The organism is Leptospira licerasiae serovar Varillal str. VAR 010, assembly GCF_000244755.1.
Classification (GTDB): Bacteria; Spirochaetota; Leptospiria; order Leptospirales; family Leptospiraceae; genus Leptospira_B; species Leptospira_B licerasiae.
The window spans coordinates 1262587-1320257 of sequence record NZ_AHOO02000005.1; the positions used below are offsets into that span (position 1 = coordinate 1262587).

General features: G+C 41.1%; 53 protein-coding genes (2 of these 53 only partly in view). 27 read left to right on the forward strand and 26 right to left on the reverse strand.

The genetic code is table 11. The features are described 5' to 3' along the window. The 3 genes from LEP1GSC185_RS06455 to LEP1GSC185_RS06465 all read right to left on the reverse strand — a co-directional run. On the reverse strand, nt 1-128 hold the 5' end (the start) of the coding sequence (locus tag LEP1GSC185_RS06455) for an LA_0442/LA_0875 N-terminal domain-containing protein (protein ID WP_008595845.1). 1162 nt of this gene lie to the left of the window's left edge; 128 of the gene's 1290 nt are visible here — the first part of the coding sequence; it begins with the start codon at nt 126-128; the stop codon falls past the left edge of the window. Between the two features lie 119 nt (nt 129-247). After that, nucleotides 248-1516 (reverse strand): LA_0442/LA_0875 N-terminal domain-containing protein, encoded by a 1269-nt coding sequence (locus LEP1GSC185_RS06460; RefSeq protein ID WP_008594994.1) that lies wholly within the window; start codon nt 1514-1516, stop codon nt 248-250. A 78-nt stretch (nt 1517-1594) separates the two neighbouring features. Then, nucleotides 1595-2899, reverse strand: a complete 1305-nt coding sequence (locus LEP1GSC185_RS06465) for an LA_0442/LA_0875 N-terminal domain-containing protein (protein WP_415857742.1) — start codon at nt 2897-2899, stop codon at nt 1595-1597. A gap of 453 nt (nt 2900-3352) precedes the next feature. Between LEP1GSC185_RS06465 and LEP1GSC185_RS20115 the strand changes: the two genes are divergently transcribed. Then, complete coding sequence (locus tag LEP1GSC185_RS20115; protein ID WP_244264627.1) at nt 3353-3811, forward strand: ComF family protein; 459 nt, start codon at nt 3353-3355, stop codon at nt 3809-3811. A gap of 42 nt (nt 3812-3853) precedes the next feature. Next, the gene (gene dinB / locus LEP1GSC185_RS06475; RefSeq protein WP_008595091.1) at nt 3854-4957 is read left to right on the forward strand and encodes a DNA polymerase IV; all 1104 of its coding nucleotides are present in this window, start codon (nt 3854-3856) and stop codon (nt 4955-4957) included. A 1-nt stretch (nt 4958) separates the two neighbouring features. Here dinB and LEP1GSC185_RS06480 read toward each other — a convergent pair whose 3' ends face one another. The 4 genes from LEP1GSC185_RS06480 to LEP1GSC185_RS06495 all read right to left on the reverse strand — a co-directional run bounded on the left by LEP1GSC185_RS06480 (nt 4959) and on the right by LEP1GSC185_RS06495 (nt 10531). Further along, complete coding sequence (locus LEP1GSC185_RS06480; RefSeq protein WP_008594046.1) at nt 4959-5708, reverse strand: hypothetical protein; 750 nt, start codon at nt 5706-5708, stop codon at nt 4959-4961. A gap of 102 nt (nt 5709-5810) precedes the next feature. Beyond that, nucleotides 5811-7676: a RecQ family ATP-dependent DNA helicase gene (locus LEP1GSC185_RS06485; protein WP_008593486.1), complete on the reverse strand. Its 1866-nt coding sequence runs from the start codon at nt 7674-7676 to the stop codon at nt 5811-5813. Nucleotides 7677-7691: 15 nt separating this feature from the next. After that, entirely contained in the window at nt 7692-9629 is a 1938-nt protein-coding gene (gene mnmC1 / locus LEP1GSC185_RS06490; protein ID WP_008595264.1) for an FAD-dependent 5-carboxymethylaminomethyl-2-thiouridine(34) oxidoreductase MnmC1, read from the reverse strand. Next, nucleotides 9626-10531, reverse strand: a complete 906-nt coding sequence (locus LEP1GSC185_RS06495) for an LIC10647 family lipoprotein (protein WP_232298488.1) — start codon at nt 10529-10531, stop codon at nt 9626-9628. The genes mnmC1 and LEP1GSC185_RS06495 overlap by 4 nt, the downstream gene beginning before the upstream one ends. Nucleotides 10532-10715: 184 nt before the next feature. On the opposite strand from LEP1GSC185_RS06495, the gene dusA reads away from it, so the two are divergent. The 5 genes from dusA (at nt 10716) to LEP1GSC185_RS19930 (ending at nt 16389) form a co-directional block, all read left to right on the forward strand. Further along, entirely contained in the window at nt 10716-11765 is a 1050-nt protein-coding gene (gene dusA / locus LEP1GSC185_RS06505) for a tRNA dihydrouridine(20/20a) synthase DusA (RefSeq protein ID WP_008594829.1), read from the forward strand. A gap of 47 nt (nt 11766-11812) precedes the next feature. Beyond that, nucleotides 11813-12754: an MBL fold metallo-hydrolase gene (locus LEP1GSC185_RS06510; RefSeq protein ID WP_008593737.1), complete on the forward strand. Its 942-nt coding sequence runs from the start codon at nt 11813-11815 to the stop codon at nt 12752-12754. A 260-nt stretch (nt 12755-13014) separates the two neighbouring features. After that, nucleotides 13015-14724 carry a 7TM-DISM domain-containing protein gene (locus LEP1GSC185_RS06515; RefSeq protein WP_008595426.1) on the forward strand — a complete coding sequence of 570 codons (1710 nt, stop codon included), beginning with the start codon at nt 13015-13017 and terminating at the stop codon, nt 14722-14724. 102 nt (nt 14725-14826) lie between these two features. After that, a complete protein-coding gene (locus LEP1GSC185_RS06520) occupies nt 14827-15816 on the forward strand; it encodes a cytochrome-c peroxidase (protein WP_024863924.1) in 990 nt (329 codons plus the stop codon). Nucleotides 15817-16245: 429 nt separating this feature from the next. Further along, entirely contained in the window at nt 16246-16389 is a 144-nt protein-coding gene (locus LEP1GSC185_RS19930) for a hypothetical protein (RefSeq protein ID WP_155832436.1), read from the forward strand. Nucleotides 16390-16480: 91 nt separating this feature from the next. Here LEP1GSC185_RS19930 and LEP1GSC185_RS06530 read toward each other — a convergent pair whose 3' ends face one another. Next, nucleotides 16481-17764, reverse strand: coding sequence for a citrate/2-methylcitrate synthase (locus LEP1GSC185_RS06530; RefSeq protein WP_024863925.1), 1284 nt, complete (start codon nt 17762-17764; stop codon nt 16481-16483). Between the two features lie 127 nt (nt 17765-17891). Here LEP1GSC185_RS06530 and LEP1GSC185_RS06535 point away from each other — a divergent pair, with 127 nt between their 5' ends. The 8 genes from LEP1GSC185_RS06535 to LEP1GSC185_RS06570 all read left to right on the forward strand — a co-directional run bounded on the left by LEP1GSC185_RS06535 (nt 17892) and on the right by LEP1GSC185_RS06570 (nt 25086). Then, the gene (locus LEP1GSC185_RS06535; protein ID WP_008594288.1) at nt 17892-18986 is read left to right on the forward strand and encodes an AraC family transcriptional regulator; all 1095 of its coding nucleotides are present in this window, start codon (nt 17892-17894) and stop codon (nt 18984-18986) included. A 76-nt stretch (nt 18987-19062) separates the two neighbouring features. Continuing rightward, nucleotides 19063-20025 carry a M24 family metallopeptidase gene (locus tag LEP1GSC185_RS06540; protein WP_008593820.1) on the forward strand — a complete coding sequence of 321 codons (963 nt, stop codon included), beginning with the start codon at nt 19063-19065 and terminating at the stop codon, nt 20023-20025. 46 nt (nt 20026-20071) lie between these two features. After that, nucleotides 20072-20950: a metal-dependent hydrolase gene (locus tag LEP1GSC185_RS06545; RefSeq protein ID WP_008595279.1), complete on the forward strand. Its 879-nt coding sequence runs from the start codon at nt 20072-20074 to the stop codon at nt 20948-20950. Nucleotides 20951-20997: 47 nt separating this feature from the next. Next, a complete protein-coding gene (locus LEP1GSC185_RS06550; RefSeq protein ID WP_008593516.1) occupies nt 20998-21798 on the forward strand; it encodes an SDR family NAD(P)-dependent oxidoreductase in 801 nt (266 codons plus the stop codon). A gap of 19 nt (nt 21799-21817) precedes the next feature. Then, nucleotides 21818-22762 carry an alpha/beta fold hydrolase gene (locus LEP1GSC185_RS06555; RefSeq protein WP_008594931.1) on the forward strand — a complete coding sequence of 315 codons (945 nt, stop codon included), beginning with the start codon at nt 21818-21820 and terminating at the stop codon, nt 22760-22762. 91 nt (nt 22763-22853) lie between these two features. Next, nucleotides 22854-23408 carry a C40 family peptidase gene (locus LEP1GSC185_RS06560; RefSeq protein WP_008594051.1) on the forward strand — a complete coding sequence of 185 codons (555 nt, stop codon included), beginning with the start codon at nt 22854-22856 and terminating at the stop codon, nt 23406-23408. Nucleotides 23409-23479: 71 nt separating this feature from the next. Next, nucleotides 23480-24139, forward strand: coding sequence for a M15 family metallopeptidase (locus LEP1GSC185_RS06565; protein ID WP_008595514.1), 660 nt, complete (start codon nt 23480-23482; stop codon nt 24137-24139). After that, nucleotides 24136-25086 carry a class I SAM-dependent methyltransferase gene (locus LEP1GSC185_RS06570; RefSeq protein ID WP_008594037.1) on the forward strand — a complete coding sequence of 317 codons (951 nt, stop codon included), beginning with the start codon at nt 24136-24138 and terminating at the stop codon, nt 25084-25086. Before LEP1GSC185_RS06565 ends, LEP1GSC185_RS06570 begins: the two co-directional genes overlap by 4 nt. 150 nt (nt 25087-25236) lie before the next feature. On the opposite strand, the gene LEP1GSC185_RS06575 is transcribed toward LEP1GSC185_RS06570, so the two are convergent. Genes LEP1GSC185_RS06575 through LEP1GSC185_RS06585 form a run of 3 tightly spaced genes read right to left on the reverse strand, consistent with a single transcriptional unit; the run spans nt 25237 to nt 28007 of the window. Then, entirely contained in the window at nt 25237-26040 is an 804-nt protein-coding gene (locus LEP1GSC185_RS06575; protein WP_008595235.1) for an SDR family oxidoreductase, read from the reverse strand. 40 nt (nt 26041-26080) lie between these two features. After that, nucleotides 26081-26938: an LA_0991 family prenyltransferase-like protein gene (locus tag LEP1GSC185_RS06580; protein ID WP_008593593.1), complete on the reverse strand. Its 858-nt coding sequence runs from the start codon at nt 26936-26938 to the stop codon at nt 26081-26083. A gap of 49 nt (nt 26939-26987) precedes the next feature. Continuing rightward, on the reverse strand, nt 26988-28007 hold the full coding sequence (locus LEP1GSC185_RS06585) for a mechanosensitive ion channel family protein (RefSeq protein WP_008594902.1): 1020 nt from the start codon (nt 28005-28007) through the stop codon (nt 26988-26990). A 152-nt stretch (nt 28008-28159) separates the two neighbouring features. On the opposite strand from LEP1GSC185_RS06585, the gene LEP1GSC185_RS06590 reads away from it, so the two are divergent. Genes LEP1GSC185_RS06590 through LEP1GSC185_RS06605 form a run of 4 tightly spaced genes read left to right on the forward strand, consistent with a single transcriptional unit; the run spans nt 28160 to nt 33451 of the window. After that, on the forward strand, nt 28160-30493 hold the full coding sequence (locus LEP1GSC185_RS06590; protein ID WP_008594513.1) for an adenylate/guanylate cyclase domain-containing protein: 2334 nt from the start codon (nt 28160-28162) through the stop codon (nt 30491-30493). A gap of 3 nt (nt 30494-30496) precedes the next feature. Then, nucleotides 30497-32011, forward strand: coding sequence for a FecR family protein (locus LEP1GSC185_RS06595; RefSeq protein WP_008595785.1), 1515 nt, complete (start codon nt 30497-30499; stop codon nt 32009-32011). Nucleotides 32012-32020: 9 nt separating this feature from the next. After that, the gene (locus tag LEP1GSC185_RS06600; protein ID WP_008595777.1) at nt 32021-32848 is read left to right on the forward strand and encodes a hypothetical protein; all 828 of its coding nucleotides are present in this window, start codon (nt 32021-32023) and stop codon (nt 32846-32848) included. A gap of 3 nt (nt 32849-32851) precedes the next feature. Next, on the forward strand, nt 32852-33451 hold the full coding sequence (locus LEP1GSC185_RS06605; RefSeq protein ID WP_008595196.1) for a DUF1554 domain-containing protein: 600 nt from the start codon (nt 32852-32854) through the stop codon (nt 33449-33451). On the opposite strand, the gene LEP1GSC185_RS06610 is transcribed toward LEP1GSC185_RS06605, so the two are convergent. The 4 genes from LEP1GSC185_RS06610 to LEP1GSC185_RS06625 form a co-directional block, all read right to left on the reverse strand. Next, a complete protein-coding gene (locus LEP1GSC185_RS06610; protein WP_008594648.1) occupies nt 33448-34122 on the reverse strand; it encodes a response regulator in 675 nt (224 codons plus the stop codon). The genes LEP1GSC185_RS06605 and LEP1GSC185_RS06610 overlap by 4 nt on opposite strands. Continuing rightward, nucleotides 34119-35168, reverse strand: a complete 1050-nt coding sequence (locus LEP1GSC185_RS06615) for a PAS domain-containing sensor histidine kinase (protein WP_008594481.1) — start codon at nt 35166-35168, stop codon at nt 34119-34121. The genes LEP1GSC185_RS06610 and LEP1GSC185_RS06615 overlap by 4 nt, the downstream gene beginning before the upstream one ends. Nucleotides 35169-35277: 109 nt before the next feature. Continuing rightward, nucleotides 35278-36570 (reverse strand): LruC domain-containing protein, encoded by a 1293-nt coding sequence (locus tag LEP1GSC185_RS06620; protein ID WP_008594340.1) that lies wholly within the window; start codon nt 36568-36570, stop codon nt 35278-35280. 146 nt (nt 36571-36716) lie between these two features. Further along, nucleotides 36717-38240 carry an HDOD domain-containing protein gene (locus tag LEP1GSC185_RS06625; protein WP_008594767.1) on the reverse strand — a complete coding sequence of 508 codons (1524 nt, stop codon included), beginning with the start codon at nt 38238-38240 and terminating at the stop codon, nt 36717-36719. 456 nt (nt 38241-38696) lie between these two features. On the opposite strand from LEP1GSC185_RS06625, the gene LEP1GSC185_RS06630 reads away from it, so the two are divergent. Continuing rightward, nucleotides 38697-40130, forward strand: a complete 1434-nt coding sequence (locus LEP1GSC185_RS06630; protein ID WP_029607845.1) for an aldehyde dehydrogenase family protein — start codon at nt 38697-38699, stop codon at nt 40128-40130. Between the two features lie 346 nt (nt 40131-40476). Here LEP1GSC185_RS06630 and LEP1GSC185_RS06635 read toward each other — a convergent pair whose 3' ends face one another. The 4 genes from LEP1GSC185_RS06635 to LEP1GSC185_RS06650 form a co-directional block, all read right to left on the reverse strand. Beyond that, nucleotides 40477-40908 (reverse strand): acyl-CoA thioesterase, encoded by a 432-nt coding sequence (locus tag LEP1GSC185_RS06635; RefSeq protein ID WP_008594779.1) that lies wholly within the window; start codon nt 40906-40908, stop codon nt 40477-40479. 104 nt (nt 40909-41012) lie between these two features. Beyond that, the gene (locus tag LEP1GSC185_RS06640; RefSeq protein ID WP_008594701.1) at nt 41013-41471 is read right to left on the reverse strand and encodes a DUF3995 domain-containing protein; all 459 of its coding nucleotides are present in this window, start codon (nt 41469-41471) and stop codon (nt 41013-41015) included. A 32-nt stretch (nt 41472-41503) separates the two neighbouring features. Next, entirely contained in the window at nt 41504-42310 is an 807-nt protein-coding gene (locus tag LEP1GSC185_RS06645) for a hypothetical protein (RefSeq protein WP_008595015.1), read from the reverse strand. Between the two features lie 10 nt (nt 42311-42320). Then, nucleotides 42321-42986, reverse strand: coding sequence for an SGNH/GDSL hydrolase family protein (locus tag LEP1GSC185_RS06650; protein WP_008595820.1), 666 nt, complete (start codon nt 42984-42986; stop codon nt 42321-42323). Nucleotides 42987-43006: 20 nt separating this feature from the next. Here LEP1GSC185_RS06650 and LEP1GSC185_RS06655 point away from each other — a divergent pair, with 20 nt between their 5' ends. Together LEP1GSC185_RS06655 and LEP1GSC185_RS06660 are read left to right on the forward strand one after the other, a co-directional pair. Further along, nucleotides 43007-44401: an MBOAT family O-acyltransferase gene (locus tag LEP1GSC185_RS06655; RefSeq protein ID WP_010513606.1), complete on the forward strand. Its 1395-nt coding sequence runs from the start codon at nt 43007-43009 to the stop codon at nt 44399-44401. Nucleotides 44402-44409: 8 nt separating this feature from the next. Continuing rightward, entirely contained in the window at nt 44410-45534 is a 1125-nt protein-coding gene (locus LEP1GSC185_RS06660; RefSeq protein WP_008593808.1) for a DUF1574 family protein, read from the forward strand. A 94-nt stretch (nt 45535-45628) separates the two neighbouring features. On the opposite strand, the gene tpx is transcribed toward LEP1GSC185_RS06660, so the two are convergent. Further along, entirely contained in the window at nt 45629-46144 is a 516-nt protein-coding gene (gene tpx / locus LEP1GSC185_RS06665; protein WP_008594597.1) for a thiol peroxidase, read from the reverse strand. Nucleotides 46145-46496: 352 nt separating this feature from the next. Between tpx and ilvB the strand changes: the two genes are divergently transcribed. The 3 genes from ilvB to LEP1GSC185_RS06680 all read left to right on the forward strand — a co-directional run bounded on the left by ilvB (nt 46497) and on the right by LEP1GSC185_RS06680 (nt 50435). After that, nucleotides 46497-48224, forward strand: coding sequence for a biosynthetic-type acetolactate synthase large subunit (ilvB, locus tag LEP1GSC185_RS06670; protein ID WP_008595391.1), 1728 nt, complete (start codon nt 46497-46499; stop codon nt 48222-48224). A 208-nt stretch (nt 48225-48432) separates the two neighbouring features. Continuing rightward, a complete protein-coding gene (locus LEP1GSC185_RS06675) occupies nt 48433-49848 on the forward strand; it encodes an anthranilate synthase component I family protein (RefSeq protein ID WP_008593529.1) in 1416 nt (471 codons plus the stop codon). Further along, a complete protein-coding gene (locus LEP1GSC185_RS06680) occupies nt 49845-50435 on the forward strand; it encodes an anthranilate synthase component II (RefSeq protein WP_008595741.1) in 591 nt (196 codons plus the stop codon). Before LEP1GSC185_RS06675 ends, LEP1GSC185_RS06680 begins: the two co-directional genes overlap by 4 nt. Nucleotide 50436: 1 nt before the next feature. Here LEP1GSC185_RS06680 and LEP1GSC185_RS06685 read toward each other — a convergent pair whose 3' ends face one another. Both LEP1GSC185_RS06685 and LEP1GSC185_RS06690 read right to left on the reverse strand, forming a co-directional pair. Continuing rightward, nucleotides 50437-52140 (reverse strand): hybrid sensor histidine kinase/response regulator, encoded by a 1704-nt coding sequence (locus LEP1GSC185_RS06685; protein ID WP_008593836.1) that lies wholly within the window; start codon nt 52138-52140, stop codon nt 50437-50439. A 103-nt stretch (nt 52141-52243) separates the two neighbouring features. Next, nucleotides 52244-52714, reverse strand: a complete 471-nt coding sequence (locus tag LEP1GSC185_RS06690) for an LIC13081 family protein (protein ID WP_008594819.1) — start codon at nt 52712-52714, stop codon at nt 52244-52246. 75 nt (nt 52715-52789) lie between these two features. Here LEP1GSC185_RS06690 and LEP1GSC185_RS06695 point away from each other — a divergent pair, with 75 nt between their 5' ends. Then, on the forward strand, nt 52790-53656 hold the full coding sequence (locus LEP1GSC185_RS06695; protein ID WP_008593560.1) for a pirin family protein: 867 nt from the start codon (nt 52790-52792) through the stop codon (nt 53654-53656). 10 nt (nt 53657-53666) lie between these two features. Then, on the forward strand, nt 53667-54905 hold the full coding sequence (locus tag LEP1GSC185_RS06700) for a BaiN/RdsA family NAD(P)/FAD-dependent oxidoreductase (protein ID WP_008593929.1): 1239 nt from the start codon (nt 53667-53669) through the stop codon (nt 54903-54905). On the opposite strand, the gene LEP1GSC185_RS06705 is transcribed toward LEP1GSC185_RS06700, so the two are convergent. The 4 genes from LEP1GSC185_RS06705 to LEP1GSC185_RS06720 all read right to left on the reverse strand — a co-directional run. Continuing rightward, the gene (locus tag LEP1GSC185_RS06705; protein WP_008595301.1) at nt 54902-55243 is read right to left on the reverse strand and encodes a VOC family protein; all 342 of its coding nucleotides are present in this window, start codon (nt 55241-55243) and stop codon (nt 54902-54904) included. The genes LEP1GSC185_RS06700 and LEP1GSC185_RS06705 overlap by 4 nt on opposite strands. Beyond that, a complete protein-coding gene (locus LEP1GSC185_RS06710) occupies nt 55240-55521 on the reverse strand; it encodes a GNAT family N-acetyltransferase (RefSeq protein ID WP_008595568.1) in 282 nt (93 codons plus the stop codon). Before LEP1GSC185_RS06710 ends, LEP1GSC185_RS06705 begins: the two co-directional genes overlap by 4 nt. Before the next feature lie 64 nt (nt 55522-55585). Continuing rightward, entirely contained in the window at nt 55586-56974 is a 1389-nt protein-coding gene (locus tag LEP1GSC185_RS06715; RefSeq protein WP_232298489.1) for a sensor histidine kinase, read from the reverse strand. A gap of 292 nt (nt 56975-57266) precedes the next feature. Continuing rightward, nucleotides 57267-57671, reverse strand: the 3' portion of a protein-coding gene (locus tag LEP1GSC185_RS06720; RefSeq protein ID WP_008593766.1) for a DoxX family protein. It continues 33 nt past the right edge of the window; only the last 405 of its 438 coding nucleotides appear in the window; its start codon lies off the right edge, out of view; its stop codon occupies nt 57267-57269.

Here is a 57671-nt window from a genome sequence, read left to right on the forward strand (position 1 = left end):
TGATGGATGACTTCTCCTCTCAGGATTTGCCCATTTTTCAAATAGATAGTCTGCTCTTCTCCAAAGACTGCGATTGCGGGAAGAAAAAAACATAATAGAATAGTTCGTTTAATAAATGAAAATCTCATCTATGCTAAATTTCGAAGCTTAGATAAATGCGTGCAATAAATTATTAATGCATTTGAATTAAATCGTTCACGGGTTTTGTCCTGAGGCCAGGCTCGAATGCCTGCTAGGTATTTTTGATCTAATTTAATTCAAATCTTTTTATCATTCCAAATTCCAAGATTGCGGATCTACTTTCCGAATTGATCGTTTTGCCTACCGCTTCCATTAATTTCTGTTGTACGATATATGCATTCGGATTGCTTAAATCGACCCCGATCAATCCGTCTTTGGACGAGAACACATATTGGAAATCTGTGTTTAGGCTGTATTTCCATTCATAGAATTGAAATCCCGCATAAACCGAAATCGTAGGAGTGATCCTATAAACTAATCGATAGAGAAGGTGAAATCCATTTGCGTCCCATGAGATATTCTGTCCTTGTCTAAATAATGCGACCTGAGACAGATTCGTAGGGGCAAGGAATGATTGGATGCTCCCATTCTGATTCCCGGATAAATTTAAATTATGATATTCTAATCTATTTTCCCATCTCTCTCCCATACGTAGCGTTGCTTTTAATCCTATCGTATACCCCTTGAGAGTTTCGTTGAACTTCAATACACCCTGAGAATATAGATATAAGCCACTATCGATATAATAGGACGTAGATAAATTCGCGTCCTGAGATTGTCCCCAGAAGTGTTGGTACCCGATTGTGGGTCTTAGATCGAATCTTTCTTTCGTAAATATTAGAAAGGACAATTCGTTTTTCAAAGCACTTTGCCTTTCCGGAAAACTCCCACTGCTATGTATCATTCCGCTTGCATAAGAATGACTGTCGTATGTGCTTCTATTTCCCAGAAGTGACCCGGTTATTCCTCCGGACCATCTTTTCCATGTATATATTGCTCCGTAAGTTTGAGATAATTCGGGGGAATGTGTAGGCTTATCGATTACCGTTGGAAGAGTTCCGGAGAGCAGTCCCATTTTGTTTTGGATCTGTACCGGTAACCCTTGAGTTTCCGGAGAATATCTACCGGCCCCTAATCCTAAATAAATCTCTAAATCATTCCGTTTTAACTGATCTATATGGAAATTTACTTTGGGCTTTGGTACTTCTAAGATTTGCGGAATAGGAGTTTGTTCCGCCTGAACTGGTTTTTTCTCTTCCTGTGGAAGTTTTATCGGTTCGTTAAAACTAACAGTATTGATCTCGGACTTATTCAGTTGTATCGTTTTTCCTTCTGCAGTTTTGATCAACATACTCGTTGCAGTCTGCTGTAATATTTCAGCCCGAAAAACCTGGCCGTTTTTTAGATAGATGGTTTTCATTTCCGCGAACAGGGAAACAACAGGAATCAATAAGAACGCAAATAGGAGAGGGGACCTTTTAAGATACGTTTTCATCTGCGCCGTATTCTGTATCTTAAAAGGATGGGGGCAATAATTTAATGCTCTTAATCAGGATCCGCAAACAAATTTAAATTAAGGAGATAGCTCGAATCTTTTCATTACTCCGAATTCCAAGGACGAAGCCCTGCTGGTCGCAGGCGTGGATTTTGCTATGGTGTCTATCATAAGATTGCTTAGAATAACTATATCCAGCGACGGTGGAAATTTTATATCTCCTAATCCTTGGAATCTTTGCTCCATTGAATTCACTGAATACTTCCATTCAAACAATTGTATCCCAACCCAGAAAGAAAGCGTAGAGGTCCATCGATAGAACAGTTTATTCGAAAAATTAAATCCTTTTGCGGTCCAAGTCGTATCTATATTAGATTTGTAATAATCGAAGAAAGAACCGTCCGTACTCGCGGCAGTGCCAGTTGAGGAAGTATATTGAGCTCCGGTGAGAGACAAATAGTGAAGTTCGATCCGGTCCTCCCATCTTTCTCCTACGCGAACGGTTGTTTTTATCCCGAAGGACGGCCCTTTTAATATCTCTAGAAAAGTATAATTAAATTTGGTAACATCGAACAATGCATTCGCAAAATAATCGTTAGCCGTAGTGTTATTATCTTCCGTCTTTCCCCAGAATTGAGAATATCCGAAACTGGGCCGTATATCTACCCTTTGGTTGCTAAATGCCAAATAAGAAGCATCTAACTTTAAAGAATTCTGTTTTTCTGGAAACGTTCCGGTAAATTCTTGAAGCGAAGAATTTCCTCCGTACACCGTTACTCTTTCCGAAGTTTTTCCGCCAAAATGAGTAGCGGTCAATCCGACCGCGAATTTTCTCCAATAATAGATCGCTCCTAGGCTATAGGCGAGTCCTCGTTTATATACAGGATCATCTGCTTGAGTAGGGACTGTGTTTAGGGTGTTTATCTTTGCGCTTAGATGATCAAAATAAGTTCCTGTAGGAGGACGATATGTTCCTAGGCCCGCTCCGAAGAACACCTCTATATCTTTTCTTTTGACTTGATCGATTGCATAAGGGCTGGCTGCTTTGTCTATCTCCGGCTCCTGCTTTTTGGCCGGTTCGGGATTAGGTGGAGGAGGTTCTTCTACGATTGTAGCTTGTTGTTTTAATTTTTCTTCTGCTTCTTTCTTTTCCAGAACGGTGGGCTCCTTGTAGCTAACTCTTTGTATTTCTTTCTTGTTGAGCTGTTTGATCTTACCGTCGTCCATCCTGATCTGCATTGTGGTAGCAGTTTGCTGGATCACTTCTCCCCTCAGGATTTGCCCGTTCCTCATATAGATTGTCTGCTGTTCCGAAAAAACCTCTCTTATTGGCAAAGATAATGAAAGGATTAATAAGCAAATTCTTACGTAGGAACTTCTCATAACGTAGCTATTAGAACGAATACTGAATTGATCGGCAATAACTTATTAAACGGCTATAAATAAAAGGTGTTCCAATTGGTTAGTTCTTTGAAGAGGAGAAAGTTATAACTTGGCCATTTAATTAAGATTACCTATTGGGGAAAAAACGCGCGCGATAACATACATTTATAACCTGCTCGTTTTATGAGATCTTTATTCTTTCTTCGGCTCTTGGACTTCTTTTTTCCTCTACTTTGTGGAATTTGCGGTAGAGAAGACTTTTTTTCCTTAAAAGTCGGTCTCTGCAAAAGATGCGCTTATAACGCTTTGAGGGCGAAACCTACATATAGATGTAATGTATGCTCTTCCCCTTTGGCCACGCAGTTTGAGGTTTGTGGATTTTGCGATTCCAGAAATGTATTCTTTACGAAAGTTTTTAGCCTCAGGGATAGAAACGATCTTTTGGGAGAATTATTGAACAAACTGAAATCCAATAATGAGTATCCTGTTTCCGTTTTTTTGTCTTTGGGAATAAGGAAAGTATTGAGAGAGTTGAGGACCTTAGATCTCGATGCTTGTATTCTTCTTCCTAGTTATTCTAAAAACAAAATTTTCAACCAGGATATTAGAGCATTCTCTCCAAGTAAAAGGTTATACGAAGAAGTGAAAAGAATATTAAAGATCCCTTTAATAGATCCTTTGATGAAGACAAGCCCTGAAAGACAGGCTGGCAAAAGTTTTTCCGAAAGATTTTTTCACGCTTATTCAGCTTGGAAAATCAAACCAAATTGGAAGGAGAAATGTCCTCCTACGGTGCTGCTATTGGACGATGTTTTTACTACCGGCGCGAGCGTGAACGAAGCTAGTCGAATTTTAAAGAAAAACGGTACAAAGTCGGTCTATATTTTAACCTATCTGAGGGTCTCGGAATAAACTTGACCAATCTATATATCCGTTTAGTATAGATGAAAGAAGATGATCCGAAAAATTCTACACGTAGATATGGACGCATTTTATGCTTCGGTAGAACAAAGAGATAATCCGAGTTATCGAGGCAAACCGATCATTGTTGGAGGTCCTCCAGATTCCAGAGGAGTCGTATGCGCTGCAAGTTACGAAGCAAGGAAATTCGGGGTCCGTTCTGCAATGCCTTGCTCCCAAGCGGCGAGACTTTGTCCTTCCGGGATCTTTGTAACTCCACGTTTTGAGGCATACAAAAAAGTATCCTCTAAGATCAGGCAGATCTTTTTAGAATACACAGACCTTGTAGAAATGCTCTCCTTGGACGAGGCGTTTTTAGACGTTACTCAAAATAAAAAAAATATCCCATACGCAACGCAAGTGGCAAAAGAAATTAGAGAAAAAATTTTCGAAGAGACTCAATTGACCGCATCCGCAGGAGTTTCCATAAATAAGTTTTTAGCCAAGATTGCAACCGACCAAAACAAACCGAACGGAATGACGATAGTTCGTCCGGAACAGGTCGAAAAATTTATAGAGTCGTTGGATGTTTCGGTATTCCCAGGTATCGGAAAAGTTACATTAAAAAAAATGCATGCACTTGGGATAAAAAAAGGGAAAGACCTAAAAGAAAAAAGTCTGGAGATGTTGGACCAAAATTTCGGAAAATCTGGCCGCTGGTTTTACGCAGTATGCAGAGGGTTGGATGATAGGCCGGTAGAACCGTTTAGGGAAAGGAAATCCTTGGGTGCAGAATCCACTTTCGCTAAGGACTTGGAAAATAGCTCGGAGATATTCAGAGAACTTTCGGATATCGCCGAGGAGTTGGAAAGAAGGTTACTTCAAAAACCTTTTCCGGGAAAAACGATTACTCTTAAGGTAAAATTTTCAGACTTCACGCAAAAGACTAGAAGTATCACCGAGGATTATTCCTATTTAGATAAAAACGAATTGTACCGGATCGGATCCAAACTTTTGGAAGAATTTATATTAGGATCAGGTAAAGCGATCTTTCCGATCCGACTTTTGGGTCTTAGCCTCTCCCATCCGGAAAACACTTCTAAAAATTCACAGATAAAAATAGAAGACGAAGAAGATCTATTACCTTCTCTTTTCTAAACTATTTAGAAGTGTCTCCGTCTATCCCGGAAGGTACTAAATTTGCGATTCCTTGCCTAAGATTTGCCCATTCTTGTCTACATTTTTTGTCAGAATCTTTCTCTTCGTTATAATGTAACATGGATCTTCCGGCAGCGAGTCCGGCTAGTTTAGAATTATCGAATACTTTCCAAGCGATACTTAAAATAAATAAGCCTACAAAAGGAAGTGCTATCTTCAATATCCCATGATGTTTGGAATCCATGATGGAACCTAAAAAAGTACAAATTGAACCGATACTAAATAGATACCAGCCTATGTAAAAATAATCTTCCGAGATCTCTGAGGCATTATTGATCATGTATCTGCAGAAAGATCCATCCATCTCCACTAATTCTTTTTTTCCGGAAGGAAGAAGGTTTTCTACAAACGGTTTTTCTAATCTGGATTTTCCCAAATAAGGTTGGATCTCTAAGAATAGATTAATTCCCATATACAGCATTCCGATGATGAAGACGATGAAAAAAGGTCTGTATAAAAGTTTGGTCCTTTCCGTAGATCTATAAAGTTCTAATTCCGATTCGGGAACTCCCATCTTCTTGGAAATCCTGTCCTTGTATTGTTGAAAGGCTAAATTATCCATGAAAGGAATGTAATCCGTAGCAGGAAGAGAGTCCTTTGCTTCCTTACTCTGGAGCCAAGCATTAACCTCGTTTAAGGCTTTGGTTTTAGAAACTTTGAAGTAAGGAAAGATAAAACGGAGCAGAAACATAATATTTTCCTGTTATAGAATCGGTGAATGGACCGGCTGGCCATATTAGAGAATCTTTAAGATACAGGCAAGGCGATTTTTGAACAGTAGAAGTCCGGAAAATCAAAACTTTTCTAAAATTGCTAAAATTTCTCTCCCATATTGCCTAACTTTAGCTTCTCCCATACCTTTGATCGTCATTAGGTCGTCCAGGCTTTCCGGTTTTTGAGAAGCGATCCTGGCAAGTACAGGATTTTGGATCACCATAAACTTTTTCCATTTATTGCGTCTTGCGATCCTATCTCTGAAGTTTTTGAGTTCGTTCAGGATGAGCTTATCCCCGCTAAGTTGTATTTTTTTGCGGGGCTTTTCGGTATCATCAAAAGACGCTTTAGGTTTTCCGAATGCAGTCAGATAAATTTTAGGATATTTATCCCCTTTAACGGAAAGTTTTTTGGTCTTTTGCCAATCTTCCAGAAGTTTAAGGATGGATTCTTCCGGTACGTGCTTTAAAGAAGAATAATATTCTGATCTATCCAACCTTCTGCGAAGTATATCCTTGGATTTTGCACCTCTTAACGTTCCTGCGATGATCTTTTTACCGAACTTTGCGGGATATTCCGAGATCAATCCTTCTACGGATTTGATCTCGTCCGGATCGAAGATATGAGATTCTTTTTCCTTTTTCTTTTCCGCCTTCAACCTTTCTCTTTCAGTATAAGCAAGTCTTGCGGAATGAGAAGAAGCAAAATCAGTACATGTATCGCAAGATCCGCAATTGGAAATTTTTTCCCCAAAGTAATCGCATAGGATCTTTTGTCTACAGTCCGAGGAGCTTACATACGATTTTACGTGAGAGAGTAGAGTTTCTCCTCCCTTATAATTCGCTTCCTTTGATAAAAGAAAACTTTGAACGCTTAAGTCGCCAGGGAGAAAGAATAATATACAATCCGAATTTTTACCGTCTCTTCCTGCTCTTCCAGCTTCTTGGTAATAACTTTCCAGAGAAGAAGGTACCTGATAGTGAAGGACCAGTCTTACATTGGGACTATCCAATCCCATCCCGAATGCGTTTGTCGCTACGAGTATATTCGTTTTTCCGGATGTATAACCTTCTTGCGTTCTTTCTCTGCTGGAATCGGTCCTTCCCGCGTGGTATTTTCCCACTTTGTATCCGGATTTACGGAGAAGTTCGTAAATTTCGTCCACTTTTGCCCGAGTGGAACAGTAGATTATCGCTTTGCCGGAAGTAGATTTTTGAAAATTACCTTTTTCTAATATTTCTAAAAGTGAACTTTCTTTTTCTCTTTCTGAGTCCGGATATACAACCGAGAATTTCAAATTCTCTCTGGCATACGTTCCTTGCACATACAAAGGGGATTTTAATCCCAAACTGTCCGAAATATCTTTTTTAACTCGGTCAGTCGCAGTAGCAGTTAGAGCCACCCATGGAGTTCCTTCCTGCAAATAAGAACGTAATGTATGGAGTTTTCTGTATTCGGGACGAAAATCATGCCCCCATTGGGAAACACAATGTGCCTCGTCCACTGCCATTAAGCTTACCGGAAGTTTTGGGAGTAAATTTAAAAAGGAGCGCGAGACTGCTCGTTCAGGAGAAATATATAATATTCTAATTTTTCCGGTTGCAGCGGAAGATAATACCCTGACCTGTTCCAGATCGTCTTGGGTTGAATTACAGTAAGCTGCTTGGATACCTCTTGCTTTTAGTCCGTCCACCTGGTCTTTCATAAGAGCGATCAAGGGAGAGATTACGATGGTAAGAGAGCTTGACTCCGCAAAGGAAGGTAATTGGTAGATCAGCGATTTTCCGGCGCCGGTAGGAAGGATTGCAAGCACATCCTTTCTTTCCAATAAAGCCTGGATAGCCTCCCATTGGCCTTGCCTGAATTGGGAAAACCCGAAATGAGTATGTAGGATCTTTTTCCAATCCTCTATCGAAGAGGAGGCTGTTCCGGAGTTTGCAGACAAGTTGAAACTTCTTCCTTATTCTTGATTTCGGATCTTGCGGTATAGAAATCTTGAGGGATGCAGAGAAGAGTACAAGCTATTTTCGATAGATAAAGGTTCGTTTAAAAGAATCTCCGCCAAAACTTCCCCTCCCAATAGGGAAGTTAAAACTCCCCTAGATCCCAGACCGCCGAACACAAACAGGTTTTTTTGCGGTTCTAAAAAAGGGAATTCTTTCTTTCGATTTTTAGGCAAACCCATACCGGAGTATATTTTTCGAAAAGGTTCCGGAGAATGGATCGGACCGATGATCGGAAATCGATCCGGTGTTTGGGATCGGATCCCGACAAAGTCGGAGCGAACTTTAATTTGTTTCCAGTTTAAGTCAAGATAGGTCCGTTGAGAATAGTCCAATATTTCCTCTCTATCTTTGGTTCTTGCAGTCGGATCTAAATCGAATTCATCAAAGGTGGACCCGTTAATCCTAACCCCATCCTTGGACGGAGTTAGATATTTGTCTCCTACTCGGATCGGATCTTTTTCAGATTCTATATTCGAATCTTCTAATATTTCTAATTGTCCTCTAACGGATCTAAGAGAGAAGGGGGATTCTTCCCACAAATTATGGAGTAAACCTTCTATTCCGAAGGAATTGGCTAAGATCAAAACCTCCGTTTTGTCTAAGGTCTCTTTATTCTCGGAGAATAAAGTCCATTCTTCTTTTTCATAGGAGATCGATCCTATTTTTCCTTGTTTTAAAAGAATGTTCGGATGATCTAATAGCTTTTCGATGAGAATCGGAGTATCCGTCCAGAAACCGGAAGGATAAAAGATACCTTTTGCCCCTTTAGGATAATTTTCTCCCAGCTCCGGTTTTAACTCCGCCAATTCTTTTGATAAAGAATGTATCTTTGTCCCTTCTTCAAGTCTGGCCCAAGGAAGATCTTCTCCGGAAAGTTGTACTGTGCCGGAGATTTGGTAAGACTCATCAGATAGAAGATCGGAGTAACGACGGATGGAATTTCCGAGGCAACGTAGGGTCCATAAGCTGGTCGGAGTTTCTTCTTTTGTAATATGAGGATGAGAGATCGCCATAGGAACTGAAGATGCGCGTAACGCGTTATGATCGTCCCAGACTTCTACTTGGATTCCTCTCCAGGCCAATGCCCTTGCAACGCTTGCGCCTGCAAGTCCGGCTCCGAGTACGGAAATTTTTGCAGGGATTTTATCCGAGTCAGTTCTTCTTAAAAATGGGATCGGATTTAAGTCCTGTTCAAGTTCGGATCCGTAAACACCGACGAGCATTTCTCTTTTTCTTCCGTATCCCGGAATTTTAGAAAGAGAGAAGCCGGCACTCTCCAAACAATCTTTGACGGATCTTGCCACAGTGAATGTGGCAAAACTTGCGTTTTTATTCGAAAGTCTTTTGAGTTGGAGTGAAATATTTTCCCCCCAGAGTTCCGGATTTTTAGAAGGAGCAAATCCATCCAAAAAGAATGCATCGAATTTGCCGGAGGTTTCCGGAAGACATCGGATCGCATCTCCTATCCATAGATCCAAGATTATATTTTCTTTTTCGAATAGAAAGGTATTACATCCGGGGACGAGTAGTTTATATTTTTCTAAAAATAATTCCGATAGTTCGGAAAGTTCGGGAAAAGAGGAGATTGCTTTGCGAATATCATCGGGTTCTAATGGATATTTTTCAAAAGAAGTGAATCTTAAAACTTGAAAGCCCGACTTACTATTACGATTTCTCCAGAGCTGCCATGTTGCGAAAAAATTTAAACCGGTCCCAAATCCTAATTCTAAAATACAAAATGCGTGATGTGGAGATGTAGAAGACAATCTTTCTTCTAATCTGTTTCCTTTTAAGAAAACATGTCTGGTTTCTTCTAGTCCGTTTTCCGGAGAAAAATATATATCGTCGAACTCTCTGGAAACGGGAGTGCCGTTTTCTTTCCAATCTATCATCCGGGATTTTCCGTATTGGTGTTGGCATCTTCTTTAGGAGGAAGCCCCGCAGAAGGTAGATTCTGTAGAGGAGGATACGCCGGTCCTTCTTCTTTCTTGTGAGGTTCTTTGGAGAGTTGGATCTCCTTTCTAACTCCCATTCTGTAAGTGGTCATATTCATATAAAGGGAAGGAGCAGGTAATCCGTTTGCTGTTGCGACTTGGTTCCGGATATTAAGGCCTTTGCCGTCTAGATCTCCGAAACTAGTAATCTCTAAAAAAACGTAGGCATTATATAGGATCGTATTCGGAAGATATTGTCCTATATTATATTCGAATAATAAACGAAGTCCCTTCAATTCCTGCAGTTGGTTCTTGACGCTGGAGACCCTTTGTTCTCTTTCTATAATGTCCATTCTGTAAACCGCAAGACCATATATCGGCCCGACACCGAAGTTCACATTCTTCCCTTCGTAATAACCTAAATAAAGCGTGAAATACATTTGGTAATCTTCGTAAGTGTATTCCATATTTCTTCCTAACTGCGGAGGAAGAGGGAAAAGCTGATTGGAAACGTATTCATCGAATGCAAGATAACGTCTTCCGTCGTCGGGATAATTGATTAGATTTCCTCTATATGTTCTGGGAGAAGTTAAGTTGAAGGACCAAGCAAGTCCGCTTAAGAAAGAAAAAAATCCCTTTAGATCTCTTGTACCTGGGATCCTGCTCGGGACAGATCCGATAGAATAAAATGCACGAGTAGTAGTGGAGTCCCTGCTGACAACGCTTGCATCTGCATTCGAACCGGGAGCGCTAAACTTGCTGATAGGCAAACCTTTGACATTATCAGGATGAGTGAAAAAATCCAAGGCGGTGTATTCCGCACCTGCATTGATGATGATAGAGTCTAATACTCCACTCATACTCTTACAGGACGAGAAAATCAGGAATAGGCAGCAAGCTATACTTTTAGGAAAAAAAACCGGATTTAGTCTCTTAGAATCCATCGTTCAGAACCAAATTGAAACGGTCGGAAATCAAACCAAGTCCATTTCATGGGGCTTGACTGCTCAAACCGAAAACCGAGGATCGTATTAGTCGAAGTATATGTCTTTCGAAAAAAAACAGCCGATCCTATACCCCGTATCCGTAGCCCCAATGATGGACTGGACGGACAGGCATTTTCGTTTTTTCTTAAGGCTGATCACTAAACGTTCTCTATTTTACACCGAAATGGTGACAACCGGCGCTATTCTGAGAGGAGATAAACATAGATTCTTACGTTTTTCTAGAGAAGAATCTCCACTCTCCTTGCAGCTAGGCGGGGACAATGCTTCTCAACTTGCGGAATGTGCAAAGATCGGAGAAGAATACGGATACTCGGAGATCAATCTGAATGTAGGCTGCCCGAGCGACAAAGTACAAGAAGGAAATTTCGGTGCTTGTCTGATGAAGGATCCGAACAAGGTCGCTGATTGTATCTCTGAAATGGATTCTAAAACTTCTATCCCGGTCACAGTCAAATGCCGTATTGGTGTCCGAGGAAAAGAAACATTAGAAGATCTGCATGAGTTTGTGAGATCGGTAAGTACTGCCGGCGCCAGAAGGATCACGATACATGCAAGAATTGCAATACTAGAAGGTCTTAGTCCGGCTCAGAATAGGACAGTTCCTCCATTACGTTATGAAGATGTATATTCTATTAAAAAGAGTTTTCCGGGACTAACGATAGAATTGAACGGAGGAGTTAAATCCGTATCGGACATACGTTCTCACTTGGATAAAGTCGACGGAGTTATGATCGGAAGAGCGGCGTATGAAAATCCTTTCTTATTCTCGGATGTGGATTCGGAATTTTTCGGCGGGGAACCTTTAAATCTGAGCCGTAGAGAGATCTTCGAGTCTATGCAGGAATATGTTTCCGCTCAAACGGCGGAGGGCGAGAAGCCGAGCCGAATTTTAAGACATTTACTGGGAGCATTTCATGAGATCAGAGGAGCTCGCTCCTATCGTAGGATCCTCACGGAAAAAATGCATTCTAATCCTGGGCCTAGATTACTTTTAGAGGCCTTGGAGTCCATTCCGGACGAATACCTAGATCGAACATTAGGAAATTCAAAAATTGAGACCAAAGAGGTTGCGCATCCGGTGGTTTAATCGGATGATACTCGTCTAAATACTGCAGAATATTTGCGGAGAAACTTTTGGACAAGATTCGGACCATAGATTGCGGATATGTAGAAGCAGGACTTGCTTGTGCTTATCTGATCGTGGATGGTGACAGAGCCGTATTCGTAGAAAATAATACGAATTATGCAATACCACTTCTATTAGAAGCGCTAAAGGAAGAAGGACTTACTCCCGAGTCCGTGGATTATATTATTATTACACATGTTCACCTAGATCATGCAGGCGGAACAGGCAAACTTATCTCTTATTGTCCAAATGCGACCGTTCTTGCTCATCCCAAAGCCGCTCCTCATATAATAGATCCAACACGTCTCATCAAAAGTTCCATCCAAGTATATGGAGAAGAGAATTACTTTAAGTTGTATGGCGAAATTCTTCCTGTGCCGAGTGACCGTGTTCGGACTATGAGCGACGGAGAAGAATTAACCTGGCAGAAAAGAACATTCAAATTCCTGCATACAAAAGGACATGCGAACCATCATTTCTGTATTTACGATTCTTTAACGAATGGGATCTTTACGGGAGATACTTTCGGGATCGGTTACACATTGTTTAGAAAAGGAAAAGATTCGCTGCTCTTTCCTTCTACTACACCGACCGATTTCGACCCGGAAGAAGCGATACTCTCCGTTGATAAAATAATCGCGACGGGCGCTGACAAGGCATACCTTACACATTTCGGAGTTTGGGAGGATATTCGTTCCGGAGCCTCTCAAATGAAAGAAGGTATTAACGTTATGAAAAACGTAATGATTTCAGCTGAAAAGACGGGTTTGGAAGGAGTCTCCTTGGTTGCCTTTTGTGAGAGTAGAGTCCGTTCTTACTTAGAAGATCAGATCCGTATTCGACATCTTCCCTATGGAGAAAAAGAGGAAAGATTTATCGGTTTCGACTCCCAGATCAACGCGCAAGGGATCGCATTTAAAATTGAAAGATCTAGAAAGAGTCGGAAATAATTTTCCATCCCTTAAGTATATGTTTTTGATTCTTCAAAATTGCAGAGATGAAAGTTTATAATAGTCTAGTGCTGCTTAGGCGAAGTTTTTCATTTGATCTCCTTGTTTCGAATTTTTTGAATATACCTGTGGGCATAACTTCGGATGGATCCTCTAAGATACGAAATCTGGTATCCCTCTTCTGTGCCTTCTTCCTTCTAATCTCCTGCTCTACCAAAACTTCAGAAAAAGTTCCGCTTGTTTATAAAGGAAGTATAGACATGAGTACAGTCAGTCATTGGGGAGAAATTTATCCTCTAAAAGGAGACTGGGAATTCAATTGGGGAAATTTATATTCGCCTAATTCAGGTTATATGGAAAGCGGGCAATATTTTCCTGTTCCGGGGATTTGGAGGGATTATTCTCCTACTTTTTCCTTGCAGGGACACGGTTCGTATAGATTAAAGATCCATAAGACTCCTGAACAAAAAAATCTAGCCATCTATGTTCCCAGAATTCCGGGGGTATATTCCGTATATTTCGGGAAAAGATTGATCTTTGCCAATGGGATCAACGGGACAAATCGGATAGATACTGAGTTCTTGGCACATCCGAATGCTCAGATTTATCTCCTGGATTCTTTGGATACTGAGTTGATCGTAAATGTTTCAAATTATAGGGGGAATTTCCTAAAAGGTGGCATACGTAATCCATTCTTGATCGGAGATATGGACGCTTTAAAATCTAAAGTGGTCCATGAAATGATCTGGGAAACACTTTTGGTCGCGATCATTTTTTCGGTAGGTTTGTATCATCTAATCTTCTTCGCATCTTATCGAAAGGATTTAGTACCGTTATTCTTCTCGTTATTTTGTTTTTTGGTAGCCTTCTACTCTTTTGTAACTTCCGGTCTTCAGTATATTCTGACTCCTGAACTTACTTTGGATTTGCGGATCAGAATGGAATATTTCTGCGAAGCATGTCTGGTCCCTTCCGTGTATATGATCCTGAGGACAATGTATCCGAAACAATTCGGGGCAAAATGGATGGCGATCTTAATGAGCACCATGTTCATTTTTGTACTCTCCGTTTTCATATTAGGAGAAGAAGAACTGATCTATTTGTATTCCTTCTTCATGCATGTTCCTCCATTTTACACTCTGGTGTTGTTGGCTGCATTGGGTTACGCTTGGTGGCAGAAAGAAGATAGGGCCAGGACCGTATTTCTTTCCGGGATGATACTTGCGGTTTCGATGGCAAATGACGTTATCTGGGGATTGTACGAGGTTTACTTCCTTATACCCTATAGTTTCCCTGCGGCGCTAGTAGGATTTATAGCATTCAATTCTTATATCATATCGTTAAGATTTACTAAAGACTTGGAGAAAGCGGAAACATTTGCGGAATTGCAGTCCAAGTATAACGAACAGCTCAGATTGAATGCCGAGGAAAAAGCGAAGTTTGCTAGCTTAGTGGACCAATCCATGGACAAAGGATTTCATTCTCTGATCGATCAATTGGAATCCAAAGAAAGTTCCGACAAGTCTCTTTCTAAACTCAAAAACGAGCTCAACCAGACTCTCTCAGGTGTCAGGGATATTTTGGACCTGATGCATCATCAGGGAGGGAAAGAGGAATTAGTAGAGGACGAAATGAGAAAGTTCGTCCTAAAAAACCCGTTATTCTCTCATTCGGAGATCCAAACTGTTTCTCAATCTTTGAGAATAGACGAATGCCTCCAAGTCCAAAGGATTTTCTCCGATACGGTAAAGATAGGGGCGAGAAGGTCCGGTGAATCCAAAATTTTCTGGGGAAAAGAAGGAGACTCCATATTGCTTAGGGTAGAAGCAACTGGAGTAGTAGAAAGCAAAGATGAGCCTTCTTCTCTTCTCGAAGCGGACCTAAAAGTGAGAGCTGAAAAGTTGGGAGCAAGATTTTTCCTATTAAGTGAGCCTGGAAAATTCGAATTCGAACTTAGATTACATTCTTAAACGAATTTTTCGGAAGATAGATCGGATTCTTTGGAAAAAGAGTTGTCTCTAATTCTACTTCGGGGATTCTACATAAGATTAGAATGATTCTAATCTGTGGTGATGAAAATGAAGAATACACAATTACTGTGCTTGGGCCTAATTCTAGCCCTGGTCTCGGCATGCGGTCCATCCGAGAAAACAAAACAGCTTATGCAAGACGCGAAGACATCCTTCGGGATCCTTCCGGAAAAAATGCCAGGTTCCGAAAAGGATACTCCAGCTAGGATTGCTTTAGGCGAAAAACTCTATTTCGAAAAACGTCTTTCTATCAATGATTCACAATCCTGCAGTTCCTGTCATGGAACCTTAGGAAAATCAGCCGGAGTGGACAATCTGCCTACATCTCCGGGCGCCCTCGGAAAAAATGGGGACCGAAATTCTCCTACATCTTTGAACGCAGGATTCCATTTCGTTCAATTCTGGGACGGAAGAGCAGCCGACCTAAAGGCTCAGGCAAAAGGTCCGATCTTAAATCCAGTAGAAATGGCTATGCCTTCCGAAGCAGCAGTGGAGAAAAAACTCTCTGAAATCCCGGAATACGTGGACTTGTTTGCAAAGGCATTCCCAGATCAGGATAAAAAAATCACCTATGACAATTTGGCAGAGGCGATTGCCGCATTTGAAAGAACTCTGATTACTAGAGACCGTTTTGACGAGTTCCAGGCCGGAAATCATAGAGCCTTGACTTCTGATGAGCAGAAGGGACTGGAAACTTTCCTGAGTGCCGGATGTATCCAATGCCATAATGGACCACTTTTAGGTGGAAACAGCTTCCGTAAGCTAGGACAGGTGAACCCTTACGAGAATACTACCGATGTCGGAAGATCTGCAGTCAGCAAGAATGAGGCAGAAAAGTATTTCTTCAAAGTTCCTTCTCTTAGAAATATTGCTCTAACTGCGCCTTATTTCCATGATGGAAAGGTCGCCACCCTGCCGGAAGCGGTGAAAAAAATGGCATATTTGCAGCTTGGAAAAGAGCTTTCCTCAGAAGAGGTGGATTCTATAGTATCTTTCCTGAAGGCATTATCCGATAAAAATCGGTCTAATTAATTAGATCTTAGATCAAACGAACTTACAGAATTGAAACCTATTCAGACCGGCTCCGCAAGGAGACGGTTTTTTTTTGCCTTCGGACTTTAGAGCCGCGGAGTTATGAGAGTCGTCACAGAGATTTAATGGCACGCAGAGGCGCAGAGCCGCGGAGGGTTTTTTAAGTTTATTTGGCATATAGTTTAAATACAATGTTGGAGCTCCTACATGGGTTTTTATCTTCTTATAAATCTCCCCTGAATCCACTCTCTGCGACTTTGCGTCTCTGCGTGAGATTTCTCCCTGCTGCCTCTCATAACTCCGCGTCTCCCCACTTGACAAAAGAAAATTCAACTATAAGATCGATCGCCTTGTGGATGTTATATGAGAAGTTTCTGTGTTTGCGCTCTGCTTCTTTTACAATGCTCTTATTTGGACAATGATCAAAAAATGAAGCGGGAATCGAGAGAGGATGATCTCACTCGGGACGCTTACTTGGCGGTCTGTGCTAAGTTAAACGATCCGAGTGATCCGCAAAAGACGAGTGCAATCGTTTGCGCGCTTGTAGTATGCGATCAGTTCGATTGCAACTGAGGTGTTTAAGGGCAGAAGTTTATAGTTTGTCCCAAGACTTAGGTTACAGATTCATGCAGAACTTCGGGCTTCAAGAGCCTGTCCCAGGCTATTATCTTTCCAGGATTTGTCTGTATTTTCTGTGAGTCTCACCTGTAAAGATCTGACGTGGACGAACTTTATGAGATGCGTTCACTCCTATTCTTTGTTCTCTCCAGTGAGCCAACCAGCCGGGAAGTTTGCCTATCGCCTGCATTGCAGTGAAAAGTTCTTTAGGAATTCCTAAACTATGAAAAAGGATCGCGCTATAGAACTCGAGGTTCGGATACAGATTTTTTTCAAGATAGAAAGAGTCCTTACTTACAAAATCGTCTACTTGGAGAGCTACTTCTGCGATCGGGTCTAATTTTTTCTGCTTATAAAAATCTATAAACAGTTTTTGGGCGATCGTAGAACGTTTGCTTTTTACCTTGTATGCGTCGTGACCAAAACAAGTGGAATGGAGCTGGTATTCTCCTTTCTTCATCCTTTCGAAAAATTCCGGAACGGAAAGTTTGGATTTTATAATATCTTCTATCAATTCTACCGCTGCGACTTGTCTTCCGCCTTCTCTGGAACCCCAAAGAGCATTGATTGCAGAAGAAACGGATGCGAATATATTTGCTTGGGTGGAACCGATCAATTGAACTGTAGTGTTCGAAACATTCTGCTCATGATCCGCGTATAAGATCCAAAGTTGGTTTAAGATCCTATCATGCTCTTCCGAAGGTTGGTATTTGACCGACGGAATAGAAAAAAGCATATATAAGAAATTTGTACAGTATGGATGGCGATCCACTGGATAAACGAAAGGTTGTCCTATCATTTTTTTATAGGAGAATGCAGCGATCGTTCTGATCTTCGCGAGAAGTCTCGCCGCTTGGTCGATCCCTCTGTCCAGATATTCCTCGTATTCGTCTTGGTAATAACTGGATAAGGAAGAAACCATTACGGAAAGAACTGCAAGAGGGTGAGCTCTTCCGGGAAATCCGTCGAATAGATTGATCATGTCTTCGTGGATCAAACTATGTTTAGAAAGTTTCATGGAGAATTCTTTCAGTTGTTTTTCGTTGGGAAGATCTCCGTAGATCAGCAAATAGCTGGTCTCAACGAAAGTGGAATAATGCACTAATTCTGCGACATCATATCCTCTGTACTGTAAATCTCCAGTCAGAGGGTCCCTTCTGGAAATTTTACTTTGGGCATATGCCGTATTAAAAAAACCGGGATCGTAAGAAGTAAGCCCCGTCTTAGTATGTAAATCTCTAATATCGATTCCTTTATTCCCGTCAGTTCCGGTGATTACTGGAAGACGGTGGACCTGGTCTCCGAATTTCAACTCTACGAAATCGCTCATACCGATAGGAAACAAGGGAAGGGCGGAAGAGTCAAACCTTCCTTGGCGTTACCTGCAATTTTCCCTTTCGGCTGGACAAAACTTCTCCCCTAGATTTACTCTCCCGAAGTTTCGAAGGAATTTTGTTTTGGAGCATCTGCCCGGTTTTTTTCTTCATTTTTGGATCCAATTTGGAACCGCACTTTGCCTACTTCTTGCGGCGATGGAACTCGCTAAAAAAAGGGAAAATGCGATGCCTGGTGGGATCTTCTATCTAGCCATCATTCTTGCATTGGTAGAGAGCCGATTGGGCTTAGGTCTGCTGCCATGGGCTGCGGATCATATCTGGTTCTGGCCTGCATTCTTCCCCGCAGTTTGGGCGGTAGGGCCCACATTACTTTTGGTCTCTAGGAATATGGTCCAATTTGCCTTGGACAGAGAGATCCAGATCGGAAAACATTTTATCCCGGCGATTCTACTTTTTCTCGGGGAGTTAATAGCTTATATCATTCTACCTGCGGAAGAGATCAGAGAATATATTCGAAATGCAATGTTCGGTTCCAAGGTGGATATTCTAACTGGAGTCACAATATTCGGTTCCATCCACCAGACTGTTTATTCCATCTTCCTTTGGGTTCTGTTCCGAAAGGCATCCAAAGAAACGGAGATCCCACTTTCTTCTCTAGTTTATACCATCCTGATCGTAGTATTTACTACGATACAACTTTGTTGGTTCGGATACTTTTTGAAGAACCAATTTTTGTTAGCGGCAGGTTCTAGTTTCCAAACTTTAGGAATCGTTTTAGTCTTTTTATTCTCTTCCCGATATCCGAATTTTTTCATTTCTTTGAAGTCGGAGATCCAGCAGAAAAGATACGAGAGAACCCAACTGAACGGATTGGATCTGGATCAGCTTCATTCTCGTATCAAAGAGTTGGTGGAGACGGATAAAATTTATAAAGAAGAAAGTTTGAAAATCCAGGACTTCGCCGAAAAGTTATTAGTTTCTCCTCATCAACTTTCCCGTATTTTGAACGAAACCTACGGTAAAAACTTCAACGAATTCCTGAATTCATTTCGAGTAGAAGAGGCCAAAACTCTACTATTAGAGGACCTGGACAGAACCGTTCTCTCTATCGCCTACGATGTTGGGTTTAATACTAAATCCACATTTAATGCGCAGTTTTTGAAAATCACCGGAATGACTCCTTTAGAATGGAGAAAAAAGGGTAGCAAACTATAAGTTCGGACGATTGTTTTTCGCATATCGGTTAGGATAAAACCTTCTGTCGGATTCCGCAAAGAAGGAGAAGAGACCGATGTCCCGAGAAACATATCCTAAAGAAGAATTAGAGTCCTACCGTAAAGTGCAAGCCTTGGCTTATGAAGCGGTGGAATCTGTGCGCAAGGAATTATACCCGGGGATCACGGAAAAAGAAGCGGCTCGCAAAATCGACGATTATATCCGAAATGCGGGAGGAACATCCTTCTTTCATTATGGGTTCGCATGGTTCGGGGACAGGACCGCATTCAGAGGATTCAAACGTCCACTCTCTCTCAACTATTTAAGAAAAGGAGAAGGTTTGCTTCCTCATTTCGGCGGAAAGTTCCAACCTTCTAACCGCAGATTAGAAGAAGGTATGGCGGTGATCCTAGATGTAGCTCCTACATTTGCCGGAAGAGCTGCAGATGTAGGATATGCATTCTCCTTCGGCAAAAATCAGGAGCACGATAAGGCATTAGCAAATCTAGAAGAATATAGAGAGCTGATCTTAAGAAGAGTCCTAGAAGAAAGAACCTTATCCGAAATTTATTTGGAAGTAGACGCAAGGATCCGTGCCTCCGGATACGTTAACTGTCATTCCATATATCCCCAAGGAGTTTTAGGTCATAAGGTAGGAAGACTTCCCGCTTATAATTTGCCGGGAGGAAGAGTAAACGGATTCCCATTCCAAACATTCGCGTACTTATTTCCTCAGATGATAAAGGATCTGATCCCAGGAGTTTCAGGACATTCCCCGTTATGGGGAGAAGGTTCCGACTTCAGAGCGGAGCCTGGGCTTTGGGCCGTGGAACCTCATATCGGAAAAATTTACTCCGGTGCAAAAGAATCCGAATCTTTCGGCGCGAAATGGGAAGAGATCTTAGTAGTCACGGACTCCACCGCTTATTGGTTGGATGAGGAATTACCTCATGTTCGTCTTTGGAAGGAGAAGAAAAAATCTAAATCTTCCGACTCCAAGGCCAGCGTGAAAAAACGAAAAGAAAAAATTCCGGCTTAAACGAAATACATTCAATAATTTTAATATTTAATTTAGAAGGCTTATTATGAGCAGCGAAATATTGCAGGATAAGGATTTTCATTTTTATCCCGTCAGAAAACCTAAATTCGAATTTAGTGAGAACGGTACCAGTAAACATTGGATGGACGGTTCCGCTTATAAAACACATATTCTGAATACCTGGACCTTATTCTTTCCGGATGGAGAAAGGTTTTTTATCAGAAGCATCCAGAAATTCCTGCCAAGTATCAAGGATCCAAGAGTCCTCAGGAATGCAAAAGCTTTCATGGGCCAAGAAGCTCAGCATGCAGGAGAACATAAAAAAACCTGGAAAATCCTAGAAGATCAGGGGTTTAGGATCAAGGCTTTCACCGATTTTGTGAATTCATTCTTTGTAAATTTTGTGGAAAAAATCATGTCAGCTAAGTCTTGTTTGGCGGCGACTGCAGGCGCAGAACATTATACTTCTCTTGTCGCTACAATTGGCTTGCAGATTAAGGCCTTAGATCAGGCAGAATCGGAAATGAAACGACTCTGGGAATGGCATGCAGCGGAAGAGATAGAACATAAGTCGGCCGCTTACGATGTGTTTTTAGATGTTAGCGGAAATTATTTCAGAAGAATGATCACCTTTATAGGAGTGACCATAATTTTCTGGGCGGCAACATTTATAGGAGCGGAAATCCTCCTTTGGCAGGAGGGACTTACTTTTAAATGGAAAACCAGAAAAGATGCTTTCCGTTTTATCTTTATAGATGAAAAGGTCTTCTTTCATGCGCTGGGCGCATTCTTCAGATACTTCCGTCCTAATTTCCATCCGGAACAAGAAGATAATCTGGAATTGAGTAAGGCGATCTTCGAATCACCAGAGCATAATTATAATAGCCTGGACCAGATGGCCCAGGCTATTGAAGCCCGAAACTAAATACTGACCGATAACGTAAACTTTGGGACAGACTATAAGGAAATTGTATGAGCAGACTAAGCGGGAAAAACATTTTAATCACCGGAGCAAGCGGTGGTTTCGGTAAAGAATTAACCAAACAACTATTAAAGAAAGGCGCTAATCTTGTGCTAACGGATATGAAAGCGCCTGAAACTAAGGCTGAGTTCTATTTGGAAAATTCCAAACCAGTTCATGGCAAAATACTCGGGAGTTTCGCAGCGGACTTAAGTACCGAATCCGGTTGCGAAAAAGCCTATAAGGAAGCGATCAAGATCCAACCTAAGATAGATGTTTTAATTAATAATGCCGGTTTAGCATTCGGGGGAAGACTACTGGATGTTCCAATGGATAAATGGAAATTGATCCTGGATGTAAATTTATACGCTCCTATTTATCTATCTCGTCTGTTCTTGCCTGCGATGTTGGAAAGAAAATACGGACAAATCGTAAATCTATCTTCTTGTGCGGGGATCACTGCTCCGGGCGAGTTGGTATATTATTCAGTTTCCAAGTTCGGGATCAGGGCGCTCGGAGAAGCGTTAGATTCCGGTTATAGGCATCACGGAATATACACGACTAACGTATATCCTTTCTTTGCAAACACAAACATACTACATTCTCAACAATTCGGAACGGATAAACCTAAAGTAGTTCCTCCGTTAATCGTAGATAGTCCTCAGATGGTTGTTCGAGCCATTATAAGAGGGATCGAGAAAAGAAAAATGCATGTCTTCCCTGGATTCACTGCGAAGTTATTGCGCTTTTTGACCAGACTGTCTCCCGGTTTTTTGAGAGGAATGGAAAGACTCGGACAAAAATTTTCATAAACGAAAAGAGGCGAAAAATATGGCGGCTACCCAACTGGAAAACGGAGTGAAAAAGGAAAAGTTCGAAGGTTTTAAAGAAACCTTCGTCCATAACGGCGATGTTTCTTTGTATGTGAAGTATAATCATACAGCGAAAGAAAGGCCGAACAGACCCACGGTCTTATTCGTTCATGGATATCCTGACGATCATAGGGTCTGGTCTTACCAGATGGAATCCTTAAAAGAGGATTATAATGTTGCCGCTCTGGACCTAAGAGGTTCAGGAAGATCCGATAAACCAAAAAAGCAGAAAGCATATAATGTTCGCAGAATATTCGAAGATCTTGAATCAGTAATCCGATTTGTCGGAAACAATAAGCCGGTACATCTTGTGGCTCATGATTGGGGATCTTTGATCAGTTGGGCATTTGTTGCGGACGAACAAAGATCGGTTTGGGTAAAATCATATACGGCTATGGGAGGACCTCACCCGGTGCTCGGACGCAGGAGTGCTTTTCAAATGGCTCTTTCCGGAAATCCGATCTCTTTGTACAAGGCACTTTCTCAACTCAAGAGATCTTGGTACATTCTATATTTTCAAATTCCCTTTTTGCCGGAATGGATCTGGAGAACTTTCAGCAAATTTTTCTGGAAGTATACGATGAATGCCGGAGGAATTCCCAAAAACGATACACTTAGGAATAAATCCAAAGAGGAGATCGTTGCAACTACTGTTTCCAATGTGAATTTATATAGAGAGTTACTCAGAGGGGAGGAGTATCCGGAACCGAAACATATCAAGGCGCCGGTGCAGGTACTAATTCCACTCAAAGATTTTGCGATCCGACCCGAGTTATACAGACTTCACGAAAGGATTTGTGACTCTTATAAAGAATATACTTATGATAGCAATCACTGGATCCAAAGGACAATGCCTGATACGGTCAGCGAAAAGATCAGGGAGTTTGTTTGGGAGATCGGATAAAAAATAGAAGTGGTTTAAGTCTAAGGTCGGCGCGATCTCAAGAGATCTAAAAAAAAAGAAACCGAATCCGTGGGAAAAGGGTCAGATATGTATGATCTTGAACGGAATCCAGAAAATTCTAGTTTTATGGAAAGAGAAAGTTCTTCCGAATTCGGGAGCGCTTTCTTTTTTGATCATACCTTTTTTCGCTTTGGTACTCGTAGCAGACCAGGCAAAATCATTATCCGATAAAGAAGTTCATAAGTATTTTTATGAAACTTGGAAATTAGAGATTGCGCCCAAGGACAATTTGGAATTGTTCAAGGAAACCCAACGTTGGATCGGAACTCCTCATAAAGACAACGGTAAAGACGAATCCGGAATAGATTGTTCCAGTCTTGCGGCACGTTTGGTGCAAAAAGCATATTCCAAAACGATTGCAGGTTCCTCTGAAAGTATTTCTAAACAGGTCAAAAAGATCTCCGAATCCGACCTACAAGAGGGAGATTTAGTATTTTTTAATATATACGGAGAAAAGATCAGTCATGTAGGAGTTTATCTAAAAGATAGAAAATTCGTGCATGCTTCCGTAGTCAAAGGTGTAACGGTGAATTCTTTAGATGAGAATTATTATAAGGCCAGATTTGTGTTTGCCGGAAGACTATAGTCGCTACGCGCCTGAAGCCCGTGACTTAGTATTGATTGACACAGAGCTTAAGGACCGAAATCAATTCTTACATGAGAGTCCGCAATTTCGGTCTTATCTTAATTCTGCTTACCTTCTTCCACTGCGAAAAGCCTCCGGTCTTAAAATTGGAAGAAAGCCCGCCATCATTAAAGATCGAAAAAGGATTAGTAAACGTAAAAGATATAGATCCAAGTATCGAGATCGATCTTCGTTATGCTACTCCGGAGAATTTTACTGGCTCGGTCATCTATCCTTTTCAGACCTGTTTGCTTCGAAAAGAAACCGCGGAAAAATTAAAAGCTGCCAACTCGGAATTTCTGACTTATGGATACAGGATTAAAATTTGGGACGGTTATCGTCCTCCCTATGCACAAAGGATTTTATGGGAAAAGGTCCCTAATCCAAGATATGTAGGAAATCCTACAAAAGGAGGCTCCGTTCATAATCGAGGTGGAGCAGTGGATCTAACTTTGATCGATTCGGCAGGGAAAGAATTGGAAATGCCGAGTGCTTACGATGAATTTACATACAAAGCTTCTCCGTTCCGTAAAGACTTGGAACCGTCGGTTTCAAAAAATTTGGAGATCCTTGTCGGAATTCTAACAAGGAATGGATTCAAACAAATTAGTTCCGAATGGTGGCATTATAATGACGGGGATGCAAAAGTTTATCCCTTAGTAGAGGTGGATCCGAAACTTTGGGAGAAATGAAACATTTAGAAATGTTCTCCAATCGTTTGACCAGGATTTCTAAACATTGGAAAAAATGGGCGAGAAGAAGGGGAATTACCTGCTTTCGGATCTACGATCGAGACATCCCTCAGGTTCCGATCGTAATTGATCTTTACGAAAATTACTGCCTGGTTTCCGAATACCTAAATTCTTATCCGATGTCCGAGGATGAGAGAGAATCAGAACGGAATACCATTCGCAATTTTATCATCGAAATTCTTCAACTTGCTCCCGAAAATTTATTTTGGAAAACCAGAGAACGTAAAAAAGGAAATCTCCAATACGAAAAGTTAGACGCGCAAGAAAGATCTATCGAGGCGCGTGAAGGAGGTTTGAAGTTTAAGGTAAACTTAAGTGATTATCTGGATACAGGGCTTTTTCTGGATCACCGAACCACTCGTGATCTTTTTAGAAAAGAAGCCTCAGGGAAGAATGTCCTAAATTTATATTCTTATACCGGAGCATTCTCAGTTTATGCAGCTGACGGTGGTGCGAAAAAAATCACCAGTGTGGACCTTTCTCAAAAATATTTGGACTGGTCCAAGGAAAACTTCGAACTCAATGGATTTTCCCCAAAAGATCACGAGTTTATCCGAGAAGATATTACGGAATGGTTGAAAAGAGAAAGGACCAATCCTAAAAGAACTCAGTACGATCTGATCATAGTAGATCCTCCTACATTCTCCAATAGTAAGAAGATGAGAGATATTTTTGATGTGCAAAGAGATTATTCTTTTTTACTAAATTCGATCTTTCGGGATTTTTCCGCACCCGGTGCGATCCTCTTTTTCTCTACGAATTTTCGAAAGTTCAAGTTGGATACTGATGAGCTTCTATGGGAAGACATCCAGGATATCACGAAACAAACGCATCCGGAAGAGTTTCGAAATGAGAAAATACGGTTTGTCTGGAAGATGAGAAAGTAACGATACTGTTCTGATGCTCTGTGAACTTTGTGCGAAAATTTTCCCCGCGACAGCGATTCGGAGGGCTTTAGTCACGAAGTGACGAGGGCGACTGCCCGAGCCCGCAGAAGCGCGGTCCGAGCGCAGCGAGAAGTCGCCCAAAACTTTATCTCAGGTGACCGCAGTCTTAGATAAGAATTTCGCAAAAAATTTAGGAAAATAATGTCTCAGGAATAGACCGAATTTTTCCTTTCCGCCTGCGATGATCACTTGCAGATCTTCATTTTCGATCGCATCTAAAATTTTACGCGCGCATTCGTCCGCATCGATGCCTTGCTCGATCACCTTGTCCATTTTCTTTTGCGGACTTCCGTCCCCTTTGAGTGCGTTATGCGAAATATTAGTCTTTACGAAACCTGGATATACCAAAGTGACTTTCAAATTTTCTTTCGTATTTTCCGCTCTAAGCGCTTCGTAAAATCCGGTTAACGCAAATTTGGTGGAAGAATATCCGGTTCTCAAGGGAACTCCAATGAGCCCTGCGACGCTTGCGATTGTGGAAATCCAACCTTTCTTTCTTTCTCTCATATGAGGAAGGACCGCTAGTGTTAATGCAATATTACCGAAGTAGTTCACCTTCATCAAAGTCTCGTACGTTTCCAGGGAAGTTTCATGTGCTAAAGAACGTTGGCTGATCCCGCCGTTATTGATGAGAACATCTATCTTTCCGAAAGTTTTGATGACTTGAGTTGGAGCTTTTCCTAATTTTTTATAATCTTCTAGATCCAGGGGAAGGATCATACTATTTGAATCCGTTAGTCCATTCTCTTTGCGGACTCTTTTTAATTCTTTTTCTCTTCTGGAAGAAAGAACTAAAGTTGCTCCTCTCCTTGCGGCTTCTTTTACTAATGATTCGCCGATCCCGGAAGAAGCTCCTGTGATCCATACGACTTTGTCTTTGAAAAATTCTCCCATATTTGTCTCCGATATTAAATTTCTTAGGCGGTCAAAGGATCTAAAAGAAGTTTAAAAGCCAAGGGATAAGTCCCAAGATAAAAACCCCTTCTCCTAGGATCCTGTATTTTTGAGAATCTTGGAATTTATCCGCGTAACGCAGGATTCCTCCCGGAACAGCACAGATCAGAGCGATCACCAAAGAGGCCGAAACCGAGGTGCCCGGCGCCCATTTCCGTATTCCGCCGGCCAATACTAAGGCAGCCAGAAATCCAAGCAAGGACAATCGTAACACCCACTCCTTGGCGAGTTTAGGAGAAAGAACTCCTAATAGATAAACCTGGCCTTCTTTGGCGTCTAACTCTGCCTCCATGAGAGAGTTCATAACCAAATTTAGAACAGTGCCTAAGAAGAATAAAAAAAGAAGAATCGGAACCGTCCATGATCGAAATCCTACAACCAGTAAAGGGCCGAACCAAACTCCTAATGTGTAGATCAATGCCACCGAAAATTCTTTTCCGAAACGTATTTTTCCCCAACGAGCGATCCCTAAATGAAGAATCGCTAGCGTCGCTAATAATACTCCGCCTAATAGAACGATCTCTCTCAATAATAAGAATGCGAGAACTGCGGAGATGATTGCAGCGATTGTGCAGAGTATTGTTAAAATTTTAGAATGATCGTAGTGGAATTTGTGACGCGGGTTGATGGAGTTTTCTCCAACGTTCTTTCCATCCAATAAATGATCTAAAGTATAGATGACCCAAACGCTTAAAGGCAGAAGGAACCACCATACCGTTTTCATCTTGGCGCCTGTCACTACTGTAGCCAAGGCCCCGGAACCTAAAACGCCAAGGCAGATATCCAAGCTTAGGACATGAACGTAAAACCAAAGTTTGTTCTCTAAAACGTTTCGCATACGATCTCTATTACGACTGATTTCCGCGAATAGATTAGCCCGCTTCGGATTATTTTACTGATTTCGCGGATATGCTATCGATTCCTTCCGATCTAAATTGAGAATGCAAGGATTTTATGAAAAGAGATTTAATTTGTCCGGAGTCGTCTATTTTTTTTAGAGGAAGATAGACCACCAAATCGATATTAGATTCCCCGAAAGAAATATACCGAAATGAAATTTTGGATTCGTTATAACCGCTTTTTCCGTAGATCTGAGTTAAAGAAAAGTTTGCAGCGTGATTAATGATGGATTCCAACTTCTCTAAATTTCCTTCTTTAGGAATGCTAATCTCTAATTCAGTCCGGAGTCCTGTGTTAGTAAGACTGTAATTTGTATACGTAGTCTTGGACATCTTCGCATTCGGAATGACGATCGTACTTCCGTTCCCTTTTTTGAGAGAAGTGGTTCTCCAGTTGATATCTTCTACCAGACCTTCTTCTCCCGTTTCTAAAGAAATATAATCTCCTACGGAAACTTTTTTACCTAGTAAAACTCCAAGTCCTGCAAATAAATTGGAAAGGGTTTCCTGCAAACCTAATGCGAACGCGAGACCTCCCACACCCAATGCGGTCAAGGCAGGGGTAACGGAAATGCCTAAAGTTTGTAATGCGACCAAACCTCCAGTGAGTAAGATCAGCATTCTAACTATATTGTTTAATATGGATGCGGAGGGCAGAAGTCCTTCCGCCTTTGAAGAATATAAAGTGAAAGCTCCTGAACCGACTCTTGCAAAGGAAAATGTGAAAATCAAGATCCCAAAAACTTTCAGATAGAGAGAAATTTTCTCTTCTACGGAAGTTTCCAACCTCAAGAATCTAAGAGCGGTATATAATCCAAAGATAAAAAAGGAAAATCTAACTAAGGAGAGAAGAGCCGTGTAAAGAGGATGGTTTGTATCTAGCTGATCTTTTGTGAGAGTTTTTGCGAGCCTTGGAACTATGAACCAGCCAAAAAGATAACCCAAAAGAATTCCGGAAATAACCGAAATTACTCCTAGCAACCAATTTGAACCTAAAACTGAGTCCATCCAAATCATTCTCCTAAATTACGAGGAAGTATTTTCTAGAAAAGAAAAAATGGAAGTCCCGAATTATGTGGCAAACCGAGGGCAAATCTAAAGAGAGATAAAATTGGATTTTGTAATGACAAACTAGATAGATTTTAGAGACTCCTATCCCCATGCAAGAGGGAGTCGGGAAAAATCAAATTTTAGAAGTTCCTCTGACGGACACTATGTCCGCATACTCTAGACAATTTCCGGAAGAAGGCGGAAATCTTTCCGAATGGATGGACGAGATACACACAAGAGGTATCCAAGAGGTAGTTTTTTGGGGAACGAAATCGGAAGCAAGCGGTTGGAAAAATAGCCAGGTATTCAGGGATCTGGTTAAAAAACTCCAGGAAGATAAGATCCGACTTTCTACGATGGATGGAGCAAAGTTCCGTTCTTCTCCGGATTCGGCCCGAAAATTGGATCGTTTTCTTAGATCTCATTTGGGTTCGGTGTTAGTTTGTTATTCCGAAAACGAATCTAATGAATTCGTAAAATTGATGCAGGAGATCCTTTCTGGCAAAAAAGAAGGTTCTACCAAAGCATATACACCATATTCTCCTAATATAACTTCCGAAAAACCCAAAAAAGAAAAACAAGAACCTCTTAAAAATCATGGAGAAGATTTTAAAGCTTCTAGGATCACGATTCGGGTCAAACTTCTTGCGATCGTTTCCGCGATCGTAGTAGTGAGTATGGGGCTTGTGATAGGGCTCGCTACGAATCTTTTCCGGAACTATACGGTATCACTTATCCAAGAATATAACTTGAGTTTGGCTAGATTAACCGGACTACAAGTAGGCCTTAGGATCAAAGAACTTTCCGCTAAATCAACTGAGTTTGCGGATAAATGGAATATTCGTCCTTCCAAAGGTTCCGATTCAAGAAAGATCACAGCTCCTACTCATATTGCCGGCTACTTCGCTACTCATCCTAAAATTTTGGCTTGGGGAAAATACGAGCAAGGAGAATCGGCATTAACTTTTAATCCAAAATTTTTAAGAGACCTTAGGAAAGAAGAAGATGAGGTCCGCGCTTTATGGGTTTCTATCCCTAAGGAAGAAAAAGAAAAATTTTTCGCTTCCGAATTCGATTCCACACGATTGGAGAATGTCAGCTCTAAGTTTGGATTTCCTGCAGTACTTTTTATAGAGAAGGATCTTTCCGGAAAAGGGAATGGCTTCTTCTTAATTTCTCCTCAAGATCTTTGGGAAGCGGCTAGGTCCGCTTTACAAACCGAATTATTCGCAATTTGGGTAGTGGACTCCAGAGGAAGATTGATCGCTCACACGGAAGAATCCGAGACTGTTTCCGCAAAAGATTATTCTAAAAATCCGTTAGTCCAATTCTTATTAAGAAGCCCCGCGGATAACGGCTCACAAACTTCCATCTTCGAAGGAAAAGAAACTTTAGGATCTTTTCAACAATTAGAAGATGGAAACCTTGCAGTAGTATCGTCTATCGAAGCGGATAAAGCTTTCGAAGCGGTATATAAGATAAGAAGACAGAACTTTTATATTCTAATCTCGGTACTGAGCCTCGCGTTCTTAGTCGTTTTCCTATTCTCCAGAACATTAACGGTTCCTCTTATCAATTTATTGAGCGCAACTAGACAGATCGAGAGAGGAAATTATAAGGTAGGGATTAAACCTGTTACGAGAGACGAGGTTGGAGTTCTGACAAATTCATTCCTCAAGATGGCACACGGACTAGAAGAAAGAGAAAAGATCAAAGACACTTTCGGAAAATTCGTGAACAAGGAGATCGCAGAAAGAGCGCTTGCGGGAGATATGCCTTTAGGCGGGGTTACCAAAGATGTAACGGTATTCTTCTCCGATTTAAGGAACTTCACCGGGATGTCCGAAAAATTAAAACCAAGCGAGGTAGTGGATTTTTTAAACGCTTACTTCACCGAGATGGTGGAATGTATCTATCTCACAGAAGGGATTGTGGATAAGTTTATCGGAGATGCGATCATGGCTCATTGGGGCGCGTTGTACACGGATGAGAACGATGCCAGGAATGCGATCAATTCCGCATTACTAATGAGAAACGCACTGATGGAATTCAATCGGATCGGAAGCGAGATCGGAAGACCTCAAGCAAGATTCGGATGCGGGATCAATACCGGCCCGGTGGTAGTCGGTCAGATAGGTTCGGAAAAAAAACTGGAGTTCACTGTTATCGGGGACGCAGTCAATCTTGCATCCCGTATCGAATACTTAACAAAAGATTTCGGAACGGACATACTGGTCTCGGAAACATCTTATGAAAAAGTAAAGGATCATTATAAATTCGAAACACTTCCTCCTGTTTGGATACGAGGAAAAGAAAAACCCCAACAACTCTATGCAGTATTAGGTTGGTTAGAAGATCCTGACTGTCCTAAAAACTTACAGGAACTCCGCAGAATTTGTGGAATACCTGAGCCTGATTCCCCTTCCAAGGCAGTAGCGGATTAAGATATGGATTGGAGAATTTACAAAAGAGAATGGCAGGTGGGCATCGGCTGCTTTGTTGTACTCTTTCTATCTCTGTATCTTCTTTATTTCGAATCCAAATCGAATGGAGGAGTAGGAAAAGAGATCATGGGAACCGTCTCTTTCCGATACAAAACTGCACAAAGAAAATTTCCTGACAGAATGTTATGGGAAGATCTGGAACAAGGGATGCCAGTCTACGACAGGGACTCCATCCGAACAGACGAGGCATCGGAAGCGGTAGTGTTCCTAAAATCAGGTACTCGGATAGAATTGGATCCTCAGTCTATGGTGGTTCTCCAGTTAAAGGAGAATAAGGAAAATTTAGATCTGAATGAAGGAAATATATTAGTAGAGAGCGGAAAAAAAGTCCTTTCCGTGATCGCCGGAACTGTCGGCTTAGAAGCGGAACTAGGTTCTAAATTCCAGGTCACCAGAAATGAGAACGGTACCAGAGTAGATGTTGAAAGAGGACAAGTAGAATGGTCCGAAAATGGGACCGTTAAACAAACGTTAGTCGAAAAAGAAAGTTCCCTAAACGGAAATAAACTGAATCAAAACTGGAGTCTTATAGGTCCTGAAGATTCTCATCGCTATTTTCCTGCGGAATTAGAGCAGATGGTTGAGTTCCGTTGGGAAGGAGGAGAAGAAGGTATATTAGAAATTTCTCCTAGACGGGATTTCTCAGTGTATATTTCGAAAAGACCTTCTAAAGAGCCTTATTATAAACAGAAATTTCCTGAAGGTATCTACTATTGGAGGATTAACTCCAAAGATGGCAAAAAAATATCCGAAGTCCGAAAGTTCAGGGTTCTTCCCAACTTTCCTGTGGAACTACATTATCCTAAAAAAGATCTTTCTCAAGAAGATAGGACTGTCGCCTTCTCTTGGGCAAAACAAAAGATAGCAAGCGGTTACAAATTGCAGATCTCTACCGATCCGAATTTCGGGTCCGTTTCGGAAACCCAAGTATTCCGCACGAATTTTTCGCTCACTCTAGATCCAGGGACTTATTATTGGAGAGTGCAGTCTTATACAAATCTTCCCGGGACGGAAACATTTTCGGAAGTACGAAAATTTTCCATCTCTCTACCTGTGATCCAGGTTGCGGAGCAAAAACAGGAAACCGCTTTAACAGTTACGGAGACACAACAAAGTTCGGATCTATCCGTAGATTTCCCGAAAAACGGCGCTTTGGTGGACATGACCGGAAAAGAAAGTATCTCTTTCCGTTGGAAATTCTCCGCCAAACAGAAACAAAGCGAATGGAAATTTCGTCTTTTCTATAAGAGAGGCTCAGGCGACGAGCTAATCTACGAAAAAAAGACAAAAGGTGACAGGTTAGTGTTCAAAGACTTGGAAAAACTGGATGTGGGAACATTTCGTTGGACCATAGAATCGGATGCAGACCCCGGCCTAAGATCGGAAGCGGATTTCAAAATATTACTTAGGGAAGAATTGGAAGCTCCGGAAACAAAATCCAGTGGCGCCCGCCCTTAAGGAGAAGGCATGTTCTTGTTCCGCGGAAAAACTTTCGCTATAGTATTTCATTTTATTCTAATATTCTTTTCCATAACTTCGGGAATTTTTGCCGAAAAGAAAAGCTTCGTCTATTATATAGAATGGAAAGAAGTAAAGGGAAGCCGAGGTTACGTGGTAGAAGTCCGAAAAACTGAACCTCCTCAGGAATTATTTTTAGAAAAGAAAGTCTCCGAGAACGAGATCGAATTTTCCTTGGAGGCAGGAACTTACGAATATAGGATCGCCGCGCTTAATAGATTCGGGAAACCTTCTTCTTATACTCCTTGGACTAATTTTAAAGTAGAACAAGACCGTCCTAAGGCAGTTGCTATGGCGGAAAAGGAAGAGGCAAACAAAGGAATCAAAACTTCTAAATTTGTCTGGATACCCGGAACGGGATATTATTCCAAAGGGGAACGTTGGAAGTCCTACAGTATTTGGGTCTGGCTCGGAACGCTTGCTTATCTTGGAAATTCCGAGAGAGAAGCGGGGAATATTCTCGCCTCAAAACCGTTAAACGACCCGATGAATATTGCGGTTTTAAGTTTAAATCTACCTTCTTCATTTACTCTTTATCTTTGGCAGGCAAGGGAAAACGATAAGAAAGAATATGAAATGCATCAAAACAATCAGGCTCTCATCGGCGGAGTTGCGGTATTGAGCGTTGCACTTTCTCTTTGGTTGGAAAATAAACTTCCCCAAGGGGATACAGTTCAGTTCAAAATGGGCCCTGACAGAGGTGGAAATCAAAATACTTTTGCAAATACCGGATTTTCTCAGAACAGATGGGAAGTCCAATATACAAGGAGCTTTTGATCTATGGCTCTTCGAATTTCTGTAATACTCGTTCTCCTTTCCGGACTTTTTAGTTTTTCTTGTTCCAAGCCCTTTCCTGGCGGAGATGAACTCATTTTACTAGGACTTCTAGGTAAGACACGTTACCTGTTCGTTACTACCTCTACCAACACTGGGAATTTAGGCGGCATTGGAGGCGCGGATCTCATTTGCCAAAGTGCAAAAACTTCCGAAGTTCCTGACCTACCAGGATCCGCTTTGGAATATATGGCGTTGATCGCTTCTTCTTCCAGAGTACCTGGTGGGACCGGATGGCCCTTACTTCCGAATACGAATTATTACGCAATGAACCCAGGACAGACCTTGATCTTTCATACAAATGGTTCCGGACTTCCTACAATCCCGATGGATAGTGCGACCGGGATCCCTGGATCAGGAAATTATTGGACAGGTATCAGTATGAGTTTTGGACTTAGCACAGATGTTTGCCAAAATTGGGGAAGTTCCGCGCCGACGGATTTCGGAGAATATGGGGCTCCGACCGATAATACCATCGGTGGATTCAACCAAGGCTTCTCGGATGGATGCGATCAGCCTAAAGGTTTACTCTGCGTTAGAAATTAACTCTCTACGATTCCTGCTCGGATCGCGTAGACTACTAAGTCTGCTACCTTGTGTAAGTCCAACTTCTTCATAATGTTTGCTCTATGCACCTTTACTGTTGCAGGAGAGATATGAAGAAGTTTTCCGATCTTCTCGTTGGAATTCCCCTCTGAGATCAATTTTAAGATCTGTCTTTCTCTGTCGGAAAGTACTGAGAATACGGATGGACCTTCTTCCTGAAGTTCTCCCGTTTTTTTGCGGCCTATTCCTGAAAGAACTCTGGTTGCGATTCTCGGGCTTAGGTAAGTTTCTTTTCTGCGGACAGCATCTATCGCTCTGAGTAGATCCTCTCCCGCGTCGTCTTTTAGAACGTAACCGTTGATCCCTAAATCCACCAGCTTTTGGATATATTCTTCGTTATCATGTCTGGATAGAATGATGACCTGTACTTTGGGATAGTATCTTTTGACTCCCTTGACTAGATCTATTCCGCTTACTCCCGGCATAGAGATATCTGTGATCAGAATGTCGGGTTCTAATTTACCGATTTCGTCTAGCGCCTGTTCGGCGTTTCCATTTTCGCCGATGATCTCCAGATCGTTTTGTCCGGAAATGATCAGTCTAAGACCTTCTCTTAAGATAGCGTGGTCGTCTACAAGATAGAGTTTGCAAACGGAGGGTTGGGCGTTCATACTTTCTCCTTGGAACGTTTTTTTAACGGGATCCTAAGCACGTATTTAGTGCCTTTATTAGGTTCCGTTTCTAAAAAAAGAGTACCGTTCAGGTCCTCGGTTCTTCTCCGAATATTTTCCAATCCGTATCCGGTAGACTTTATTCTGGCTTCTTTTTCTTTAAATCCTTTTCCGTTATCTTTTGCAGAAACTACCAAAGTATCTTTTTCCGAAAAGATCTTTAACTCCACTTTATTCGCTTGGGAATGTTTCAGAATGTTCGCGCAAATTTCCTGTAATATTCTGAAAACTTGGTTCTGTATTTCCTGTGGGATTTTTTCGGGAACTTTAAACTCGGATTTTACTTTTATTTTTTGTATCGGAAAAATTTGGTTTGCTAGAGAACTTAATGCGGCTTCCAACCCGAGTTCTTTTAAGGAAGAAGGTTGCAAATTTGTGTAAATTTCGCGGAGTTCTTGGCTAGCACGATCGATGAGTCCTAAGCCGGAACCGAAAGATTCCGGATGTTCCTTCTCCGATTTTTGATAAGCTTGGAAATGTAATTTTGCCGCGAGTATAAGTTGACCGACTCCATCATGGAGTTCTCTTGCGAGTCTGGATCTTTCTTCTTCTTGGGAGGCGAGCACTTGTGTGTGTAGAGTTGCGATCTTCTTCTCCAACTTTTTGTTCTCAGTGATGTCCTTTAAGATCATACCAAGACTATCTTTAAATCTGAAGATAGAATATCCGTAGGACTTTTTCCCTTTTTTGAATTCCTGGTTTTGTAATTTCGTTTTGAGGGCTTTATGAAGATTTTCTCTTAGGTTGGCTTCTTCTTTCGAATCTAATTTTAATAGATTGAATAGGTTTTTCCCCGCTGGGTTAGCGAATCTTAGTCTGAATTCTTTTTTAAAGGATGCATTTGCAAATCGGACTATATTGTTTTCGTCCAAGGCTACAATAGGGGAGATCTCTTCTACCAAGGATAGAAATTTAGAGGCCTGTTCCTTACCGGAGGCTGAACCTGATTGTTTTGTTTCTTTTCGTTTGAGAAGTCCTGAAGCCACTTAAAGTTCAGGATATAGTCTGGCATTCGGATCGAAAAGGAAAAAATCCCCTCCCCTCGGCCGAATGAGGGAAGGGGTAGGTTGCTTTTACTCTTTCAGGAGTCCCAAATTAGGGCGTTGCCGGAAACACATCCGAAGTATTCGGAGTTCGGAACCAATCCGTATCGGCGGTCCCAAGAGATTCATACCAAGTTTTGAAAGTAGGATAAGACTTACGTATGTCAGTAGCTTCGTAAGGCCATTGGAAGTTTCCAGGTACAAGAAGCACCCAAGGGAATCCGGTAGCATCTCGGTAAATGTCCTTACCTTCCGAATCGAAATATTTTCCCGCTGCATGTATATCTTTACCGGTATTGATCACTCTTATGAACGTGTCGTAAGGAGCAGGTCCAAGTACCAGTTTAGAAATAGGAGCGGAAAGGATTACTTCTAGTTTTGCCGTTTTACCTTTTACGAAGGTAGTGTCCGTTCTGGATGCGTTCGATTTGGAAATTGTAGTGGAGCTATTTCCTAAAATTTCCAGGTCGGCAATCGATGTTGGAGTTCCACTTAGATTTTCTTCCAAGGTTGTTCCATCTGCTGCATAACGAAGAAGGGAATAACTTGTCACACTTGCTCCCGGTAATCCGAAACGAAGAGTATGATTGTATCCTGCACCTTTTGCAACGTGAGTGAAATAACCTCTTACTCGCACTACTTCGCCGAATTTGTTCAAGTCTTCTTCGAAATAAGAACGGATCACATAGTCGTTGAAGTCTGCATCCCCTTGTTTAGGAAATAAGTCTTCATACGAAGTTGTATAATAATCCACCGCAGGAACACGGATCGAGCTAACTCTTGTAGGATCGTTCGGGAATACATCTTCGAAGTCTTGGACGCCATCCCCATCACTATCGATGATTTGTTGGACCGTTGCAGTAAACCCTATGGAAATCCTTCTGTCCACCTTGCTTACCGTTACGATAGAAATATCCGCTTCGTAAAATTTGCCGTAAGCTTCTACAGTGAGATGAACCGTTTTGGTATCGGCATCTATCGTAAAACTACCTGTAACTTCTCCGTTTGGATTCGTATATGCTTTAAAAACGGATTTATTACTAGCGGCACCCGGCGTAGCAGAAGGTACTGTAACTTGCACCATGGACCCGTCCACAGGAGCTACTGGGTCTATCACTTGAACGTTTACTGTAATTGTCCGGGTAGTATCGAATACGAAATCAACGGGAGCCGTCTCGTCATTAATATCGATTCCGAAATCAGTGGGACCGGAAGGAGCCTGCACTGCAGAGGACCCCGCTACCAAACTCATCAACCAGGCATAATTCGGATCGCTGGAAGATGTGCATGATACTAAAGAGATACTGAGAGAGACCAAAAAGCATGTTAGGATTTTTTTTGTCATATATGCACCCGTACGGATGTCATGATTATGCCGATATCCCCCCAATAAGCAATACACCCGAAGGTTTAGATTACAAGAACCTTCGGCTAATACTATTTTTGGTACTTTGTTCGAAAGAGATCTCTAATTGCCGGAATTCCGGCGAATTAAAGAGTAGCCTGGAAACTTTCTAAAGCTTTGGTCCGGAAAGAATGGAAATCTCCTGAAGAGAAAAATTTGCAATGCTTTAGGACTTCTTCAGGGATCTCGGAGAACTTAGCTTCCTCGTTATTTATCTTGATCATCATATCTCCCAGATAAATAGGAAAGATGATCTCCTTGTACTGCTCTTCCGCTAATTGAGGTCTATGATGGTATTCCATAGTTTTGGAATATAGTTCGGGGAAATTCCATTTTTCAGCGATCAAGGCGCCGATCTTAGTGTGAGTGATACCGAATGCCGCCTCTTCCATAGATAAAGAAGATGCGATTTCCTTAGATGCGGAATAATTTTGGATCTTACCCATACGCTCTTGTTCCAAGGAAAGAAGTATGATCTCTCCTATATCGTGAAGAAGCGCTGCCGACATCAAATTACTCATAGAGTCTTTAGGAAGATTTAATCTTTGAGCGATCAATTTGCAATAATATGCACACTGATTCGATTTTTCCCAAATCGTTAAGAATGCCGGGAACTTGTTTTCAAGTATCTGTTTTGTTCCGAGAGAATATAATAAGACCTGTAACTCTTTTAAACCGATGAGCTGGATCGCTCTGTCCAAAGATTCTACTTTGTTACCTCTGCGGAATGCTGCAGAGTTGGATAATTTCAGGATGTTTGCGGAAAGAGCTACGTCCTTTTTCACCATCTCTGCGATCTGGCCGATACTTGAATTCGGTTTGTCGATTGCGGATTGGATATCTTGGATCGCTTTCGGGAAAGTAGGAAGTTGATCTACTTCTTTGATAATTTCTTCCGCTTTTTGGATTTGAACATTCTCTTTTTGGATACGGATAGGAATGTCGATGATTACCGAGGTATTATTTCCCTGGCTTTCTACCTTATAGGAACTTGCGCCTAGACCGTCGTTTTTCAACATCATGAGGGTCATGATCAGTCCAAGGCCCGCGCCTTCTGTTTCGTCGCCTTTTTCTAAAAAAGCTTCCGCAAGATCGTTATACGTTTTTGCTTTTTCGATCCTTTCGTTGATACGGTCCACTTCTTCGGGACTGAGTTTTACGTTATTCATCACTCGAATGCGGATCGCATCCTTATTGTGAATGAAAGAGACTAGGACAACGTAGTTATTTTTAAAGAGAAGATCTTCATACTTCTCCTTATTGTCCAGATATGTTTTTTTGAAGCCTGTGATCTTGCTGCGATATACGCTTGGATTTTGAATATCAGCCTGGAGTTCTCTAAAATAGATCCTTTTGATATTTGCCTTAATTGTATTCGTAATCGTCTCTTTCAAAGCTGCAAGAACCGAATCCCTTACAAAGATGATATCTAAATGTAAAAGATAACGATCCAAGGTTTTGGAGAGAACGCTATCCACACTCTCAGTAAGATTGAAAAATTTAAAATGAAACGGAGTGTTTTCCGAAATAGGATGATTCAGGTCCTTCAGATTGCTGAAAATACCTTGGTCTTTGTGATGGAAAAGTTCTAGGGTTTTCCCTTGGCTCATATCATGTAACTCTGAAAAACGTTAGTGGTCTCTGTCAAGAATTCGCGAAACTTATATATGAAAAATAAGGATCTGCTAAGCGAATTATACGGATCAAACATTGAAAAAAAAACCGAGTAAAAAATTAATCTTACGTTTCTTGTCAGAAATAAATTTCCAAAAACGTCAGAGGCCATTAATCCTTTTGGACTAATCTATCACTTGTTCAGGTAGGAAAATTTTTATCATAACGGGTTGAATAAAAAGCGACTTTGGTCCAGATAGGGGACTTTTTCTTCAAAAGTTACGGAATGATCATTCAATAAAAAGGTTGCGTCAAAATCCTAAATTTGATGAAATTATACCTTGGTTCTCTACCAGTCCGGATTTCCGGAAGAATGTTAGAACTTTAGGAGACCCCTCATGTCCAGCACAGCTACACAACCGGCGAGCTCAGTCTCTTCCGCGTCGAGCGGAATGGCTTCTTTTCCCGCTGCAAACCCTAAGGAAATGCAAAGAGTATTCGATGCCCAAAAACGTCATTTTCACAAGGTTCTGAAAGTATCCAAGGCGAAGGATCGAGTCGTATTATTGAAAAAATTACTCGCAGCAGTGGAAAGGCTGACCCCAGAGATCAAGCAAGCGCTACAGAACGATTTTAGAAAAGCTCCTCACGAAACGGATCTGACTGAAGTTATGCCTTCTATCGCTGAACTTAAAGATGCGATCCGTCACGTAAAAACTTGGATGAAGCCGGAAAGGGTAAAAACTCCTGTTTCGCTCTTCGGAGCAAGAAGTTCCATTTCTTACGAACCAAAGGGAGTAACGTTGATCATTTCCCCTTGGAACTATCCGTTTTATCTTGCGATCGCACCTTTGACTGCGGCGCTTGCAGCGGGAAACACTGCGATTATTAAACCTTCCGAGTTTACGCCTGAAACTTCTAAACTACTCACTAAACTTGTAAAAGAAACTTTCCGAGAAGAGGAAGTTGCAGTATTCGAAGGAGATCATACTGTTTCCACGGCTCTAATGGAGTTACCTTTTGATCATATTTTCTTCACAGGGAGTACTCATGTAGGAAAGATCGTAATGGCGGCAGCCGCCAAAAATCTTTCCACAGTTACTCTGGAATTGGGAGGAAAATCTCCTGCTATCATCGTGCCTGGGGCGAATCTGAAAAAAGCGGCCCAAAAATTGGTATGGGGAAAGATCATGAATGCGGGACAGACTTGTGTCGCGCCTGACTATCTACTTTTACCGGAAGGACAAACGGAAGAATTCGTAAAACAAGCTAAGGCTGCCGTAAAATCTTTTTACGGAGAAACTTCTGCAGATATCAAGAACAACAAAGACTTCTGTCGTTTAGTAAACCAAAGAAACTTCCAAAGAGTTTCAGGATATATCCATGAAGCGGTTGAAAAAGGCGGCAAAGTAGTGATGGGAGGAGAAACGGATTCTTCTCAGAACTATATCGAACCGACTCTAATCGCTAACGTGCCTGAAAGCGCAAGGATCATGGAAGATGAGATCTTTGGACCGGTGCTACCTATCCTAACATACAAAAACCTGGACGAAGCAGTGGAAAAGGTTTTATCTAAACCGAAGCCGCTCGCGCTCTATGTGTTCGGAAGCAATAACAAATACATCAACAAGGTCCTGAAGGAAACATCTTCCGGAGGAGCTGCAGTGAATGACGTTATCGTACACTTGGCCAACCCGAACCTACCATTCGGAGGGATCAACCATTCCGGACACGGAAGCTATCATGGATGGTGGGGATTCAGAACATTCTCTCATGAGAAGTCTGTATTCAAACAAGCTCCGTTCTCTTCGATTGAAATGTTATATCCACCTTACACAGGTTTCGTGGATAAGATGCTTCAATTCACAAAGAAGTTCTTCGTTTAAAAGTTTCTTCTACTTTCTTCGATTTGAAAGCCCTCTTCGGAGGGCTTTTTTTATTTTTTGGGCGGTTCCTCACTTCGTTCGGACGGGCTACTTCGGGTTCGTGCATTCGCACTCATCCGGTAAGCCGGACTTGCGCCCTGCGTATCCCTTCCGCAGCGACCCGAAACACAAAGAGTTTGCACTAAGATCTTTGCAACTCTGCGTGAACAATAAAATCTTTTGTTGGAGTTCCAACATGGGTTGGAAGGGCGGCCCCCGCCCTGGTTCGGGTGGCGGAGGAGGGCTTGTGGGAGAAGCCTTTCCCCTGTATCATAAAATTATAAATCTTTCAATTACAAATTCTAAGTTAATTTGTAGGAGCTCCAACATTAACTCCTAATCCTTCCAGGAATTTGTCCGTATACTTCCATGGTCTTTTCTTGCCGAAATCAAACATGATACAATGAGAGATGGATTCGCAGGAAACTTTGCCGTCGGATTTTCGTATCAATTTTTGGAACACCTTACATCTGGAGCCGGAGATCTCGCCAAACTGAGTCTCTATTAAAGCGGTGTCCGGATAACGGATTTCCGCTTTATAATCCGTTTCGCCTCTTAGGATCATCGGACCTATGTTTTCGGATTTCATTTGAGAGAAGGAAAGGCCTGCTTCTTCTAGAGCAACCATTCGTCCTTCGTGAAGGAATACTTGGAAGTTCCCGACATTCAAATGGCCGTTCGGATCGCATTGGCTCCAAAGGACCGGGATTTCGTAAAAGAATGATTTAGAGATTTGCATATGTCTTTCCTATTCCTCCAAACTGGAAAGCGCGAGGATTCAGAAAAGGGGAATTTATAGTTTTATGTCAAATTATTAATTGGTTGGAAAAACAAAATATAGGATTAGAAACTTATCCAGCTAAGATATAAATAAGAGATTCCTATAATTATACAAACAGGCGAATAGATTAAATAATCATATTTTGCGAATTTAGTATTTTTAATTTTTTTAAAATAGCCCACCAATCTGAAATCTCCAATGGCTCTTCCTAAAAAGATGAATGAGATCAATAGAGAGAAGACTGCGCTCATTTTGTTTTGAGCGAAAATATTTCCGGAAGACCAAAGTGCCACTGCTCCGAAGCCAAAGAGTGCGAGTGCAACAAGCAATGTTAGTCCTCTGCTTGGGATAAATGCAGGTTTACCGTTCGTTTCTGGAATGACTGTGACTGATATTCGTTTTTCTCCGAATGCCCAGTAAATATGTAATGCGGATAAGAAGAATAAAATGGAAGCTGTGATTGAACCTAAGATCTTTTCCATTCGAATAGTTTTGACTGAAACTTTTGGTTTGTCCAGCAATCTTATATTTCAGGCTTAAGCGAGAAGGTTTTTTAATCTCCAAAAAAATATAAATATCCTATTTTAAATCCACGATCTATATTCGAATCTGTCCTTGTCTGCAACAGGAGGGAAAAAGTTAAATACCCGTTCGGATTTATAGGGTACTGAACCCCAGGTGCAATCACGAAATAATCGGAATACGGTGTAATCGTATTCGATACGGTAGTTCTATGACCGAACTCTAAAAGTAAATTCGTTTTAGAAGGTAGGCCGTACGAAAGAGTTAATCCTGAATATAAGAATCTTTTAAAGTTCTCTTCCGCAGTTTCTTTTCCGGAAGAGTTGGTTTCGGATTCAAAGTTTACGGTTCCTTGGATGGAGAATGCGCCGAATCTTTTTAACCCGCCAAAATAAGCCCGGATCAGAAATAGATCCGGATTGATATCCGCTTCTTTAGGTTGGGAGACAGAAGGTCCTAAAAATTGAACTCCGCCACCGAATGATGCAAAATCTGTTTTTACATAATATTTTGCACCCACTGCCCATCTATCCCAACCGCTCCAAATTTTTCTGGTTGTGGAATAATGATCTATGTATCCGTAACTTGCAGTCACTGAAAATGAATCCGAAAGTTTCATTTCTCCAACTGCGGAAATCTTTCTATCTCTTTCGTAACCGTCTTCTTGCCTGGGGGTTCTGTCTGTGGCCGTTCCTGCAATATATACTTTGTTATATACTGCCAATTCTTGGTTCAGGTTTGGGTGTACCGGCCTTTCTTCATTTCCCGGAGCGGGCAATAAAGGAATTATAAAAACTGAATACGAAAGAACGAATGGTATGTAAGTTTTCCATTTCATTTTTAAGGCCTTATTCGTTCAGAAACAAAATTGGAAAGAAAGGTAGTAGCTGTTCTCTAACGGCTTTGGATAGAACTTCATATCCTTTTTCATTTGGATGGGCTCCATCCGGAATCATATCATCCGTAATCAGGAGTTCGGTATCGATTCTTGGGATAAAGTTAATCCGTTCTTTCATCTTCGCAGTTATCATTGAGGCAGCCAAAGTTGGCCAAGGAAACTTAACATTCCAAATATTCAGAGCAATGACATGCTTGCATCTTGTTTGTAAGATTTGAATACCTTGCATTTGTCTGTCGATTGTAGCATCCACTTCTGCTGGATCGGGCGCATAATTGTTTAGGAAATCATTCACTCCACCTTCATATAAACATGCGTCATATCGTTGATGATCTTTTTGGATTGAGTCGAGAATTATATAAGTGTTCCTTACTGGAAAGGCGAATTTTGCCCCGTTAAATTCAGGAAGCTGCTTCTCAATTGGCCAGGCAGCTATCACGCTATCTCCATACATGGCAAGGGAAGGTTTGAGTAGGTATGAAAGAACTTTTTCGGACTCACTTTCTGGAGGTTTATCGCAATTTGATATATGGAAGATAGTGCATGCGAAAATTATGGAACTGCAAAAGATTCGCTTTCCGGCGCCTTGAGAATTTTTTGTTGCCCATCCGGCCATTTAAAACAAACTTTCCAGGAATGATCTTTAATTCAATAGTTTTTGTTGTATTCTTTATATCTCTTCATCTTCTTTATTGGAAAGCACCTAAAAGATTTGGGAACGCTATTCTTTTGCTTGGCTCTGTAATATTCTACGGGTATTGGAGTATTCTTTTTCTCTTCCATTTTCTAGGAACAATATTAATTAACTATCTTCTTTATATATGGGCATCTAAGCATCCAGGCAGACTTAGTTTGAGTATAACGGTAATATTAAACTTAATAAATCTAGCCTTTTTCAAATACACTTATTTCCTTTTAAATTTTTTTGTGGATTTAGGTATATCAGGAGATGCAGGAAAACAACTTTTGTTAGATTCAAAGAGTATAGTTCTCCCGTTAGCGATCAGTTTCTATACATTTCAGATATTGGCATTACAGATTGATTCGCAAAGAGAAAAATTTTCCGAAAAAATCAGTCTAGAAAAGTTCAGTCTATTTATTTTATTTTTTCCTCAATTAATTGCTGGTCCGATCATGCGGCATGGAGATTTTTTTGATCAGCTTGATAGAAATCGTCGTTATTCAGGTCTTTCTTTTAATTCGGGTTACATTCTTATAATCGTTGGAGTTATCAAAAAAGTTCTGATAGCTGATTCGATTTCTGGATTAATAGATCCAGTTTTTTCAAATCCAAGTGAATATGATTCTGTTAGTTTAATCGCCTCTGTCTATGGATTTGCAATTCAAATATATTGTGATTTCGCAGGTTATACGGATATGGCAAGAGGGATGGCTTTACTTTTAGGTTTTGACATTCCCCCGAATTTTAATGCACCTTATTTTTCTCTAACATTTAAGGAATTTTGGACTAGATGGCACATAACCCTTTCTACTTGGTTAAGAGATTATTTATACATCTCTCTTGGCGGAAATAGGCAGGGCAAATTGCGAACTTTCATAAATTTATTTCTTACTATGCTTCTTGGAGGACTTTGGCATGGGGCGAATTACACATTTATAATTTGGGGATTCTTACACGGTTCATATTTGGTTATAGAAAGGTTATTAGGCCTTGAAAGTCCTTCGCGAGAAAGATCAAAGTTTCTTAAAATTATTTCAGCTCTTATTGTATTCCATGCGGTATGTTTTGCTTGGATTTTTTTTAGGGCAGACTCTGCTTCGTTATCATTTTCTATGATATCTGGTATCTTTGCTAATTCTGGAAAGATTAGATTATTAGATGTTGGTCCTTTGCTCTTATTGGTAATTTTAGGACTGTTGACTCAACTCTATGAATATTTACCTAAAGAATCAAAGTCGATTAGTTTTAGATATAGGGAGCTTGTTGTTCCAGTTTTTGCTTTGATCATTGCTTTCTTGACTGCTTCGGTTTCTTCACAAGCTTCTCCATTTATTTATTTTCAATTCTAAGAGATTATATGAAAAAATACCTTATTCAAATCTTCTTTCTTTTGTATTTTTTATTAGATAAGCTTGTACTTATTCCTGAAATAAAATACTTTTTAACTGACTCCTTAAAATCTAATCCATACCAAGAAACCTTAGATGATATAGATCCTAAAGAAGTTGGTATGTTTCCTGTCGAAGGGAAAAAGACTGCTTGGGTATTTGGCTCTTCTCGATCATTGCCTTTTTATCATGTACCAAATCATCTACATACTGAAGTAGACCGATTTACGAGTTTGGAAGAAAAATCTCTAGTTGATTCATTTGAATTTTTTGCGTTCGCAAGTCCTGGATCAAATCCTGCAGTCTTTTTTACTCGATTTACTGAACTGCTGGAAAGAGGGATGTCGCCGGATCTCCTTTTAATTGAAACTTCCGCTTTCGGGTTTAATAAAAATAATAGATATACAAAGTATGCCAAGTTAGAAGCTATTTCGCTTCCTTTCGTTTTGAAACACCTCGATTCGATCCCGAACGAATACATTTATGATATAATTACTACAAGATTATTCGCTACCTTAAGGTATAGAATTTCCAGAAAGGCAATCGAAGACAATCTTTCTGGAAAAGCAAAGGCTGAAGAAGCTATGATTCGTCTTGCAACGATGAATCTAGATAATCAGTTGAGTGATATATTTAGTAGGAAATCAAAAGAAGTTCCTAGAGTTTATTCAGAATCTGAGTTTAAAGATTTTTCTCCGTTAGAAGAGGAATCAGATGAATTAAAGCTGAAAATCGAGATCAGCAAGAAAACAATAGAAAAGGAATTTTATAATTCTTTCAAACAAGATGAATCTATCTGGAAGTTTATGGAAGAGACTCTCAAGAAAGCTAAAGATAGAAAAATTCCAGTCGTACTTTGGATACCTAAGGTCCATCCTGAATTAGAAAAGATTCATAAAAAATATAAACTAGAGATTATCTGGAAAGAAAGATTAAAAAATTTAGCGAATCGCTATGATGCGGTGCTGGTCGATTTTGAATCTGATGAAAAATTAAAATGCGAGAGATTTTCGGATATTAGTCACCTTTCTTCGAGATGTTATACTGAGCTTTCTTCGGTGCTTTTGAAGAAGGGCGCACAACAGTTAAAATGATCTTCGTCTTTTAATGTTTAATACAAGATGTTTAGTATTAATGTAAGCTCATCCAAATTTTTGAAGCTTGAATAAGCTTATGTTTCATATTCGTTTAAACTAATTTTTTAGCGGCTCCAATGGCAGCTTCATAGTTTGGCTCGCTTGCAATCTCCGGAACTAACTCAACGTACTGGACGGTATCGTTCTTATCCAAAACGAAAACGGCTCTTGCAGAAAGTCCTTTTAAACCTCCATCTGCGATGTGAGTCCCATACGCTTTTGAAAAAGAGAAGTCCCTGAATTGAGAGAGCGTGACCAGGTTCGGAGAATCCAATCCTTCCATAGTGCAAAAACGATTCATTGCGAAAGGAAGGTCTCCGGAAACGACTACGGTTACGATCCCATCCAGCTTTGCCGCTCTTTCGTGGAATTTTTTAGTTTCCATTGCACATACGGACGTGTCCAAGCTTGGGACCGAAACCAAGATTTTTACTTTTCCGTTATAATCTTTGAGAGACTTGGTGCTTAAGTCTTTTGCCGTTCCGTTAAAATCCGGAGCCTTTGCACCTACTTCTAATAATTTTCCTTCAAGTTGAACTGGGTTACCTTTAAGAGTGACGCTTGCCATTTTTATTTCCTTGGGATGGGATGATACGTCGTAAGCGGATTTGAGCAACGAAAATCTACTTCACGAGCTTCCTTTTCGGACTCAGGCAAGATAGTAAAAAGTTCTTGCAAATTTTTATAAGTAAATCGTGAATATCTTAAGCGGTTTATCCGTCATTTTCTACGTAATGAATAAATTAGGATTACAGTCTAGCCAAACCCTTTGGGTCGTCCTCTGGATGGTGGTAGTGGTCACGCTACCCTGGTCGGCAATTACGCCCTAAGGTTCTTTCGTAGGCAGCAATCCTCGAAAAGCCCCTCTCGGCGTAAAGCCGAGGGGGGCTTTTTTTATTTCTACACTGTGTGAGGCAAGAATGGAAACGATTACTGAAAAAAACAAGGCCTGGCTTAGAGAAGATAAGGATCCCAAAACCGGAGCCGAATTGATCGTTGCATATTTAAAAAGAAGAAGGATCCATAACGTATATGGGATCCCTGGCGGCGCCAATTTACCGTTATACGATGCACTTCATAATAGCGGAATACGGCATATTCTTGCAAGACATGAACAGGGAGGAGGGTTTATGGCTCAAGGAGAAGCCAGAGTCACTAAAAAACCTGCAGTTTGTTTAGCTTCCTCGGGTCCTGGAGTTACAAATCTGATCACCTCAGTTGCGGATGCAAAATCGGATTCTATACCCTTAGTCGCTATTACTGGCCAAGTGCCTTTATCTCTTATCGGAACCGATGCTTTCCAAGAAATAGATACATACGGATTATCTTTACCTATTACTAAAAAAACCTATTTGGTTCGTTCCGTATCGGAACTTATTCGCGTTTTGCCGGAAGCATTTCAGATCGCAGAAGGACCAAGACCTGGCCCTGTCTGGATTGATGTTCCAAAAGATATACAGTCGGCTTCAATTTCACTTTCTATGTCACAGATAAAATCCATTTGGGATTCTCAGGAAGAAATAAGCCCTCCTAAGATCTTTATCTCTGAAGCTGATAAACTTAGATTCTATTCTTTATTAGAAAATTCTAAAAGACCGGTTTTGTATATAGGAGGAGGAGTTAAGGGTTCCGGCGCAGAAGATCTTATCCAACAATTAGCGGAGTCCCAGGATATTCCCGTAGTGTGCACTTTGATGGGACTGGATTCTTTTTCACAAACGCACGAACTGTCTTTGGGAATGCTAGGAATGCACGGCGCTCCTTATACGAATCGATTATTGTCCGAGTCGGATCTTCTTTTGGCATTCGGGGTTCGTTTCGACGATAGGGCTACTGGAAAATTAGAAACATTCTGTCCTAGTGCAAAAGTGATCCATGTAGACATCGATTATAAGGAAATCGGAAAGTTAAGAAGACCCGATTTCGGTTTTTGTTCGGATTTAAAATACTTTTTAGAGAGTATGGGAGAGTTTCCGAATCGCAAAAGGGAAGAATGGAGATGGCAGATCCGTTCTTACAAAGAACTGTATCCTTTAAATCCGATTTCTACTCCTAAAGGGTTTTCTCCTCAGGATATTATTTTGTCCGTTGCAAATTCCTTAGGTCCGAATACAAGGATCAGCACTGACGTTGGACAACACCAGATGTGGGTTGCTCAATATTATCCATTCCGGAAAAGCGGGACATTTTTGACTTCCGGAGGACTTGGGACCATGGGTTTTGGTTTGCCTGCTGCAATCGGAGCTTCTCTTGCGGATCCGAACTCTAAGATCGTTTGTTTTTCCGGAGACGGATCTATTTTGATGAATATCCAAGAATTGGATACTTTGAGCGAGTTACAATCGGATATTAAAATTATAATATTCGATAATCGGAATCTTGGGCTGGTGCGCCAACAACAGAATTTATTTTACGGAAGTAGGTATAACGGAAGCGCTTATCCTTCTCATTCTAAATTCTCTAAGATCGCCAACGCTTTCGGAGTTTATAGTTTGGATCTGGGGGAAGAGGGAAAAAATTTAGAAGATCTGGAGACTTTTTTAAAGGAGAAGGGGCCTGGACTGGTCGTTGTTCCCATCGATCAGGATCTTCAGGTTTTTCCAATGGTTCCACCCGGAAAAAGTAATTTGGAGATGCTCTTAGGTTGAAAAATTCCGTTTACAGACGGTTTTCTTTTCCATACGGCTCCTTGGTCGAAATTTCGATCGAGGAGTCCGAAACTTCTTTGTTTGCTTTCGTTCTTTCTATCTTTTCTTCTGATTTCTCTTGGTGGCCCTCCCGGGCCTAGTTATACCTACATATTCCTTTTTTATAATGTGTTATCGAGCGATTCGACTCGAAATTAAGGAGGCAATTATGTCCATAGAAATCCAAAATATCAGAAAAGAAGCGTCACGTTTTAAAAGACCAATCGTCCGACCCTTTCCTTTAAAGGAGAATTGTACCCTGGAATATTTCCAAAAGTTAATGGAAGAGACTGAAGTAGCGGTCCTATTCGAAAGTTTGGGACCGGAATCGGATAATTCCAGATACAGTTTTATTTCAGGTTTTCCAAAGAGGGTATTCAGAGCTAAGGAAGATAAATTAGCATGTGACGGAGTAGAGATTGCGAGGGGAAATCCATACAGGCTATTCTCGGAAATTTTTTCGCCTAAAAAATCATTCTTAGAATGTACGGAAGTAGGCGGAGGAGGTCTATACGGTTACCTTTCCTACGAGGCTGCGAACGATATGGAATCGAGCCTTCTTCTGAAAGAACATCCCAAATTTCCTAAGTTCTGTTTTGCTTGGATGGAAGACGGTATCCTCTTAGATAGAAGAACTGGAGAATCCAAATACTTCCATTACGGAACGGATCGATATAATCTGTTCGAAGATATTTATAATAAAAAAACTCCGGATAACGGAAAATTCAAAGCAGTAGATTTAGGTTTTTCTAAAACGAAAGAAGAGCATAGATCTATGGTAGATGAAGTTTTAGAAGAGATCCGTAAAGGAAATACATTCCAGTGCCAAGTAGGATTTAGAAAAACATTTTTAGTCGGGGAGACAAGAACAGCAAAGGATAGAAAAAGAGGGGATTTCGAATTATACAAATCGGTCCGAAAAGTAAATCCTTCTCCTTTTATGTTCTTTATGAGCTTTCCAGGAGAAGTCCATTTAGGAGCAAGTCCGGAACTTTTGTTTAGATTAAAAGACGGACTCGCAGAAAGTTTTCCTTTGGCAGGAACCATCCGAAGAGGAACAAACGAGGAAGAAGATCAAAAGTTAGCGCTTGAGCTACTCTCGGATCCGAAAGAGATCGCAGAGCATAATATGCTTGTGGATCTGCATAGAAATGATCTAGGAAGAGTTTCAAAATTCGGAACGGTAAAGGTGCGAGATTCTTTCGCTCTCAAAAGATTCAGTCATGTGCAACATCTATCTACTGAAGTTTCCGGGATCATCCGTGCGGGTCAGGATATGTTTTCAGGATTAGCTTCTTCTTTTCCAACTGGAACGTTAAGCGGCGCTCCGAAGATAGAATCCATGAAGATCATTCACAGAATAGAAAACGATCCAAGAGGTCCCTATGGAGGAGCAGTAGGAAGATTCGGCTTTGATGGAAATTGTTCCTTCTGTATTCCGATCCGAAGTTATTTTAGAAAGGAAGAAGAGGCAGTGGTCCGTGCCTCCGGAGGGATCGTTATGGATTCGAATCCGGATGCGGAATACCATGAGATAGGTCATAAATTAGGAGCGGTTTTAAAAGCGATGGAGGCAGCTCGATGAAAGTATTATTAGTAGATCATCACGATTCTTTTTCCTATAATCTATTTCAACTTATAGGAGAAATTTTAGAAGAAGAGTTTCCTTACAGATTCCGATTGGATGTGATCCGTCAGAATGAAACCGATGTTTCCAAAATTGTCCAAGAAAAATACGATAGGATCTTGCTTTCTCCCGGCCCAGGAACTCCGGAAGATCCTGAATATTTCGGCTGTTCGATGGAGATCCTAAAAAGACTGGAAGGAGAGGTCCCAATTTTGGGGGTTTGTTTGGGAATGCAGGGGATGGCCCATTTTGCAGGAGCAAACATTATAAAAGCAGAATATCCTATGCACGGAAAAATTTCCGAGATCAAAACGGACGGTAAAGGAGTGTTTCGGGATCTTCCTTCCGATCTGAAAGTGATGAGATATCATTCTCTGGTGGTGGATGATAATTCTCTCGGGATAGAATGGGAAAGGACTGCTTATGCAGGCTCGGAGCTAATGGGAATTCGTAATAAGGAAAAAAGAATGGAAGGAGTTCAATTCCATCCCGAGTCGTTTGCAACCGAAGGTGGACGGAAAATGCTTTCAAATTTCCTAATGTAATTTAGGAAGCAAGTGAGGAAGGGAAATCCTTTAGAAATTCTTGGATTTTTTCTCCCAGATCTTCTATTCGGAAAGGTTTTCCTAAATAATCGTCCATGCCTGCTTCGGCACATGCTTTTCTGTCTTCCGGGCTGTCATGGGCGGTGACTGCTATGATCCAAGGAACCTTTTTCAGGCTAGGTTTCTTCTTTAAGATCCGCGCTGTTTCGAGTCCGCTCAACTCTGGCATTTGTATATCTAAAAGAAGAAGATCCACATCCTTCTCTTCCCAATATGCCAAGGCGTCAATTCCGTTCGAAACGATTGCGCAACTTAATCCTAATTTTTCCAACATCTTTTGGATTAATCGTTGGTTGACTGGATTATCTTCCGCGACAAGGATTTTCAGATCTTGATGTTCCGAGAAATCGAAATTGATCAGACTTTTTGATCTTGCAATTTTGACTTTTTCGGAAATGTCCGCTTTCGGAAGAGTCATTTCTAAAATGAATTTAGAGCCCTGGGCCGACTCGCTTTGTACGGATATATTCCAATCCAATGCTTCGCAGATACGTTTGCAGATAGAAAGTCCAAGTCCTGTTCCACCATACTTTCTAGTAGTAGAAATATCGGTTTGAGAGAATGCTTCGAATAAGGTCGGGATCCTATTTTCTTCAATTCCAATGCCTGTATCTTTTACACTCAAAGTAAGAGTAACGTCAGTTTCGGTTTCTCGTCCTAAATCCAACTCTACGGTAATTCCGCCTTTTTCAGTGAATTTTAGTGCATTAGAAACTAAATTGGAAAGGACTTGTCTTACTCGGATAGAGTCGGATTTTACATCGATACTCTCTCTCGCAGGAGGGAGAATCGTTTTAAATGCTAATCCTTTTTTGAATGCTTTGTCTGACGCTTCTTCAGCATATTTTTCCAGAAGAGAGATCATATCGAATTCTTTAAAACTGAAATGTAATGAACCCGATTCCGCTTTGCTAAAATCGATTACGTCATTGATCAATCGAATGAGATGTTCCGAACTTTCCGTCAATGAATCCAGGTATTCTCTTTGAAGTTCCGGATTTTGCGTTTGCCTTAATAGGTCCACCATTCCTAGGATACCATGCACCGGGGTCCTAAGCTCATGGTTCATATTTATAAAGAATTGTTCTTTGGCTTTTTGTAATTCTAATGCAACAGACTGTAGCTGGATCAGCGCCTGAGATTTAGCATCTAACTCCATAAAGGAAACTACTGAGTTTGCTAATGCTTCGAGCGCCTTTACCTCTGCCTCGGATATCTTTTTCGGTTGGGTATCAATCACACAAAGTGTGCCAAGTACATAACCGTCAGGCGTACGTAACGGAGCGCCTGCATAAAATCTAATATTCGGATCATTTAATACAAGAGGATTTTGTCGGAATCTAGGATCATTTAAAGCGTCCTCAACTACCAACGCCTTATTTTCGGAAACTGCAAATTGGCAAAATGAAATTTGCCTAGGAGTTTCATTTACTTCCAGACCCATTCTGGCCTTGAACCATTGTCTTTCCGAATCTATTAAGGAGATTAAAGCGATAGGTGTCCCACAAATGAGGGAGGCCGCCTTTACGATACCGTCGTATTTTTCCTCGGAAGGCGTATCGAGAATCCTATAACGCTTTAATGCTTGTATCCTTTCTTCTTCATTTTCGGATATGGGAGCTACGCTATAAGGAAGATTTTCCATATTAAAATACGATATTATTTAAGACTAAAAAATAACGGGGTATATTCTCCTTTTCGAAAGCAAAAATACAAGGATTTATCTACCTAGTAAATTATTTTCAAGATTAGTCATGTATCACCTGAAAATTGCGGGCCCCTAAGGTTTTACCCTGAGAAAGGATTTCTTGTAGTTTTCGGATATCTTTCCTAGTGTTTTTGAAAACCTGGGAGAAGATCCAGGATTGGAAAATTTTAGAAAATCCGGATAGTTCCATATGACTTGTAAAAAGGATTTTGGTATCGGTATCGGAGCCTTTCGGGTCCGGATAGAAGGAGAAGGTTTCCGTCCGATCCGAAAATCCGCTTTTGATCCGCAGCACCAGTCTGCTTGGATACTTAGATTCTATTATTTGGTATTGGAACTTATATGTGAAAAACCAAAATTTAGTTTTCACTTGAAATCCGGGAGTACTTTCATTTTTCTTAAAGGAGAGAATATTTTCCGACCAGTCAGGCAAACGTTCGAAATTAGAAACGTAATCGAACGCCCTGCTCAAAGAAATCGGCACAGTAAAAGCAATAGTAGTCGTCGCCATGGAAACTTCTCTCTTTCTTTAAAAAGAATTCCCTTAGGATCCTTTTTCGAGTCCAATGTAATATAGAGAGGAAATATGGGTTTTAGACGAATAACCGGAACAAGAATCGCCGAAAAAACTATCGAAGGTGGGGGATTTCCAGTTCGAAGACCCTTCCCAGTTCCGCAATTTTCTTATTGGGACCCTTTCTTACTTTTGGATGAAATGGGACCTGTAGTTTACGAACCAGGCAAAGCAATCGGTGCCCCCGATCATCCTCACAGAGGTTTCGAGACCGTTACGTATCTTTTATCCGGCGAAATGGAACATAGAGATTCCTGGGGACATGCGGGAAAATTAAAAGAAGGCGGTATCCAGTGGATGACCGCAGGAGCAGGCCTTGTACATTCGGAACTTCCTTCCGCTGATTTTCAATCAAGAGGCGGAAGAATGCACGGATTCCAGATCTGGGTCAATCTCCCAAGGGATAAAAAACTTATTTCCCCGAAATACCAGGAAGTTGATTCCTCCGAAATTCCTGTGGCAGAGAAAGACGGCGTTTGGGCAAAGGTGGTCGCAGGAGAACTTTGGGGAACGAATGCAGTGATCCAGACCCAGACCCCGATTACTTTCTTCCATTTGAAACTTTCCCCGGGTTCCTACGCGGAAGTGCCTGTGCCAAAAGATTATAATATTCTGGTGTATCCATTCGTGGGCGAAGGTACTGTAATCGACACAGACGCTGAGCACGATCTTGTTGAGGGTGAGACAGTATTTTACCAAGGCGGAGAAGGTAGTATAGGCCTTAGAGCTCCCGATAATTTTGCTTGGGAAGTTTTGATCTTAGGGGGACAACCTATCAACGAGCCTGTTGCACGTTATGGCCCTTTTGTCATGAGTACTCCTCAGGAAATACAACAGGCTTTCGAGGATTATTCCGCAGGAAAAATGGGGACGATATAACTCTCCATTCATGGAAGAAGTCCAGACCAAAAAATTAGCGGTGATCGGCGGCGGAGCCGCCGGTTTTTTCGGAGCCATACAAACTAGAATTCTTTCAGAAGGAAGAATATCGGTACAATTATACGAAAAATCTCCCAACGTATTGTCCAAAGTGAAAATTTCAGGAGGAGGAAGATGTAACGTCACTCATTCCTGTTTTGATCCCGAAGAATTATCCAAACGTTATCCGAGAGGAGAGAAGGAGCTTAAAAGAGCATTCGAGATCTTCCAACCGAAAGACACGATCCGGTTTTTCGAATCCAGAGGAGTTAAATTAAAGGCGGAGAACGATGGCAGAATGTTCCCTGTCACCGATAATTCCGAAACAATCATCGATTGTTTATTGGAAGAAGCCAAAAAATCGGGAGTAAAGATCCAAACCAAAATTTCTATATTAGGAATTTATAAAAATGATGATCCGAACGGCAAAAGATTCAGGATACAAACGGAAGACGGAGAAGAATATTTCGATTCCGTTTTGGTAGCAAGCGGATCCTCGCGTAAAGTATGGGGATGGCTGGAAAATATGGGCCATACCATCGAATCTCCTGTCCCCTCGTTATTTACTTTCGAGATCTCGGATCCTTTGCTGGATGGATTTCAAGGGCTTACAGTTTCGGACGTGGAGATCATATTCAAAAATTCTAAACTAAAACAAAGGGGTCCCATTCTTTTTACTCATTGGGGTTTAAGCGGTCCGGCAGTTCTCAAACTTTCTGCCTGGGCTGCTCGTGAGTTATTCGATTCCGATTATAAAGCTGAATTGTTAATCGATTGGGTCCCCAATCATTCCAGGCAGGAATTGAGAGAAATATTTTTAGAAAAGAAGAAGGATAGTCCCTCAAAAAAGCCCGGAAGTCGTTCCGAATTCGACCTTCCGTCCAGATTTTGGGAAAGAGTTTGGGAGAAGTCTTGCGGTCCGGATAAAAGGTGGTCCGAAATCTCCTCCAAAGAATTACACCAAGCGGAAGAGATCTTAAAAAGAACCCTTTTGAAGGTTTCAGGCAAGGGAGTTTTTAAAGATGAATTTGTGACCTGCGGAGGAATTCGCCGCAAGGAAGTGGATTTTTCTAAAATGGAAAGTAGGCTTCATCCAGGGTTGTATTTTGCCGGAGAAGTTTTGGATATAGACGGGATCACAGGCGGATTCAATTTCCAGAATGCCTGGACAACTTCATATATTGCAGCCAAAGCGTTAGCTACAACCTAATTCCAGGGTTCCGGGTAGGAACTAAATCCTACACGATTCCCATCCGGGTCTGTAAAATACTTTGTATAATCCGTTTTTTCCGTAAAAGAATTTCCGAATAAAGAATCTATCTTTTCCCTTTCTTCTTTTTTTTGAGCCGAGAAGATAAGCGCATGAGGAGCCTTGGGCTCATCTTCTTTTTCTATCATGATACGTGTCGTTCCTGCTAAAAACCAGGAAGCTCTAAGCTTGCCGTCTTGGTAAAAATGGTCCTTTTCCAATGATAATCCAGGGATAATCATATAAAACTTTTTTAATGTTTCCGGGTCCCGAGTGGAAATCGCTATATGATGGATCATTCCATGATCACCAGGTCCGAATATTCGGGATGTCTTCTAAGATATGTCTGCACAAAAGAGCAATTCGGGATGATCTTTTTAGTTTCAGCCCTTGCGGTTTTGAGCGCAGCTTCTGCAAGCTGGGAGGCGATCCCTTTTCCCCTAAAATCAGTCGGAACAAAAGTATGATATAGATCCCAAACGTGGGCTCCTATCTCTCTATAAACTAAATGAGCTTCTCTTCCGTCTTGTAGGATCAGGAATTTTTTGCCGGCAACATCGTGTTGGACTGAGTTCATTTTGCCCTCTATAGGTTCGACTCTGATCGGGAAGGTTTAGTGGAACCAAAACAATGGAATTCGATCAAGTTTTAAAAATCAAGCAAACGGAAGTTCCGCCTAAGTTTTTCAGATCCAGTTCCGCCTTAAGTTGATTGCATAAGGAACGAATGATCATTAGACCCAAGGAAGATTCCTGTTCTTGCTTTTTGGAAGAAGTTTGTCCGAACCATTCTTGGATACCGGGCATCCCGACCCCGTCGTCTTTAACGGTGAGATGGACCTTATTTTCTTTTACCTTTAACTGAACGGAAATATTCCCTTTGGCATCGTTCGGAAATGCATGTTTTAGAGAATTTGAGATCAGCTCCGTTACAATCAAGCCACACGGGATTGCCTTCTCCATTGAAAGTCTAACTGGGTCCATATCGGCTTCGAATCCGATCCTATTTCCGGACGGAAAATACGATGTGACTAGATGTCTTAGAAGAGAATCCAAGTAGGTTTTCATATCCACGTTCGCAAATTTGTCCTGTTTGTAGAGATGATCGTGGATCATCGCCATAGCTGTGATCCTGTTTTGTGCCTTTGATAGAATTTCAGAAGTAGTGGACTCGCCGGAATACATATTTTGTAAATTCAGCATTCCGGAAACAATCTGCAGATTATTTTTGACCCTATGATGGATCTCATGAAGAAGTACTTCTTTTTCTCTTAGATTTTCCTCTAAGGTCCTTTCGATCTCTATCCTTGTTGCAATCTCTTTTTCTAAAGTACGTTTAGATCGATATATATGAGCTTTTCTTAATCTAAGGTTCGTAAGATATTCGTGTCTTCTTTGTATGCTTTCCTGCAATCCTCTCATTAGGATTGTCAGAGGAACACATACGATCGTATTGGCGATCAGAAAGTTCAGGCCTACCACGTATAATCTTTCCGGAGCCATAGACCAAGGAAGACTCAGATAAAATTGCGCTCTGGAAGCGATAAAGACTGCTAACATATTCCCCAAAAGCCCAAATAGAGAAGGGGTGAGGCCGAATAAGACTCCTGCGAGTACCGGAAAAGGAAATAACCAGAGTAATCCTCCACCTTCCGGTCCTACGAATATCAGTAGAGAAAGCCCTAAACAATAATTCATAGTTAGGACCAAGGTTGCCTTGATCGAAAATTTTATACTTTTAACCAGTAGGAGAAAATATACCAGCCCTAATGCGAAAGAATCTATCCATAATACTTCCGTTTTGCCTTCCGTCCACGCAAGATACACGCTCGGAAAATACACAATGGTTCCGAGTATAGTCATGCTGAATAGGATTGAAGTTAAGATGAGTTCTCTCCAAAAGGAAAGTCCGGAAGAAACCGGAGATTTTGGAGTTAGATATCCTTGGATCGATTTGAAAATCCGATCGAGGGGACCGGATTTTTTTCCTTTTTCCATAGTTGTTATAAATAGACTATCAGAATCTATCAAAACAATGATACTCTAGTTCGAATAAAAAGCGGAAGGGAATTTTAATTGTTTCTATTTTCATAATGAATTATGTAAGATCCTGTTCTATCTTCTTTAAGTAATAGTCTGAAATAAATTGAATACTAAATACTTGTAATTAGTTTTATGTTTTTTCAGAGATCTGAATCGTTTTTTAAAACAATTTTTCGTCGCAGAAATTGCACGTTATTCGAAAGAGCAGGTCTTTCTTTAGATAAAAAAAAAGAGGTCCGAGGACCTCTCTGAAGTTGGTAGTTAGGTATAATGGTACGTTTTAGTTTTTGGAGATCACACCATCTAGGGAAAGTTTTCCTCCTCCCTTGATCACCAATGCGATGGAGATCGCCACCATCAATAGATGGAATTCGAAACCTTCTCCCTTTTGGCTTCCTGCCCAATTCATAAAGAAGCCGTGTTCTGCATGAGGAAGTATTGCCACTGTCATCGCGACTCCTATTCCTGCTGCGGCTACTCTTGTAAGAAGACCCGAAAGTAACCCGATAGGTCCCAGAAATTCCGCGATGAATAAAAGTATTACTAAGAAACCCGGAAAGCCAGCGCCGGTTAAGTATGCGTAAGTTCCGGAAAATCCGTAACCGCCATACCAGCCTAATACCTTTTGTGCTCCATGCGGGAACATCACAACTGCAAGAGTTATCCTTAAAATTAAGGATGTTAT

Excerpts from the sequence above, each read along its gene's own strand:
- LEP1GSC185_RS06460 (WP_008594994.1), bottom strand. The coding sequence starts at position 1,516 with ATGAAAACGTATCTTAAAAGGTCCCCTCTCCTATTTGCGTTCTTATTG.
- LEP1GSC185_RS06465 (WP_415857742.1), bottom strand. The coding sequence starts at position 2,899 with ATGAGAAGTTCCTACGTAAGAATTTGCTTATTAATCCTTTCATTATCT.
- dinB (WP_008595091.1), top strand. The coding sequence starts at position 3,854 with ATGATCCGAAAAATTCTACACGTAGATATGGACGCATTTTATGCTTCG.
- LEP1GSC185_RS06480 (WP_008594046.1), bottom strand. The coding sequence starts at position 5,708 with ATGTTTCTGCTCCGTTTTATCTTTCCTTACTTCAAAGTTTCTAAAACC.
- mnmC1 (WP_008595264.1), bottom strand. The coding sequence starts at position 9,629 with ATGATAGATTGGAAAGAAAACGGCACTCCCGTTTCCAGAGAGTTCGAC.
- LEP1GSC185_RS06495 (WP_232298488.1), bottom strand. The coding sequence starts at position 10,531 with ATGAGTGGAGTATTAGACTCTATCATCATCAATGCAGGTGCGGAATAC.
- dusA (WP_008594829.1), top strand. The coding sequence starts at position 10,716 with ATGTCTTTCGAAAAAAAACAGCCGATCCTATACCCCGTATCCGTAGCC.
- LEP1GSC185_RS06515 (WP_008595426.1), top strand. The coding sequence starts at position 13,015 with ATGAGTACAGTCAGTCATTGGGGAGAAATTTATCCTCTAAAAGGAGAC.
- LEP1GSC185_RS06520 (WP_024863924.1), top strand. The coding sequence starts at position 14,827 with ATGAAAATGAAGAATACACAATTACTGTGCTTGGGCCTAATTCTAGCC.
- LEP1GSC185_RS19930 (WP_155832436.1), top strand. The coding sequence starts at position 16,246 with ATGAAGCGGGAATCGAGAGAGGATGATCTCACTCGGGACGCTTACTTG.
- LEP1GSC185_RS06530 (WP_024863925.1), bottom strand. The coding sequence starts at position 17,764 with ATGAGCGATTTCGTAGAGTTGAAATTCGGAGACCAGGTCCACCGTCTT.
- LEP1GSC185_RS06540 (WP_008593820.1), top strand. The coding sequence starts at position 19,063 with ATGTCCCGAGAAACATATCCTAAAGAAGAATTAGAGTCCTACCGTAAA.
- LEP1GSC185_RS06545 (WP_008595279.1), top strand. The coding sequence starts at position 20,072 with ATGAGCAGCGAAATATTGCAGGATAAGGATTTTCATTTTTATCCCGTC.
- LEP1GSC185_RS06550 (WP_008593516.1), top strand. The coding sequence starts at position 20,998 with ATGAGCAGACTAAGCGGGAAAAACATTTTAATCACCGGAGCAAGCGGT.
- LEP1GSC185_RS06555 (WP_008594931.1), top strand. The coding sequence starts at position 21,818 with ATGGCGGCTACCCAACTGGAAAACGGAGTGAAAAAGGAAAAGTTCGAA.
- LEP1GSC185_RS06560 (WP_008594051.1), top strand. The coding sequence starts at position 22,854 with ATGATCTTGAACGGAATCCAGAAAATTCTAGTTTTATGGAAAGAGAAA.
- LEP1GSC185_RS06565 (WP_008595514.1), top strand. The coding sequence starts at position 23,480 with ATGAGAGTCCGCAATTTCGGTCTTATCTTAATTCTGCTTACCTTCTTC.
- LEP1GSC185_RS06570 (WP_008594037.1), top strand. The coding sequence starts at position 24,136 with ATGAAACATTTAGAAATGTTCTCCAATCGTTTGACCAGGATTTCTAAA.
- LEP1GSC185_RS06575 (WP_008595235.1), bottom strand. The coding sequence starts at position 26,040 with ATGGGAGAATTTTTCAAAGACAAAGTCGTATGGATCACAGGAGCTTCT.
- LEP1GSC185_RS06580 (WP_008593593.1), bottom strand. The coding sequence starts at position 26,938 with ATGCGAAACGTTTTAGAGAACAAACTTTGGTTTTACGTTCATGTCCTA.
- LEP1GSC185_RS06585 (WP_008594902.1), bottom strand. The coding sequence starts at position 28,007 with ATGGACTCAGTTTTAGGTTCAAATTGGTTGCTAGGAGTAATTTCGGTT.
- LEP1GSC185_RS06590 (WP_008594513.1), top strand. The coding sequence starts at position 28,160 with ATGCAAGAGGGAGTCGGGAAAAATCAAATTTTAGAAGTTCCTCTGACG.
- LEP1GSC185_RS06595 (WP_008595785.1), top strand. The coding sequence starts at position 30,497 with ATGGATTGGAGAATTTACAAAAGAGAATGGCAGGTGGGCATCGGCTGC.
- LEP1GSC185_RS06600 (WP_008595777.1), top strand. The coding sequence starts at position 32,021 with ATGTTCTTGTTCCGCGGAAAAACTTTCGCTATAGTATTTCATTTTATT.
- LEP1GSC185_RS06605 (WP_008595196.1), top strand. The coding sequence starts at position 32,852 with ATGGCTCTTCGAATTTCTGTAATACTCGTTCTCCTTTCCGGACTTTTT.
- LEP1GSC185_RS06610 (WP_008594648.1), bottom strand. The coding sequence starts at position 34,122 with ATGAACGCCCAACCCTCCGTTTGCAAACTCTATCTTGTAGACGACCAC.
- LEP1GSC185_RS06620 (WP_008594340.1), bottom strand. The coding sequence starts at position 36,570 with ATGACAAAAAAAATCCTAACATGCTTTTTGGTCTCTCTCAGTATCTCT.
- LEP1GSC185_RS06625 (WP_008594767.1), bottom strand. The coding sequence starts at position 38,240 with ATGAGCCAAGGGAAAACCCTAGAACTTTTCCATCACAAAGACCAAGGT.
- LEP1GSC185_RS06630 (WP_029607845.1), top strand. The coding sequence starts at position 38,697 with ATGGCTTCTTTTCCCGCTGCAAACCCTAAGGAAATGCAAAGAGTATTC.
- LEP1GSC185_RS06635 (WP_008594779.1), bottom strand. The coding sequence starts at position 40,908 with ATGCAAATCTCTAAATCATTCTTTTACGAAATCCCGGTCCTTTGGAGC.
- LEP1GSC185_RS06645 (WP_008595015.1), bottom strand. The coding sequence starts at position 42,310 with ATGAAATGGAAAACTTACATACCATTCGTTCTTTCGTATTCAGTTTTT.
- LEP1GSC185_RS06650 (WP_008595820.1), bottom strand. The coding sequence starts at position 42,986 with ATGGCCGGATGGGCAACAAAAAATTCTCAAGGCGCCGGAAAGCGAATC.
- LEP1GSC185_RS06655 (WP_010513606.1), top strand. The coding sequence starts at position 43,007 with ATGATCTTTAATTCAATAGTTTTTGTTGTATTCTTTATATCTCTTCAT.
- LEP1GSC185_RS06660 (WP_008593808.1), top strand. The coding sequence starts at position 44,410 with ATGAAAAAATACCTTATTCAAATCTTCTTTCTTTTGTATTTTTTATTA.
- tpx (WP_008594597.1), bottom strand. The coding sequence starts at position 46,144 with ATGGCAAGCGTCACTCTTAAAGGTAACCCAGTTCAACTTGAAGGAAAA.
- ilvB (WP_008595391.1), top strand. The coding sequence starts at position 46,497 with ATGGAAACGATTACTGAAAAAAACAAGGCCTGGCTTAGAGAAGATAAG.
- LEP1GSC185_RS06675 (WP_008593529.1), top strand. The coding sequence starts at position 48,433 with ATGTCCATAGAAATCCAAAATATCAGAAAAGAAGCGTCACGTTTTAAA.
- LEP1GSC185_RS06680 (WP_008595741.1), top strand. The coding sequence starts at position 49,845 with ATGAAAGTATTATTAGTAGATCATCACGATTCTTTTTCCTATAATCTA.
- LEP1GSC185_RS06685 (WP_008593836.1), bottom strand. The coding sequence starts at position 52,140 with ATGGAAAATCTTCCTTATAGCGTAGCTCCCATATCCGAAAATGAAGAA.
- LEP1GSC185_RS06690 (WP_008594819.1), bottom strand. The coding sequence starts at position 52,714 with ATGGCGACGACTACTATTGCTTTTACTGTGCCGATTTCTTTGAGCAGG.
- LEP1GSC185_RS06695 (WP_008593560.1), top strand. The coding sequence starts at position 52,790 with ATGGGTTTTAGACGAATAACCGGAACAAGAATCGCCGAAAAAACTATC.
- LEP1GSC185_RS06700 (WP_008593929.1), top strand. The coding sequence starts at position 53,667 with ATGGAAGAAGTCCAGACCAAAAAATTAGCGGTGATCGGCGGCGGAGCC.
- LEP1GSC185_RS06705 (WP_008595301.1), bottom strand. The coding sequence starts at position 55,243 with ATGATCCATCATATAGCGATTTCCACTCGGGACCCGGAAACATTAAAA.
- LEP1GSC185_RS06710 (WP_008595568.1), bottom strand. The coding sequence starts at position 55,521 with ATGAACTCAGTCCAACACGATGTTGCCGGCAAAAAATTCCTGATCCTA.